This window comes from Serratia sp. CY31944 (assembly GCF_052169175.1).
GTDB classification, from domain to species: Bacteria; Pseudomonadota; Gammaproteobacteria; order Enterobacterales; family Enterobacteriaceae; genus Serratia; species Serratia sarumanii.
Map to the genome: position 1 here is coordinate 1 of NZ_JBJNLG010000030.1, position 46,046 is coordinate 46,046.

Consider the following 46,046-nt stretch of genomic DNA (forward strand, 5'->3'; position numbering starts at 1 on the left):
GCGGCAATAGCGCGGTGGTCCCACCTGACCCCATGCCGAACTCAGAAGTGAAACGCCGTAGCGCCGATGGTAGTGTGGGGTCTCCCCATGCGAGAGTAGGACACTGCCAGGCATCAAACAAACGTTATCAGCGTGACGACTGGTAATGCGCAAATCGCAGAGCGCGATATTGCCGGCATCGAAAGATGCAACGTAAAAGAATCGGTGGAGCGGTAGTTCAGTTGGTTAGAATACCTGCCTGTCACGCAGGGGGTCGCGGGTTCGAGCCCCGTCCGTTCCGCCACTTATTTAATTATGCCTGCTTTATTAGCAGGCATAATGTTAAGCGAGATTTAGGGGCGTAGCTCAGTTGGTAGAGCACCGGTCTCCAAAACCGGGTGTCGCGAGTTCGAGTCTCTCCGCCCCTGCCATATTAAGAACCCTTTGCGAAAGCAAAGGGTTTTTTTTGCCTATCATTTTTCTTCCTTACCGCTTTGGAATAGAGCGCTTTTGACGCTATATGCCGATGTTTGCCCGATCCTGGTTGCTTCATGTTCCTCCGAACTCTATCCTGCCGGCCTCCTAATTCTTATCTCGTTTTGCATTATCTTCTCTCAGAAGGCGATGAGCGCGTTTTGGTGTGATAGACAGGCATGACCACGATGACGGCGTTTAAGGCCGCCATAACGCTTTAGGTTGCGGTATTTAAAGGTATTTTAAGTAATTGCCGAATCAAAGGCTGTTGATCGCTGTTTTGCAACCAGACGGCATACAGTGGGCGGATAATCGGCGGGATCTCGGTGGCGGCCACCAACTGTGGATACTCTTTTTCCCACTGGCTGGGCAGGAAAGCGCATCCGCCCGTGGTTTCCAACAGCTGACGCGTCAGGTGAGCAGAGGTGGTGGTAAGCACCGGCACGCTATCGCCTTCCAGCATGCGGTTTTCCTGTTGGTGGAAGTCGGCTCCCCATTCCAGTTTGATGTAGGGCATTGGGGCCTGTTTGTCACGATAAGCGGATGAGAACAGGCGTAATGAGAAATTGCTCAGCTGCTGGCTGGCCAACTCATCCATCTTCGGCGGTTCAGTGGTGATCAGTAAATCGAGCTGCCTTTCATGCAGTTGTTTTACCAAAGAGTGCCTTAATGCCACCCTGGCTTCTAGCTGCAGCGCTTCGCGTTGTTGATAAAGCGCCTGTAGCCAAGGGGTCAGATAGGCCTCCCACAGCGAAGCGGTAGCGCCGATCGACAACTCGGTGTGTTGCAGCGAACGCACGACCTCCTTCTTCGCCAACTGCCAGGTGTTCATCAGGCTCTCAGCATAGGGCAGAAGCCGCTCGCCGGCAGGCGTCAGGCGGATATTATTGCGATGACGGGTAAATAAATTGGCGCCCAGCTGGTTTTCTAACTGACGGATGCGGAAACTGACCGCGGACTGCGTTAAGTACAAAGATTCTGCGGCTCTGCCAAAGTGACGCGTTCTACTGACCTCCAAAAAGGTTTTCAGTAATTCGGTATCCACACCTATCTCCAAAAAAATTTGTCGTTAAGATTTAAATGTTTTGTTTTACACGCTGTCAAGCCTATCTAATACTCCGCGCCATAAACAGCACGGCCATAAGAGAATTAGGAGCGTGTCAGATGGCGGATAGCTTCACCACGACCAATCGTTTTTTTGATAATAAACATTACCCTCGCGGGTTCTCCCGTCACGGCGATTTCACCATTAAAGAGGCGCAATTGCTAGAGCGCTTCGGCTACGCGTTTAACGAGCTGGACTCGGGCAAACGCCAGCCGGCCACTGAAGAAGAACAACTGTTCGTCGCAGTGTGCCGCGGTGAGCGCGAAGCGGCTACCGAGCAGGAAAAAGTATGGGCTAAATATCTGGCGCGCACACGTCGCCCGAAGAAATTCCATACTCTGTCCGGCGGTAAACCGCAGGCTGACGCAGTAGAAGATTACAGCGACAGCGAAGACTAAAGACGATGGGGCCTGCGGCCCCATTTTCATTCCAGACTACGATGCAGTTGTAACAGCAGGCGGTCCATGCTGCGATAGCCCAGCGCTTCGCTGAGGTGGCGCCTGTCGAGCTCAGCATCTCCCGCCAAATCCGCCAGCGTGCGCGCCACTTTCAAGATGCGCTGCCAGGCGCGAACCGATAACCCCAGCGTGTTTAACGTCGCTTCCAAAAACTCGGCGTCTGCCGCCTGCAGAACGCAATCCCGTTCCACTTCGCGGTTGCTCAGCAGCGCGTTGACTTTACCGGCGCGTTCGAGTTGCCGGGCGCGTGCCTGCAGCACTCTTTTCCGCACTTGTTCGCTGCTTTCTCCGTGTGTTTTCCGATGACTGAGTGTTCCCGGCGGCAACAGCGGCACTTCGATAGACAGATCGAAACGGTCGAGAAAAGGCCCTGACAGCCGGGCCAGATAGCGCAACACCTGCTGCGGTGAGGCGCGATTGTGCAACCCCTGATAATGCCCCGTCGGGCTGGGGTTCATTGCCGCGATCAGCTGCACTCTGGCGGGGAAACAGACCTTGGCGTTGGCGCGTGAAATCACGATCTCGCCGGATTCCAACGGCTCACGCAGCGCATCCAGTACCTTACGCTCGAATTCCGGCAGTTCATCCAGAAACAGCACGCCGTTATGCGCCATCGAGATCTCGCCCGGTCGCGGCAGTGAGCCGCCGCCGACCAATGCCGCCATCGAGGCGCTGTGGTGCGGTGCGCGAAACGGCCTCTGGCGCCATGGTAAGGCAGCGGGAATGTGATGCTGCAAGCTGGCGACCGCCAGACTTTCCAGCGCCTCAGGCTCCGTGAGCGGTGGCAGTAGGCCCGTGAGGCGGCTGGCCAGCATGGTTTTACCGGTGCCCGGCGGCCCAATCAGCAATAGGTTATGCCCGCCAGCGGCGGCGATCTCCAGTGCCCGCTTGGCTTGCTCCTGGCCGATGATATCGCGCAGATCGGCGCTGTCGCAGGCGGTGTCCGCAGCGGGAGGCGTGGCCGCCACCGGCAGTTCGCCCTGGCCGAGCAGAAAGGCACAGACTTCCAACAGGTGCCGGGCGGTATGGGAGTGCGACTGCGCGATCAGGCCGACTTCGGCGGCGTTGTCCGTTGAGAGGATCAGTTGTCGCCCGGCATCAGCCGCCGCCAGCGCCGCCGGGATCGCGCCCCTGACCGCGCGCAGTGAGCCGGACAGCGCGAGCTCGCCAAGAAACTCGTAGCGCGCCAACGGTGCGAGGGGCAATTGCTCGGAGGCGGCGAGGATCGCCAGCGCTATCGGCAGATCGTAACGCCCGCCTTCTTTCGGCAGATCGGCGGGCGCCAAATTGACGGTGATGCGCCGGGCGGGAAAGGTGAAACCGTTATTGATCAGGGCGCTGCGCACCCGATCGCGCGCCTCTTTTACCGTGGTTTCCGGCAGGCCGACCAGCGTCAGGCCGGGCAGGCCATTGCTGATATGCACCTCCACCGTCACGGAAGGGGCCTGAACGCCGATGATGGCGCGGCTATAGATTACCGCCAGTGACATATCGCTCTCCTTACTAAGGGCGACATGATGCGTGATTTATCCGGCCATTACGCGGCGTTATTGGTGGTTTTTCGATGCATTTAGCAGAGTAATCGCTGATTTTCATCGAAATAAATGAGGTTGTGCGAGCCGCCTCGCAACCTGCGGCAATACCCATTAACAATTCGCTGAAGGCTGCAACATATTAGCGGCCCATACGCATTGCAACCATAGGGTTAACGGGTGTATTAACAATTGATTAAAAGAAAAATCACTTATTTAACAAACCCCGACCGCCGCCGCATTCTGCCCGGCAGCCGCTAAACCTCCTGACTTCGTACTCTACGGTAGGGATAACACTATGTTTGGTTGGACCCCGCTGCAACGCAACGCGGCAATCGCCAGCTTTTCAAGCTGGACGCTCGACGCTTTCGATTTTTTCGTGCTGGTATTCTTACTCAGTGACATCGCGCAATCCTTTCACGTCGGTCTGGAACAGGTGACGTTGGCGATTCTGCTCACGCTGGCGGTGCGCCCGATTGGCGCGCTGATCTTCGGGCGTGCGGCGGAAAAATATGGCCGCAAGCCGATCCTGATGCTGAATATCGTCTTCTTCTCGGTGTTTGAGCTGCTCTCCGCCGCCGCGCCCTCGCTGACGGTCTTCTTGCTGTTGCGGGTGTTGTACGGCGTTGCGATGGGCGGCATCTGGGGCGTGGCGTCGTCGTTGGCGATGGAAACCATACCGGACCGCTCGCGCGGCCTGATGTCGGGCATTTTCCAGGCCGGCTATCCGTTCGGTTATCTGCTGGCGGCGGTGGTGTACGGCCTGTTGTTCGAAACGGTCGGCTGGCGCGGCATGTTTGTCATCGGCGCGGCGCCGATCCTGCTGCTGCCGTTTATTTATTATTGCGTGCAGGAGTCGCCGGTGTGGCTGGCGGCGCGTGAACGCAAGGAAAGCTCTGCCTTGCTGCCGGTGTTGAAGAGCCACTGGAAGCTGTGCTGCTATCTGGTGCTGCTGATGGCGGCGTTCAATTTCTTCTCCCACGGCACGCAGGATCTGTATCCGGTGTTTCTGAAAGTTCAGCATGGTTTCGATCCAAAAACCGTCAGTATCATCGCCATTAGCTACAATATCGCGTCAATTATCGGCGGCGTTTTCTTCGGTTCGTTGTCGGAAAAGATCGGCCGCAAAAAAGCGATCATCATCGCCGCGTTGCTGGCGCTGCCGGTGATCCCGCTGTGGGCATTTTCCAGCGGTTCGCTGATGTTGGGGATCGGCGCTTTCCTGATGCAGTTCATGGTGCAGGGCGCCTGGGGCGTGGTGCCGACCTACCTGACTGAGCTGGTGCCGGCCAACACCCGCGCGGTGCTGCCGGGGTTCGTGTACCAGTTGGGTAACCTGATCGCCTCGGTCAACGCCACGCTGCAGGCGACCATCGCCGAACATCATGGGCATAATTACGGCCTGGCGATGGCGATCGTCGCCGGTACGGTGGCGCTGGCGATCGCCCTGTTGGTGTTCTTCGGCAAGGATACGCGCGGCAAGGCGATCACTGACGCGATGAGAAATCCGGGCGTGCGCGCCAACGTGTGAAATCCGGGCGATTCGCGTGAGGTATGACCAGATTGCGCCGAATAATAACGCAAAAAAAGTGTTGTCATGCCGCGCGCGACTATGGTACCTCTGTAAGCATTAGTTCTGAATGAGCACAGTGAACAAACCCATTATGAAAGCCTTTGCCCAAGTGATTAGCCTAGTCGTGATTAGCGTGGTGGTGATTATTATCCCACCGTGCGGGGCTGCACTTGGACGAAGAAAGGCTTAGCAAACAAGCCGGAATCGCAAGAGAACCCCCGCACCGTCAGGTCCGGGGGTTTTTTATTGGCAAGAGAAAAGTGGAGCAAGGGGCAGAGCATGAAAAACAGAACAAAATCCTGCAGTTGTCGAAGTAAGGCGGGGAAATAACTATGAATGGCGCTCAGTGGGTAGTTCAAGCGTTGCGTGCGCAGGGGGTGGATACCGTATTCGGCTATCCGGGCGGGGCAATCATGCCGGTGTACGATGCGTTGTACGACGGCGGAGTGGAACACCTGCTGTGCCGCCATGAACAGGGCGCCGCGATGGCCGCCATCGGCTACGCCCGCGCCACCGGCAAAGTCGGCGTTTGCATCGCCACTTCCGGCCCCGGCGCCACCAACCTGATCACCGGCCTGGCTGATGCGCTGCTCGATTCCGTTCCCGTTGTCGCCATCACCGGTCAGGTGGGTTCCGCGCTGATCGGCACCGATGCCTTTCAGGAGATCGATGTTCTCGGCCTGTCTCTGGCCTGCACCAAGCACAGCTTCCTGGTGGAATCGCTGGACGCGCTGCCGGGCATTATGGCGGAAGCCTTCGCCATCGCCGCCGGCGGCCGTCCTGGCCCGGTGCTGATCGATATCCCGAAAGACATCCAGCTGGCGCAGGGCGACTTGCACCCGCATCTGATGCCGGTCGACGAAGCGCCGGCATTCCCGGCGGCGGCGTTGGCGGAGGCGGCCGAGCTGCTGGCGCAGGCGCACAAACCGATGCTGTACGTCGGCGGCGGCGTGGGCATGGCGCAGGCGGTGCCGGCGTTGCGCGAGTTCATCGCCGTGACCCGCATGCCGAACGTCGCCACCCTGAAGGGGCTGGGCGCGCCGGATGCGCAAGATCCGCTGTACCTCGGCATGTTGGGCATGCACGGCACCAAGGCTGCCAACCTGGCGGTGCAGGAGTGCGATCTGCTGATTGCCGTCGGCGCGCGTTTCGATGACCGCGTGACCGGCAAACTGAACGCCTTCGCGCCGCACGCCAAAGTGATCCACATGGATATCGACCCGGCGGAAATGAGCAAGCTGCGCCAGGCGCATGTGGCCCTGCAGGGCGATCTGAAAGCGTTGCTGCCGGCGTTGCAGCGCCCGCTGAACATCGCCCCTTGGCAGCAGCAGGTGACGGCGCTGAAAGCCGACCACGCCTGCCGCTACGATCACCCCGGCCAGCCGATCTACGCGCCGCTGTTCTTGCGCCAGCTGTCCGCCCGCAAGCCGGCCAACAGCGTGGTGACCACCGACGTGGGCCAGCACCAGATGTGGAGCGCGCAGCACATGACGTTCGAACGCCCGGAGAATTTCATCACCTCCAGCGGCCTCGGCACCATGGGGTTCGGCGTGCCGGCGGCAGTAGGGGCCCAGATCGCGCGCCCGCAAGATACGGTTATCTGCGTCTCGGGCGATGGCTCCTTCATGATGAACGTGCAGGAACTGGGCACCATCAAGCGCAAACAGCTGCCGCTGAAGATCGTGCTGCTGGACAACCAGCGCCTCGGAATGGTGCGTCAATGGCAGCAGCTGTTCTTCGACGGCCGCTACAGTGAAACCAACCTGTCCGATAACCCCGACTTCCTGATGCTGGCCGCCGCCTTCGGCATTCCCGGCCAGCGCATCAGCCGCAAGGATCAGGTGGAGGGCGCGCTCGAGGCGCTGTTCAACACCGAAGGCCCTTATCTGCTGCAGGTCTCTATCGACGAACTCGAAAACGTCTGGCCGCTGGTGCCGCCGGGCGCCGGCAACGAAACCATGTTGGAGGAAATATCATGATGCAGCATCAACTCTCGATCCAGGCGCGTTTTCGCCCCGAAATGTTAGAGCGCGTATTGCGGGTCGTGCGTCATCGCGGCTTTCAGGTTTGTGCTATGAATATGGTTTCCCCGGCCAACGCCGACAGCATCAATATCGAATTGACCGTTGCCAGCCCGCGTCCGGTTGCCCTGTTGTCATCTCAATTAAGCAAACTGATGGACGTCTCCTGCGTCGAGATCCAGCAGCCAACATCACAACAAATACGCGCCTGAGGCGCCGAGAAGGATAAATAACAATGACAAAGAAAGCCGATTACATTTGGTTCAATGGTGAGATGGTTCCCTGGGCCGAGGCCAAAGTGCACGTGATGTCGCACGCGCTGCATTACGGCACGTCGGTATTTGAGGGGGTGCGCTGCTACGACTCGCACTTGGGGCCGGTAGTGTTCCGTCATCGCGAGCATATGCAGCGCCTGCACGATTCGGCGAAAATCTACCGCATGCCGGTTTCGCAAAGCGTTGACGAACTGATGGAAGCCTGCCGTGCCACGTTGCGCAAGAACAACCTGGTCAGCGCGTACATCCGCCCGCTGGTGTTCGTCGGCGATGTCGGCATGGGCGTCAACCCGCCGGCCGGTTACAAAACGGACGTGATTATCGCGGCGTTTCCTTGGGGCGCTTATCTGGGTGAAGAAGCGCTGGATCAAGGCATCGACGCGATGGTCTCCTCCTGGCACCGCGTCGCACCAAACACCATCCCCACCGCGGCCAAGGCCGGCGGCAACTATCTTTCCTCTCTGCTGGTGGGCAGCGAAGCGCGTCGCCACGGCTATCAGGAAGGCATTGCGCTCGACGTGCACGGCTACATTTCCGAAGGGGCGGGCGAGAACCTGTTTGAAGTGAAAGACGGCGTGATTTACACCCCGCCGTTCACCTCTTCGGCGCTGCCGGGCATCACCCGCGACGCGATCATCAAGCTGGCGAAAGACATGGGCTTCGAAGTGCGTGAGCAGGTGCTGTCGCGCGAATCGCTGTACCTGGCCGACGAAGTGTTCATGTCCGGCACCGCGGCGGAAATCACGCCGGTGCGCAGCGTGGACGGCATTCAGGTCGGCATCGGCAAATGCGGCCCGGTGACCAAACAGATCCAACAGGCGTTCTTCGGCCTGTTCAGCGGCAAGACAGAAGACAAATACGGCTGGCTGGATCCGGTCAATCCGTAACGACAAGACAGACAGATAAGAATATCCAGGCGGTTCGTTCGCCGCCTGTCATAAATACATTTGGAGTGAAAAGAGCATGCCTAAGTACCGTTCCGCCACCACCACCCACGGCCGCAACATGGCGGGTGCCCGCGCATTGTGGCGCGCGACCGGGATGACCGACGCCGATTTCGGCAAGCCGATCATCGCCGTGGTCAACTCCTTTACCCAGTTCGTGCCGGGCCACGTGCATCTGCGCGATCTGGGCAAACTGGTCGCTGAGCAGATCGAAGCCTCCGGCGGCGTGGCCAAAGAGTTCAACACCATCGCGGTGGATGACGGCATCGCCATGGGCCACGGCGGCATGCTCTATTCCCTGCCGTCGCGCGAGCTGATCGCCGACTCGGTCGAATACATGGTGAATGCCCACTGCGCCGACGCGATGGTGTGCATCTCCAACTGCGACAAGATCACCCCGGGCATGCTGATGGCGGCGTTGCGCCTGAATATCCCGGTGATCTTCGTCTCCGGTGGCCCGATGGAAGCCGGCAAGACCAAACTCTCCAATCAGATCATCAAGCTGGATCTGGTGGACGCGATGATCCAGGGCGCGAACCCGAACGTCAGCGACGCCGACAGCGAGCAGATCGAGCGTTCCGCCTGCCCGACCTGCGGTTCCTGCTCCGGCATGTTTACCGCCAACTCGATGAACTGCCTGACCGAAGCGCTGGGCCTGTCGCAGCCGGGCAACGGCTCGCTGCTGGCCACCCACGCCGATCGCAAAGCGCTGTTCCTCAACGCCGGCAAGCGCATCGTCGAGCTGACCAAACGCTATTACGAGCAGGACGACGAGAGCGCGCTGCCGCGCAATATCGCCAACAAGGCGGCGTTTGAGAACGCCATGACGCTGGACATCGCCATGGGCGGCTCGACCAACACCGTGCTGCACCTGCTGGCTTCGGCACAGGAAGGCGAGGTGGACTTCACCATGGAAGACATCGACCGCCTGTCGCGCAAAGTGCCGCACCTGTGCAAGGTGGCGCCGAGCACGCAGAAATATCATATGGAAGACGTGCACCGCGCCGGCGGCGTAATCGGCATTCTCGGCGAGCTGGATCGCGCCGGTTTGCTGAACCGCGAGGTGAACAACGTGCTGGGGCTGACCCTGCCGCAGACGCTGGAAGCCTACGACGTGATGCTGACCCGCGACGAAAGCGTCAAGAAAATGTACTCCGCCGGGCCGGCCGGTATCCGCACCACGCAGGCATTCTCTCAGGACTGCCGCTGGGATTCGCTGGACACCGACCGCAAGGAGGGCTGCATCCGCACCCGTGAGCACGCCTACAGTCAGGACGGCGGGCTGGCGGTGCTGTACGGCAACCTGGCGGAAAACGGCTGTATCGTCAAAACCGCCGGCGTAGACAAGGAAATCCTCACCTTCCGCGGCCCGGCCAAAGTCTATGAAAGCCAGGATGATGCGGTAGAAGCTATCCTCGGCGGCAAAGTGGTGGCGGGCGACGTGGTCGTTATCCGTTACGAAGGGCCGAAAGGCGGGCCGGGCATGCAGGAAATGCTTTACCCAACCACGTATCTGAAATCGATGGGGCTGGGCAAGGCGTGTGCGCTGATCACCGACGGGCGTTTCTCCGGCGGCACCTCCGGGCTGTCCATCGGCCACGCCTCGCCGGAGGCGGCCAACGGCGGCCTGATCGCCCTGGTGCAGGACGGCGACATGATCGCGATCGACATTCCGCATCGCGGCATCCAGCTGGATGTCAGCGAGCAGGAGCTGGCGGCGCGGCATGAGGCGGAACTGGCGCGCGGCGATGCGGCCTGGACGCCGAAAAACCGTGAACGTCAGGTGTCCTTCGCGCTGCGCGCTTACGCCTCGTTGGCCACCAGCGCCGACAAAGGCGCAGTGCGCGACAAGAGCAAACTGGGGGGATAAGCAGTATGGCGGTATCTCAACCCCTACCCAGCGCCCCCTGTGGCGCGGAATATCTGCGAGCGGTACTGCGCTCGCCGGTCTACGAGGTGGCGCAGGTCACCCCGTTGCAGGCCATGAGCAAAATCTCTTCGCGCCTCGGCAACACCATTTTGGTGAAGCGCGAAGATCGCCAGCCGGTGCACAGCTTCAAGCTGCGCGGGGCCTATGCGATGATCGCCGGGCTGGACGAAGAGCAGAAGGCGCGCGGCGTCGTAACGGCTTCGGCCGGCAACCATGCGCAGGGCGTCGCCTTCTCCGGTAAACGGCTGGGGATCAAAACGCTGATCGTGATGCCGGTGTCCACCGCGGACATCAAGGTGGATGCGGTGCGCGGCTTTGGCGGCGAAGTGCTGCTGCACGGCGCCAATTTCGACGAGGCGAAAGCGAAGGCGATCGAGCTTTCCCAACAGCAAGGAATGACCTTCGTGCCGCCGTTCGATCATCCGACGGTGATCGCCGGGCAGGGCACGCTGGCGATGGAGCTGCTGCAGCAAGACGCGCATCTGGATCGGGTCTTCGTGCCGGTCGGCGGCGGCGGCCTGGCCGCCGGGGTGGCGGTGCTGATCAAGCAGCTGATGCCGCAGATCAAAGTGATTGGCGTCGAAGCGGAAGACTCCGCCTGCCTGCGCGCGGCCCTGGATGCCGGCCATCCGGTGGATCTGGCGCGCGTCGGGTTGTTCGCCGAAGGCGTGGCGGTGAAGCGCATCGGAGACGAAACGTTCCGCCTATGCCGTGAGTATCTGGACGACGTGATCACCGTGGACAGCGACGCCATCTGCGCGGCGGTCAAAGATCTGTTCGAGGACGTGCGCGCCATTGCCGAACCTTCCGGCGCGCTGGCGCTGGCGGGGCTGAAAAAGTACGTGCAGCAGCACAACATTCAGGGCGAGCGTCTGGCGCACGTGCTGTCCGGCGCCAACCTCAACTTCCACGGGCTGCGCTACGTTTCCGAACGTTGCGAACTGGGCGAACAGCGCGAAGCGCTATTGGCGGTAACCATTCCGGAACAGCAGGGCAGCTTCCTCAAGTTTTGCCAACTGCTGGGCGGCCGCTCGGTGACCGAATTCAACTACCGCTACGCCGATGCCGATAACGCCTGCATTTTCGTCGGCGTGCGTCTGACGCGCGGCCACGCAGAACGGCGGGAGATCATCGACGAACTCAACGCCGACGGTTATCAGGTGGTGGATCTGTCGGACGACGAGATGGCCAAGCTGCACGTGCGCTACATGGTGGGCGGGCGTCCATCGAAGCCGCTGCGCGAACGGCTGTACAGCTTTGAGTTTCCGGAGTCGCCGGGCGCGCTGCTGAAGTTCCTGCAGACGCTGGGCACGCACTGGAACATTTCGCTGTTCCACTATCGCAGCCACGGCACCGACTTCGGCCGGGTGCTGGCGGCCTTCGAGCTGGCGCAAAGCGAGCCGGAATTCGAGCGGCACCTGCAGGCGCTGGGCTACGATTGCCACGACGAAACCGACAACCCGGCGTTCCGCTTCTTTTTGCAGGGGTGAGTCGGATTGATAAGCAACCGTGACGCGTTAGTCAGTTTATGGGTTGCATGGTTGTGATTTTGTCGTGCATTTTTATACTGCCAAGACTTCTGACGTATAGGGATGCACGACAATGAAAACCGCTTTTTCTACGCCGTTCGGTTCCCCCGAAGACGATTTGACCAACGCCGAGTTTGCCCGCCTGTTGGGCAATACCGGCGTACAAGAATTCTATCGCGATATTAATCTGCAAGCCTTGCAGGACTCGCTGGACTGCAGCCTCGCCTTTCATGGCGTGGGCATTATTTTTTCCGACGGGCAGAACTCATTTTTAGTCCGCCCGACGCAGCACACCGGTTACTCAAACGCTTCGCAGGTTACCCACGTGGTCATCAGCAAAACGGTGGCTCATACTTCACGCGTTGCCGCGACCAATACGCTGTCGGAAGCGTTGAGCAAACCCAGCGTCAGCAAAGAGTTGGCCTCGGCCGCGCTGTCGTGCGGAACGCTGCTGGTATCGGTATTTTTACTGGCGTCGGGCAGCGTCGCCGTGCCGTTTACCGGCGGCACCAGCTCGGCGGTGGCTTATCTGGGCTATGCCGGCATGGCCGCCAGCGCGTTGCAGTGCGGCAATGGGCTGTACCGCGTCAACAAGCTTTATGACGGGAAAGGCGATGAACTGGCTCAGCTCGACTCAGAACAGTGGTATATCGCTACCAGTACCGTGCTCGATGTGATCTCGCTGGCCAGTGCCGGGGCTGCCCTGAAGGAAGCGACGATGACCTACCGCGCCATGCGCCGCATTTCGGCGCGCAAGGCGACGGAATGGCTGAAAAGCATGCCCCGTAGCGAAAGGAAGCGGCTGACCGAAAACATCATTCGGGCGGAAAATCCGGGAATTTCCAATAACGTCTTGAAAGAGATGGTGAAGAACGGCTTATACCCGAAGCGCTACCCGACGGAAGCGATCCAAAACGGGCTGCGCCAGCAATTGCATTCGGCGCTCAATAACTCATTGACGTTCGTGGGCAGCGGCATCAGCGGCACCCTGTCTGCGCCGGTGAATGTGAAAACCACCGGGCAGTATTTTGTGGGCATTATGCAGAAATTGCCGCAGATGGTGAGGTAATGGCGGACTGGATGATTAAACGCCTGATCGCGCAGGGCCGGGAGATGGAACGCCAAATCGCGGCGCGCGATGGCGCGCTTTTCGCCGGTGTGGATGCGCAGCTCGAGCAGCATTTCCTGACGCCGGGCCAGCGGCTGTCGCCGCCGGGCGTCGGCAATGTCATGTTGCTGATGGTTTGCCTGACGCTGGGGCTGGCGGGCGTGATGGGTCTGGCCACGGACGTGGCGGCCGCCTGGAGCGGCAAGACTTCCGCCGCCGTTCTCATGGGCAGCGGCGCGATCGTGGCGGTGTGGATGACGTTGATCCTGTTCCAACTGGTGCAGGGTAAAAACAGCGGGGTGGTATTGCTGCAATATTACCTTGGCATGCTCGGCCTGTTTTGCCTTGGCGCCGCGGCGGCGTGGGCGGCGGGGATGACCGGCATCGCCACTGTCGCCATGCTGCTGGGGGGCGTGGTTGGCGGGGCGCTATTCAGCAACCGGGCGGCGTTCTCTCTCTATGTCGCTTATTTTCGCACGCGTCGGCGCGTATTTATCAAACGCCGTTGGCAGAGAGAAGATCTGCGCAACACCCGATAAACCGTCAGAACGGAAAAACTTATGACGCAACCCTTCTCCGGCTTTAGCCAGCAGGGTCTGAATTTCCTGCAGCAGGTGCGGATCGAGAACGATAAGGCGTGGTTCGACGGCAACCGCGACATCTACGATCGCGAGCTGCTGGCGCCGTTTCGCGCGCTGGTGGAGCAGTTGGCTCCCGGCATGCTGGCGATCGATCCGCTGTTCGAGACTCGCCCGGCGATCGGCAAAACGCTGTCGCGCATTCATCGCGATACGCGTTTTTCACATGACAAATCGCGCTACCGCAGCCGCATGTGGCTGACGTTCAAGCGCCCGAGCAAAGACTGGAAAGACGCGCCGGTCTACTTTTTCGAACTGGGGCCGGACATGCTGCGCTATGGGCTCGGCTACTACAGCGCCAACAAGCCGACCATGGATCTGTTCCGCCATACGCTGAGGCAGCGGCCGCAGCCTTTCCTTGAGGTGGCCGCCTGCTGCCGGCCGCCGTTCGAGCTGGTGGGCGAAAGCTACAAGCGCCCGCTGGTTAAGGAGCAGGCGGCAGAGATCGCCACCTGGTACAACCGCAAATCGTTCGCGGTGATGGTGACCGACAGCGAAGTGGAAAAGCTGTTCAGTGCCGATCTGGTGCCGCTGCTGGCCGGGGCATTTTTGCAGCTTGAGCCGCTCTACCACTGGCTGATGCAGGTAGAGACGATGAAGCAGATCGATCCGGCGGATCTGTAAACCCCGCGTCAGCGGGGATGCAGCAAGCGCCAAAAGGCGTCGATCAGCGGATCGCTGAGGCGCTTTTTCTGAACGCAGACCCCCAGCTCGAACGGTTCGACCATCGAGATGTTATCCAGCTGCGAGATGCGGTTGCGTACCGGCTCCGGGCTGTTGTCCACCACCACGCTCGGGATCAGTGCGATGCCGCAGCCCAGGGCGACCATCGACACGATGGCTTCGTGGCCGCCGACGGTGGCGTAAATCAGCGGATTGCTGATGCGGTGGCGGCGGAACCACAGCTCGATGCGTTTTCGCGAAGGGCCGTGCTCCGGCAGGATGAACGGGATCTCGGCCCAGTCGGGCCTGTCGGCGAACGCCTGGCTGCGCACCGCGCAGGGCAGCGCCGGCGCGATCAGCACCAGCGGGATTTCGCCGATTTTGGTGAACGCCACGCTGGCGGGCAGCGTTTCCGGCCGGCCGGCGATGCCGAGATCGGCCTCGTTGGATTGCACTTTGTCGACCGCGTCGGCGGCGTCGCCGGTGGTCAGCTTAATCTCCACCAGCGGGTGCTGCGCGCGGAAGCGATCGAGGATCGGCGGCAGGTGGCTGTACGCCGCGGTCACCGAGCAGAACAACCGCAGTTCGCCGCTCAGCGAAGGGCCGTGCTGGCCGAGCGAGTGCTTCAGCTGCTGGTACTGCAGCAGCGTTTGCTGGGCGAATTCTTTCAGCTGTTCGCCGGCGTCGGTCAGCTGCACGGTGCGGTTATCGCGCAGGAACAGCGGCTGCCCGAGGATCTCTTCCAGCCGCTGGATCTGGCGGGAGAGCGTCGACGGGCTGACATGCATCGCCTTGGCGGTGCGCCCGAAGTGATGGCTTTCGGCCAGATGCAGGAACAGCTTTAAATCACGTAAATCCATATCGATACGCTCGCAGTGAGAGTGTTGCAAAAATTGCAATATCACGTTCTCAATATATCAATTTAAGCAACGCATTTCCTGTTATACATTGAGTTTAACGAATCTCCGCACAGACAGGGCGGGGAATGAAAATAACAATGCAAGACAACATCAAACCGGAGTACCACCATGGCTAACTATTTCAACACATTGAACCTGCGTCAGCAGTTGGCGCAATTGGGTAAATGCCGCTTTATGGCGCGCGACGAATTTGCTGACGAAGCCGGCTACCTGAAAGGTAAAAAAGTGGTGATTGTCGGCTGTGGCGCCCAGGGTCTGAACCAGGGGCTGAACATGCGCGATTCCGGTCTGGACGTCGCCTATGCCCTGCGCAAAGAAGCGATCGACGAGAAGCGCGCTTCCTGGCGCAAGGCGACCGAAAACGGCTTCAAGGTCGGCACCTACGAAGACCTGATCCCGCAGGCGGATCTGGTGGTCAACCTGACGCCCGACAAGCAGCACTCTTCCGTGGTGCGTGCGGTGCAGCCGCTGATGAAAGACGGCGCGGCGCTGGGTTACTCCCATGGCTTCAACATCGTTGAAGTGGGTGAGCAGGTGCGTAAAGACATCACCGTGGTGATGGTCGCGCCGAAATGCCCGGGCACCGAAGTGCGCGAAGAGTACAAGCGCGGCTTCGGCGTGCCGACCCTGATTGCGGTTCACCCGGAAAACGATCCGAAAGGCGAAGGCATGGCGATCGCCAAGGCCTGGGCTGCGGCGACCGGTGGCCACCGCGCCGGCGTGCTGGAGTCCTCCTTCGTCGCCGAAGTGAAATCCGACCTGATGGGCGAGCAGACCATTCTGTGCGGCATGCTGCAGGCGGGTTCGCTGCTGTGCTTCGACAAGCTGGTTGTTGAGGGCACCGATCCGGCTTACGCCGAGAAACTGATTCAGTTCGGCTGGGAAACCATCACTGAAGCGCTGAAGCAGGGCGGCATCACCCTGATGATGGATCGCCTGTCCAACCCGGCCAAGCTGCGTGCCTATGCGCTGTCCGAACAGCTGAAAACCATCATGGCGCCGCTGTTCCAGAAGCACATGGACGACATCATCTCCGGCGCTTTCTCGAGCGGCATGATGGCCGACTGGGCGGAAGACGATGTGAAATTGCTGACCTGGCGCGAAGAGACCGGCAAAACCGCGTTCGAGAATGCGCCGCAGTTTGAAGGCAAAATCAGCGAGCAAGAGTACTTCGATCACGGCGTGCTGATGGTGGCGATGGTGAAAGCGGGCGTTGAGCTGGCGTTCGAAACCATGGTCGATGCCGGCATCATCGAAGAGTCGGCTTACTACGAATCGCTGCACGAGCTGCCGCTGATCGCCAACACCATTGCGCGTAAGCGTCTGTATGAAATGAACGTGGTTATCTCCGATACCGCAGAGTACGGCAACTACCTGTTCGCCAACGCGGCGGTGCCGTTGCTGAAGGACTTCATGACCACCCTGCAGGCGGGCGATTTGGGCAAAGCCGTGGCGGGTACGGCGGTGGACAACGCGCAGCTGCGTGACGTGAACGAAGCGGTGCGCAGCCACCCTATCGAAACCGTCGGCCGCAAACTGCGTGGCTACATGACCGACATGAAACGCATCGCCGTTGCGGGCTGATTTCCCGCAAGGCAAAGCACACAGAGCCGGCAGCGATGCCGGCTTTTTTATGCCTACGGTGGCGTGATCAATTGCCGTTCGAGGCAGCGCCGGATCGCGTGTTTGGCGTTGGCGACCCCCAGCTTACGCACCGCATTGCCGATGTGAAACTTCACCGTGCCGGTTTTTATCCCCAGGATCAGCGCGATCTCATGGTAGGTTTTGCCCTGGCTGGCCCAGTAGAGGATTTCCCCTTCGCGCGGCGAGAGCCGGTCTGTCCGGCTCGCCTCGGCGCTGGCCAAGGCCAGAGCGTGCTGGTGGGTATCGACCAATACCATCTGCAAGCTGGCCCTCTCGTCTTCCATCAGCTGCCGCAGTTCGGCGTCATCGGTTGCCGTGGCGCTGATCGACAAGATCGCCAGGTTGTTGTCGTGATCGTGCAAAACAAAGCTGCAGCCGTGCACGATGTCGTACTCCCGCGCCTGGCTGAAGATCTTCCGGTAATGCCGATCCTCGGTGGTGACGGGGGTGTCGTGCCACATAAAGGGCGCGCAGCGACTATGGGCGGCGCGCACGACGGGATCGATGCGCTGATAGCGATTGGCGCTGTAGATGTCCAGCCATTCTTGCGGGTAGCTCGAGACCAGCAGATGGCGATCGGGAAGGTGTTTGTTGAAGGTCAAATAAGCGTATTTGAATTGCCTGAAGGCGTGCAGTCGGCCGTCAAGATGCAGTCTTGCGGCGACGGCGTTGGCGAATGTGACGGTCATTGGTAACCTCCCTGTCGTTCGCGGCTCAGCCCGACCTGCACCAAAGTCCAGCTAGTCAGTGCGGCGGATTGAAATTTATACTCGGCTAATAAATTCAAAAAGGCAGCAATGCCAAGACCCGAGCTTAGCAGCTCTGGGCGGAAATAAGCCAACGCCAGGGAAATTCTTTCAATCATCCTCTCATCAATGCTTCTGGGATCTATTGTGCGGGCGGCGAGGCTACCTCGCCGCCACCTTATTGGCTATGCGGGCATCGCCGCTGCGGGAATGATGGCGCCGCGATGTTGGATCACCGTCGCGGCGAGCAGGTGGCCGCGCTGCGCCGCCTGTTGGGCGCTGCCGCCGTTCAGGCGTTCCGCCAGATAACCGGCGCTGAAAGAGTCGCCCGCCGCGGTGGTATCCACCACGCGCTCCGGCGGCAGCGCGATGGCCGGCACCTCAAGCCGCTCTCCCTCCACGCTGAACACCAGACAGGCATCCGCGCCGCGTTTGATAACGATCTCACCGACGCCGAGCGCCTGCGTGCGTGCCACCACCTGTTCAACCGGCTGCGAGCCCCACAGCAGCTCTTCGTCATCCAGCGTCAGGAAGGCGATGTCAGTGCAGGCCAGCACCTCACGGTAGGCCTGCTGCGTTTCCTCACGGCTGTGCCACAGGCGCGGACGATAGTTATTGTCGAAGATAACCTGGCCGCCGTTGGCGCGGCAGCGGCGCAACAGCGCCAGCAGCTTCGTGCGGTCGGCAGGCGAGAGGATTGCCAGGCTAATGCCGCTGAGGTACAGGTAATCGAACTGCGCCAGCCGGGCGCACAGTGCGTCGGCCTGGGGGCCCGCCAGCCAATACCGGGCGGCGGCGGCGTTGCGCCAGTAGTAGAAGGTGCGTTCGCCGGCGGCGTCGGTTTCGATCACGTACAGGCCCGGCAGTTTGTTTTCCAACCGCTGAATCAGCCCGGTCTCGATCTTCTCCTGCCGCCAGGCCTGCAGCATCTCGCCGCTGAAGCTGTCGGTGCCGAGCGCGGTGACGTAATGCACCTGCAGCGTCTGTTCCGGCATTTGGCGGGCGAGGTAGACGGCGGTGTTGAGGGTATCGCCGCCAAAGCCGCGCGTCAGCTGTGCGCCCTGCTGCGACAGTTCGATCATGCATTCGCCGATCACGGCGAGATTTCGGATAGTCATCGTCAATAAGCCCTGGCTAAAGAAGAAGCAACAACCGCCAGTCTCCACGCAAGGCGGTGAGGGAGTCAATAAATTAAAACGGTGTTTTGATTTTTTATGATCGCGATCGGCCCATGCCAAAACAGGGTGAAGAAGAAACCGTGCGGCAATTCGTGCTTAAAGTTTTGCGCGGCGCGGCCGATAAGCTGGGTAAAGAAACAGCGGCAGCGCTCTCACTTCCCCGCCACGGCGATAGTACCGATGATAACCAACCTGATCTCGGGTCTGCTGGCGCCCTGTTTTGCCCTCTATGCCTGCGCCAAGTCGCGGCGCTACTGGCGGCAATGCCGGCGCTTGTATACCTTCCAGCCGATTTATCGCACCAGCGGCGCGCTGCTGGCGGTGGAACTGCTGACGGCGATATATCACCCGAATGAACCGGACAAACGGCAATCCCCGGAACAGTATTTTTCCTCGCTCGGCGTCGCCCAACGTTTGCGGGTGATCCAGGAACAGCTGGCGCTGTTGCAGCGCTGGCAGGCATTGTTCATTCGCCACGCGGTGATGGTGTCGGTCAATATCGACGGCATGGCGCTGCAAGCGTTGCAGCGCCATAGCGAGCTGCAGCGGCAGATCGCCGAGATGCCCTATCTGCGCTTCGAACTGGTGGAGCACGCCGAAACGGCGTCAAACCGCCCGATGCACCAGATGGTCGGCGGCGAACGGCTGTGGCTGGACGATTTCGGCAGCGGGCTGGCCAACTTCTCCGCCGTCGGCGCCTGGCGCTATCAATACATCAAGGTAGCGCGCGAATTGTTCACCTTGCTTAAACAGTCTGAAGAGGGCGTGCAGCTGCTCGGCACCCTGATCAAGATGATGAACCAGCACAGCGACGGGGTGATCGTCGAAGGCGTGGAAACCGAGCAGGAGTGGCGGCTGGTGCAGCGTTCCGGCGCGTTGGCCGCACAGGGTTACTATCTTTCCCGCCCGGCATGCTTTGAAACTTTACACAGCGTACCGACGCTGTTCGCCGCGCCCGGCGCGCCGGCGTGAACTCCGGCCTATCCTCAGCTAATCTTAAACGGGGCTGCTCATTCCTTTTCCTTTCATTCGGCAGCCCGGTTTATGTGCTGAGGGAGCCCTATGACAAGAACAGGAAAGGTTTTCAGCTGGCTGGGCGGCATTGTGCTGCTGGCGATCGCCGCGCTGGCGATCTTCATCGCTACCTTCGACTGGAATCGACTCAAGCCCACCATCAACGACAAAGTGTCGGCTGAACTGCGGCGGCCGTTCGCCATCCGCGGCGATCTGGGCGTCGACTGGTCGCGTAACCGGGATGAGGGCGGCTGGCGCGCCTGGGTGCCCTGGCCGCATATTCACGCCGAAGACGTGTGGCTGGGTAACCCGAAAAACATGCCCGGCGACAGCATGGTGACGCTGCAGCGCGTCGACGCCAGCATCGCACCGCTGGCGTTGCTGAAGAAAGAACTGCTGATCCCGCGCATTTGGCTCAAGCAGCCGAATGCGTCGTTGCAACGCCTGGCCAACGGCGACAACAACTGGACGTTTGACCTGGCCGCTGGCCAGGATCCGCAGCAACCGCCTTCCGACTGGTCGTTCACCGTTCACGACATCGTGTTCGACAAGGGGCAGATCGCCTTTAAAGACGCCACGCTGAAGGCGGACTTCCGCGCTGTCATCGATCCGCTCGGCAAACCGCTGCCGTTCAGTGAAGTGACCGGCAAACAGAGCAGCGGCAAGGCCGCCACTCCTGACTACGTCTTCGGTTGGCAGGTCAAGGGCAAATACAACGGCGAGCCGCTGAGCGGCAGCGGCAAGATTGGCGGCATGCTGTCGCTGCAGAGCGCCGATCTGCCGTTCCCGCTGCAGGCCGACGTGCGCTCCGGCAGTACCCGGGTGGCGGTGGCGGGCACCTTGACCGATCCGCTGAACCTCGGCGGGCTGGACGTGCAGCTGAAATTTTCCGGCGAAAGCCTGGGTAATCTCTATGGCCTGACCGGCGTGCTGCTGCCGAACACGCCGCCGTATGCGACCGATGGCCATCTGATTGCCCGCCTGCATCAGCCGGGCGGCGCCGTGTTCGAATATCAGAAATTCGACGGCAAAATCGGCGACAGCGACATTCACGGCGATTTGAAATACGTTGCCGGTAAGCCGCGGCCGACGCTGAGCGGCGCGGTGAGCTCCCGGCAACTGAGGTTGGCGGATCTGGCGCCGCTGATCGGCGCGGACTCCAACGCCGCCAAAGCCGGGCGCGGCGAGAAGAGCCGCCAGCCGGCGGATAAAGTGCTGCCGGTCGAACAGTTCGATACGCAAAGCTGGCGCAAGATGGATGCGGACGTGAAGTTTGCCGCCGCACGCATCGAACGCGGCAGCGATTTGCCGCTGAGCGATCTGGCCACGCATCTGAAGCTGAACAATGGCGAACTGCGCCTGGATCCGCTGCGCTTCGGCATGGCGGGCGGCAGCCTGAACGCCGTGGTGCGCCTCGACGGTGGCAAAAAGCCGATGCGCGGCCAGGTGGATATGCACGCGCGCAAACTCCAGCTCAAACAGCTGTTGCCGAACGTGGCGGCGATGAAGCGCAGCCTCGGGCAGATGAACGGCGACGCCAGGCTGACGGGCAGCGGCAATTCGGTAGCCGAGCTGCTGGCGACCAGCAACGGCGACCTGCGCCTGTTGATCAATAACGGGGTGATCAGCCGCAGCCTGATGGAGATCCTCGGTTTGAACGTCGGCAACTATCTGGTGGCGCAGCTGTTCGGTGACGATGTGGTGGGCATCAACTGCGCGGCGGCGGATGTCGGCATCCGTAACGGCGTCGCCGCACCACGGCTGTTCGTGTTCGACACCGAGAACGCGGTGATCAACATCACCGGCAACACCAACCTCGCCACCGAACGGCTGGATTTGTCCATCGATCCGGAAAGCAAGGGGATGCGCGTGCTGACCCTGCGCTCGCCGCTGTACGTGAAAGGCACCTTCAAGCACCCCGATGCCGGCGTCAAAGCCGGGCCGCTGATCGCCCGCGGCGCGGCGGCGGTGGCGTTGGGCGCGGTGCTGACGCCGGCGGCGGCGCTGCTGGCGCTGGTTTCACCCAGTGAAGGCGGCGAGGAGAACCAGTGCGGGCAGATCCTGCGGGAGATGAAAGGCAAAAAATAGTCAGGCGCGCGGCGGCGGCGTGAGCAGCCGGCAGTCGTGATCCTGGATCTCTTCCGCCGAGGCCAGGGTAAACGGCAGCAGGCTGCGCTCGGTCGCCAGCAGCAGGAAATCGCCGTCCGGCAGCGCGGTCATCGCCAGGCCGAAGCTGCCCATGCGCCCTTCGGCGCGCGGCAGGCCGGAAGCCAACAGGCGGAAGGCGCCCTGTTGTTCCAGTTCGGCGGGGGTCACCCGCCGCCCCAGATAGTCATGCCCCAACAGGCCGCCGGGCAGCGGTTGCCATTGATCGATAAAATCGGGGCCGATCTGCGCCAGCCGCTGTTTTACCGCCGGCAGCAGGCAGGAGATATGAATGTGCAGCTGGTTTTGCGTGCGGCCATATTCCGAGTTGATCGCCAGTGAAATATCGCCATCGTCGATCGGTTTGCCATAGCGTTCCGCCATCACGTGGCGCGCGCGCCAGGCCTGGGCGAAGAAATTCGGCGTAGTGGCGTCCAGCACCGCCGGGCTTTCTATCCCGGTGATTTTGGCGCTGGGCATCAGCAGGTATTGCAGCGGCCCGTTGCGATCTTTAAACACCACGAAGCCGGCCGGCACATCTACCTGCGCGCAGGGCGCCGGGTTGTCATGCGCTTGCTGATTGGGCAGACATTGCTGGCTGACGATGCGCCACAGCGCATCGGGATGATCAGGCTTCAACCCGTAATAGAGCGCGATGGCGAGAGCCGCCAGCAGCGCAACGCAGACAAATACCCCACGACGCAGAGACATCGGCCGATCCTGTTACCGAGAGAAACATCCAGCATAGCCCGGTTTTATGACAGTAAACGAACAACGCGTGCGGCCCCCGCAGTGAGGGGGCCGCAGGGGATCACAGCGACCGGTGGCGGGTTTCTTTCATCAACAGCAGGGCCAGCAGCGTCAACCCGGCCATCGCCGCCAGGTACATGCCGACGTAGAACAGCCCGTAGTGGGCCGCCAGCCAGGTGGCGATATAAGGCGCCACGGACGCGCCGAGGATCGACGCGACGTTGTAGGAGAACGACGCGCCGGTATAGCGCACTTCGGTAGGGAACAGCTCCGGCAGCAGCGCGCCCATCGGGCCAAAGGTCAGCCCCATGATACTCAGGCCGCACAACAGGAAGCCCATCACCAGCGCCTGATTGCCGGAACCCAGCAGGGGCGGGAACAGGAACGCGAAGCCGATCATCAGCAGGGTAATGGCGATCATGGTCTTGCGGCGGCCGAACGCATCCGCCAGCAGGCCGGCGATCGGCACCATCACGCCGAAGCCGATCACCGCCACCATCAGCATCCACAGGAAGCTGTTGCGGGAGTAGCCGAGGCCCAGCGGCTGCGGCGCGGTGCCGTAGGTCATCGAATACACCGTCATCAGATAAAACAGCGTATAGGTCGCCAGCATGATGAAGGTGCCGAGGATAGTGGCTTTCAGATGCTTGCTCAGCAGCGTGCCGAGCGGCACTTTCACCTGTTTGCCGGCCTTGGCCACTTTGGCGAACACCGGCGTTTCATGCAGCGATACCCGAACGTACAGGCCGATCAGCACCAGCGCCGCGGAGAGGATGAACGGCACGCGCCAGCCCCATTCCATAAACTGCTGGTCACTCAGCAGCCAGGAGAGCAGCAGGAAGGTGCCGTTGGCGAAGAAGAAGCCGATCGGCGCGCCCAACTGCGGGAAGGAGCCGTACAGCGCGCGCTTTTTGGCCGGCGCGTTCTCCGTCGCCAGCAGGGCGGCGCCGCCCCATTCGCCGCCCAGCCCCAGGCCCTGCCCAAAGCGCGCCAGCGCCAGCAGGATAGGGGCGAAGATGCCGATGGTTTCATAGCTTGGCAGCAGGCCGATCAGCACGGTGGAAATCCCCATGGTTAGCAGCGAGGCGACCAGCGTGACCTTGCGCCCTACCCGATCGCCGAAGTGGCCGAACAGCGCAGAGCCGATAGGGCGCGCGACAAAGGCGACGGCGAAGGTGGCCAGCGACTGCAGCGTCGCGGTGGTCGGGTCGCCCTGCGGGAAGAAGATGTGCGGGAACACGATCACCGCGGCGGTGGCGTAGATGTAGAAGTCGAAGAACTCGATGGCGGTGCCGACCAGCGAGGCGACGATGACTTTCCCGCGGGAGTTCACCGGTGTGGACGCCTCGTCGGCGTCGAGTGGGGGTGCGATGGTGGCTTGCATAATATTTCTTATCGTTAGAGGGGGTAAAAATCCATCTTAGTGACAGCATGCGGCCTTTTCAACGCGGGAGCTTTGGGCAACGCCGCTCCTAACCGGTTAAAAAGACTAATGTTTTACCGGGCTTCTTTTCTGCAGCGTTAAACGTTGAGAAATGGAGTTCGTGCAGAGGGAATGGCTGTAAAAACGGCAAAGAAAAGTGACTGGGCAGTTTGTTATGCTGGTTTCCGGATGGCGCACCGCGTGATTCAGATGTATTGACTGGTTTTTTGGCTGTTAACCAGATGAACGTGCCGGTGTGTGCGATAACACCGGCACGATTGCATGGCTTCAGCGCGCTGGCGGCTCGCGTTCCGGCAACGCTTTGTCGCCTTTGTAGTCGGCGGTGGCGATCCAGGCGGCGCAAAACAGCGTCAAACGAGCGAAGAAGTAGAAGAACGCCATCAGCCCGATCACCGATCCGAAGGCCGCGCCGGAAGGCGACTTCGCCACCTGCGGCAGCGTCATGGTCATCACGAACTTGATCACTTCAAAACCGATGGCGGCGAGCAAGGTGCCGCGCAGCAGCGCTTTTTTCTTCGGTTTGTGGCGCGGCAGCATCCAGAAAATCCACAGGAACAGCAGATAGTTGGCGAAGATCGAGATCGACAGCGCGATCGTCGTCAGCGCCGGCCGAAGCCATTCGATGCCGTCCAGCCCCAGCGCGTTGACGATCGCCGCCTGCGCCGACCCGGCGACCGAGGTCAGCGACAGCGTGATAATCAGCGCGACCACCAGGCCGGTCAGCGAGATGAAGTCGCGGGTGTATTTGAAGTAGATTTTCTCCTGATCCTGCGGATTGCGCTCCCAGACATCGCGCGACTGCGCGCGGATCGCCTCGCGCAGATTGCCCATCCAGCTGATGCCGGAATAGAGTGCCAGCGCCAGACCGGTCAACCCCACGGTGGTGCGCTGCTGAATGGCGGTATTGACGGTGTTCTTCAGCGTGCTGGCCAGCGTCGGATCGCTGATGCTGCCGACGATCCGGTTGATCAAGCGGGCCAGCAGGTCCGGATTGGAGGCCAGCACGAAGCCGGCGGCGGCAAACGACACCATCAGGATCGGGATCAGCGAGAGGAATGAAAAATAGGTGATGGCGGCGCCGAACTGGCTACCCAGCCGATCGTTAAAGCGTTCGGCCGCGCGCAGCAGGTGCGCCACGCTCGGCCAGGCTTTGATGCGTTCAATCAGACGTGAAAAACCACCGATGCGGCGGTCGAGGGTCTCATGGCCGGTCTTGATGGCGATAAGCGGCTTCGGCGGCGTGTCTTGTGCGGGCTGGCGGCGTTCCTGGTCTGGTCCTGTAGGCATTACTTCACGATTTCCTTAACGTTAAACGGCATGTTTCAGCATTGATTATAGCCAAAGCCCCGCGGCGTTTTGAGCGCCGGGGCGGCAAACGGTCATTTTCCGAGCTTAGCGCGTTAGCGCCCGGCATGAAATGCCGACGATGGCGCGATAGGTAAAATTCCTATGGAAACCCCGTGGTGCCTCAGTTTTTTTCACTTTCCTACCTCCAATTTTTATCTGTTTCGTCGGCGAGAAAGCGTTTACTCATGATGTGGCGTTGCGCTTTGCCGCTCGCCGCTCCGCTGCAGCCGTAGGGGCTGGAACGGTCTCATCCGTCATCAACAGAAAAACTGGAAGGTCTTATGAAATTGCTTAATCACCCCACCTGCCGCCCGTTTACCGAAGCGGGCAATCTGTCGCAGCTGTCCGCCTACTATGAAGAGGGGCGGCACATCATGTGGATGCTGCTGCGCGCCGCGCCGCGCCCCTGCTTCAACCAGGCGCTGATCGAAGACATCATGACGCTGGCGCAGGCGGCGAAGGAATCTTCGCTGCGGTTCGATTTCTGGGTCACCGGCTCGCTGGTGCCGAACATGTTCAACGTCGGCGGCGATCTGCAGTTCTTCGCCGACGCGATCAAAAACCGCAAGCGCGAGGCGATGATGGCCTACGCGCGCGCCTGCATCGACTGCGTGCATGCGGCGGCTCGCGGTTTCGACACCGGCGCGGTCAGCATTGCGATGGTCGAAGGCAGCGCGCTGGGGGGCGGCTTTGAAGCGGCGTTGGCGCACCATTTCGTGTTGGCGCAGAACAATGCGCGCATGGGGTTTCCGGAGATCGCGTTCAACCTGTTTCCCGGCATGGGCGGTTACTCGCTGGTGGCGCGCAAGGCGGGCATGCGCTTGGCCGAGGAGCTGATTTGGGGCGGCGAGTCGCACACCGCAGAGTGGTTCGAGAGCCGCGGGCTGGTGGATCAGCTGTTCCAGCCCGGCGACGCCTACATGGCGACGCGCACCTTTATCGATACCATTCGGCCGAAGCTCAACGGCATGCGCGCCATGCTGCGGGCGCGTCAGCGCGTGTTGCAGCTGACGCGCTCCGAGCTGATGGACATTACCGAAGATTGGGTGCACTCGGCCTTTACCATTGAGGAAAAAGACCGCGCCTACATCGAGCGGCTGGTGATGTTGCAGGATCGCCATACCCTGAACCTGCGTCGTGCCGGCTAACCTTAACGCGCCCGCCTCATGCGGAGGGTGAGCGCGGGCGATAGGACTGCAGCCAATGCTCCAGCTGTTCCGGGAGCATTGGCCGCGCAAACAGAAAGCCCTGTTTTTCGTCCACGCCGACCTCGTCGAGGAAGTGGTTTTCGCTCTCGGTCTCCACCCCTTCGGCGATCACCCGGAACGCCAACGCCTCCGCCGCCGCGACGATCGCGCGCACCAACGATTGCGATACCGGGTTGAAATTCACCCCGCGCACGAAGCTTTTATCCAGCTTGATGGCGTCCAGAGGAATGCGCGCCAGCTGCGCCAGCGACGAATAGCCGGTGCCGAAGTCGTCGAGATGCACCTGCGCGCCCAGTTCGCGCAGCCGGGTGATCAACGCGCGCGCGCGGTTCTCGTCTTCAATCAGGCTGCTTTCGGTCAACTCGAAGTCCAGCAGACAGGGGGCCATGCGGTGACGGCGCAGCACCCCGAGCAGGTCGTTGACGATGCTGTCATCAGCCAGCTGACGGGCAGAGAGGTTGACCGCCACCCGCAGATTCAAGCCCTGTTCTTGCCACTGCGCCGCCTGCCCGGCGGCGGTCTGCAGCACCCATTGGCCGAGCGGGCCGATCAGGCCGGACTCCTCGGCGTAGGAAATGAACTGCAGCGGTGGGATCAGGCCGCGCTCCGGCGAATCCCAGCGCACCAGCGCTTCCACGCTGTGCACTTCACCGCTGCGCGCGTCGATTTTCGGCTGGTAATACAGCACCAGCTGATTTTGCTCCAGCCCTTTGCGCAGATTGGTGTCCAGCCACATGTATTCGGCGACGCGTTTATTCATCTCCGGCGAGAAGACGGTATAGGTGCGTTTGCCGTGCTCCTTGGCGACGTACATGGCGGTATCGGCGCTGCGGATCAGGCTGTCGAGATCGTTGCCGTGCTCCGGGCACAGCGCGATGCCGATCGAACAGCCGGTATACACCTCAATCAGGCCGATGCGGAAAGGGGTTTTCAGCCTGTCGATGATGCGCTGCGCCAGCGTTTGCAGGCGCTCGCGATCGGCTTGCGGTGCCAGCACCAGGAATTCGTCGCCGCCGAGGCGGGCGAGCACCTGGTCTGGGCCCAGGCAGCCGAGGATCGCCAGCGCGACCTCGACCAGCAGCCGATCGCCGAACATATGGCCGTAGGCGTCGTTGACCTTTTTGAAGTTGTCGAGATCGAGGTACACCAGGCCGAAACTCTCTTCGCCGCGCGTGGCGATGGCGTGATTGATCTTGTCCTGGATGGCGTTACGGTTCGGCAGGCCGGTGATGAGATCGGTGTTGGCCAGCACCCGCAGCCGCTCCTGCGCCCGGCGTTCTTCGGTGATGTCGGTACCGGAGCAGATCAGAAAGACTTCGTTTTTGCCGCTGCCGCTGTGCACGAACTTATTGCGGAACAGGAACAGCCGTTCGCCCTTGACCGTCTTTACCCAGCGTTCCACCTCATAGGACGAACCGTTGCGGAAGAAGCCGGCGATGTTGCGCCGCGAAGCGGCGGCTTCTTCCGGGCTCATAAACAGCTGGAAAACGTTTTTGCCGATCACCTCGTGTTCGTGCAGCCCGGTATACTCCTCGCTCAGCCGGTTGAAACGCTGAATGCGGCCGTGTTGATCGACGATCACGATCACCGAGTTGGCTTCGGACACCACCTGCTCGGCGAAGGAGAGGCCGTGCACCAGGTCGCGCGCCACAGATTGGGTGTCGCTGAAGGCGGAAGCGGTGCCCGCCCATTCGAGGTTGTTGACGCGGCGCCCGACCAGATGCAGATGCAGCGGTGCACCGGCTAGCGTAATGGTCAGCTCCAGGCTGGCGGTGACGCCGGTCAGGCGACGGATTTTCGCCGCTTCCATGGCGCTGAGCGCCACCGCGACGTGGGCTTTGCCTTTAACGGCGGACAGCTCCAGGGCATTGCTGTCAAACGCCAGCCGCCAGTGGGGGCTTTGGGTGCCGAAGTGGGCGTTAAGAAGCTCAGAGCCTTGGTCTGCGGGCATGATGATTCCTCAAAAGAGCACGGGCGGCCGGTCAGCACAGCTCCGGGCAGCCTGTTGGCCCGAAAGCGATCGCCGTACGCATCTGTGCATCATATAACAGGTTTTCACAGGCGGAGCGGGTGATGGGAACTATTATATAAGCAATGATTAGTTTTGCGGTGTAAACGTCGCCCGGCGGCCGGTTGTCTTAAAGTGTAGGAGAACATCGGATCCTGTGATGCTGGTACTGACTTCCCCCGTTATCGGAAAACGGTTGATGCAAGGTTGCCGTGCAGGCGAGTAAATTATAGCGGTAAGGGGAAAGCGGAAAAATAACTCCACCGAGGGGATTGTTGCCGGGAAATTAAAATTTCCATCAAATAAACGCCATCTTCATAGTTTTCTCATAATTGGTGAATAAATCCGAGACGGGTTTTAAAAAGTTTACACACCCTCGCATTACTTGAAATTTATCAGCCTATTATTATCTCCGACGACGAATGAGCCTGTTAACGTACAGCGCTCCTGATGAAGAAAAAATTTTAAGGAAATGATTATGCGTAAATTGACGGCTTTATTTATTGCTTCCACGCTGGCCCTGGGTTCCGCTTCCGCGGCGTTCGCTGCAGACACCACTGCCCCGGCGGCGGATGCGGCGCCGATGAAAATGATGCATCACAAGGGTGAAGGCAAAGGCGGCCCGTTCGCCGGGCTGAACCTGACCGAGCAGCAGCGCCAGCAGATGCGCGATATCATGAAAGAGTCGCACCAGAAGCGCGGGCCGGGCATGAAAGAGGAGCGCCAGGCGCTGCACAATCTGGTCGCTTCCGACAGCTTTGACGAAGCGAAGGCGAAGGCGCAAATTGACGCGATCGGTAAAGCGCAATCCGAACGCATGCTGGAGCGCGCCAAAGCGGAAAATAAAATGTATAACCTGCTGACCCCTGAGCAGAAAAAACAATACAATGAGAATTATCAGAAACGTGAGCAAAAGATGATGGACCACATGAATAAAATGAAGGCGCAGATGTCCTCCGATCAGTAATATCCGCTCGCGGTGAATAATAAAGGGCCAGACTATTTGTCTGGCCCTTTTTCTATTTGGCGTTATCACTGGCAGGCTATGCAGTGAGTGATAATCATTCTCCGCCGACCATGTGCCGGAACTGCTCGGCAACGGCCTGAGCAAAGCGCGGGTCGTTAATATGATAAGGCGTTTTTATCAACCGGCGTTTGTCGGTGGCGCGCACCGTTTCTTCCAGCGCTTGCGTAAAGGCGGCCAGCGCCGCCGGATCCCAGAACGGTTGCCCGGGCGCGTCCAGAGCCGATACGCCGCCCGCCGGGATAACGAAACGCACTTCGCCCGCGCAGGCGTTGATTTTTTCGCCCATCCAACGCCCCATTAACGCATTCTCCCGCGCGCTGGTGCGCACCAGCGTCACTTGCGGGTTGTGAGGGTGGCGCAGACGGTTGGCATAGCGAGCCGGCACCGTGTTCGGCGCGCCGAAGTTGATCATGTCGATCGCGCCACAGGAGAGCACGCACGGGATGCCGGTACGCGCGATGGCACCGAAACGATCGGTATTGCAGGGCAGCACGCCGCCAAACAGGTGATCGGCCACTTCGGTGGTGGTCAAATCGATGGCGCCGTGCAGTTGGCGGCTATCGATCAGTTTTTCCAACGCTCTGCCGCCGCTGCCGGTCGCATGAAACGTCAGACAATCCCATTGCGATCCCAACTCGGCAATCAACGCCTGAACGCAGGGCGTGGTGACGCCAAACATTGTCAGGCCGATCGCCGGCTTGTCGTCGTGAGAGTCGACGGCGGCGAAGCGGACTGCGCCGGCTATCTGGCGCGCCGCGTTGCCCAGCACCCGTCGCGAGATGCGATTCAGGCCGGCGAGATCGGTGACCGAATACAGCATGCTGATATCGCTGGCGCCGACATAGGCGGAAACGTCACCCGCCGCCATGCTCGAGACCATCACTTTCGGCAGACCGATCGGCAGTTGCTGCATGGCCGGCGTGATGATGGCTGTGCCGCCGGAGCCGCCCAGGCCAAGCAGGGCGGCGATATCGCGGCGCGTCAGGATAAAGCGTTCGAAAGCGGTCGCCATGGCGGCGATCGCCTGGCCGCGGCTGGCGCAGAAGACCGCGCCGGCGCCCGCCGGATGGTGGCGAGCGACCTCTTCTGGGCCGATATCGGCCGGGGAGTCAAACGGCAAGCTACGGGTGGAGAGATCGACGGTTCGCGTGGGTAAATCCAGGCTGGCAATCAGCCGCCGCACATACTCCAACTCTTGTCCTTTCGTATCTGCTGTGGTAGCAATATAGACAAAATTTGAAGTATCTTTCATGGGTTTTTCCGAGGTGCTTCTAATTTTTATTTTAAAAATTAATGTATTATATTTTTTAGGTGCCCTGGTGTTGGCATTTAAATTAAATTGATTAATGTATTTATATAATGAGACGGCAGTATCATTTTTGCAAGGGCAGCTCAGTGCAAAATGGGACTTCTGTCTCATTTTTGAGCTTTTTGCGCGGCCGAGCCTTTGTCGTCAACCTGTCGGCAGTGGCGTATCTCCAGCCGCGCAAGCATGTACAGATGTATGAGGTTTAAGTGCCGATAAATGCTTTTCCCACCCCGTTCAATCCTTCACTGACGTCCACCCGGGCAAAAACCTACCGTTTGTTGCTGGCCAGCGCGATGGCGCTGTATGACGAAGGCGCGTTTCCTTCGATCACCGAACTGGCGGCGCATGCGCAGGTATCGCGTGCGACCGCTTACCGCTACTTTCCGACCCAGAGTGCGCTGATTAGCGCCGTGGTGGCGGAAAGCCTGGGGCCTATTCTGGAATGGCGCCCGCAAGACGATGATGCCCTGAAGCGCATCCAGCAGTTGCTGACCTTCGCCTATCCTCAGATGGAACGGCACGAGGGGGCGTTGCGCGCGGCGTTGCAGCTCTCTTTGCAGCAGTGGGCGCACGCGACGCCGGGCGAAAAATTCGTGCGCGGCAACCGCAAGCGTCTGTTGGCGCTGGCGGTAGAACCGCTGCAGGGCAAACTGCCGCCGGACTCTCTGCAGAGAGTGATTCATGCTTTCTCGCTGATTTACGGCTCGGAGGTGTTCCTGGTGCTGAAAGATATCTGGGGGCTGGAGCTTGAGAGCATTCAGAACGTCACGCAATGGATGGCCAAAGCCATCCTTCGTCAGGCGGAAGAGGACGCGACGAACCGCAAAAAAACATCAGCAGGATAATCCAATTTTTGCCGATGACTGACTGAAAAACCAGCATAATTCACTGAGTGAATATTGGCAAAATTTATAATTAAAAGTGATAAAAGACGCCTGTTAAGCACTTTTCAGGCGGCCACACCCTTCATTTACCTCTGAATTATATTTTTATTTATCAGTTAATTAATATTTATTCCCTCACGTGCTATCGCCGCTCCGATACCGCCAAGCGTCATTGTCATTTCTTATCGTCGCTGGCCTGATTCACCCCTGAAACTTTCTCCCCTCCCGCCGAACTGCCGGATGACACATTAAGCGCACTTGAGATTGTTGTGCTTTATTTATTTGGTATTACCAAACTGTTACACAAAAAATCTTATAAAACATTTGCAAACAACAACGGACGGTATCTGGGATGGAGAAGAAACTTAGAGGAGTCAAATCCGCTCGGGCGGCCTTCGGCTGGCCTGAAATCGGAGTTCATCGCGCACAATGGAGCGCGATGCTGATCTGCCTGACGGCGATCGGCGGGGCGCAGGCCGCCAGCTATATAGAGAACGGCAAAGCGGGCGATCCGGCCAGCTGGCGCAGCAGTGAGTTCAACGCGGAATGGGGGCTGGGGGCGATCCACGCCGACCAGGCCTACGCCGCTGGTTATACCGGAAAAGGCATCAAACTCGGCATTTTCGATCAGCCGGTCTACGCCAAGCATCCCGAATTTGCCGGTGAGAATAAGGTGATCAATTTGGTCACCAAAGGCATCCGCGAATACACCGATCCCTATATCCCGGTGAAGAAAGGCGATGACTTCCGCTATGACGGCACGCCGAGCGTGGATTCCGACGGCACGCTCGGTTCGCACGGTACCCACGTGGGCGGCATCGCCGCCGGCAGCCGCGACGGCGGCGCCATGCACGGCGTGGCGTTCAACGCGCAGATCATCAGCGCCGAAAACGGCGATCCCGGCCCGGAGGACGGCATCATCCTCGGCAACGACGGCGCGGTGTACCAGGCCGGCTGGGATGCGCTGGTGGCCAGCGGCGCGCGCATCATCAACAACAGCTGGGGCATCGGCATTACCGAAAAGTTTGATGAGGGGGGTTATGACCCGGCTTATCCGCATTTCACAGTAAACGATGCGCAAAAGCAGTTCGATCAGATCAAACAGATCCTCGGCACCAAGCCCGGCGGCGCCTATCAGGGCGCGATCGACGCGGCGCGCAGCGGCGTGGTCACCATCTTCGCCGCCGGTAACGACGGCAATCTGAATAACCCCGATGCCATGGCCGGCCTGGCCTATTTCGTGCCGGAGATTGCACCGAACTGGCTGTCGGTCGCCAGCTTGCAGGATCCCTCTAATAGCGGCGACTACAGCATCAGCACCTTCTCTTCCCGCTGCGGCTACACCGCCAGCTTCTGCGTTTCGGCGCCGGGCACCCGGGTATACAGCTCGGTGATTGAAGGCACCAGCGTGGAGAATCTGACGACCGGCTACGCCAAATACAGCGGCACCTCGATGGCGGCGCCGCACGTGGCCGGCAGCGTCGCGGTGCTGATGGAGCGTTTCCCGTATCTGAATGGCGCGCAGGTGGCGGAAGTGCTGAAAACCACCGCCACCGACATGGGCGCGCCGGGCATCGACGCGCTCTACGGCTGGGGGATGATCAACCTGGGCAAAGCCATCAACGGCCCTGGCATGTTGGCGACCGTCGAGGATATTCCCGAAGAATTCCGCATCCCGGATCCGACGGGCGTGGCTTACGGCCCGACCCAGTTCGTGGTGGATCTGCCGGGCGTCGGCGCGGTGCTGGACAAGGGCAAACCGACCGAGCGCGTCTGCAGCGATGTGCTGTGCGGCCTGGACGTCTGGAGCAACGACATCTCCGGCCACGGCGGCCTGACCAAGCAGGGCATCGGCACGCTGGTGCTGACCGGTAACAATACTTATTCCGGCCCGACGCTGGTCAACCAGGGGCGGTTGGCTGTCAACGGCTCGGTCACCTCGGCCGTCAGCGTGCAGAGCGGCGGCATCGTCGGCGGCAGCGGCACGCTCGGTTCGCTGACCGCCCGTGATGGCGGCACCGTGGCGCCGGGCAACTCGATCGGTACCCTTAACGTGGCCGGCAACGTCAGCTTCGAGCCGGGTTCGCGCTACGCGGTGGAAGTGGGGCCGAACGGCCAGAGCGATCGGATCCAGAGCAGCGGATCGGCGACGATCGGCGGCGGTGAGGTGGCGGTGACGCTGGAGAACAGCCCCAACCTGCTGACGCAAAGCGAGGTGCGCAGCCTGCTGGGCCAGCAGTACACCATCCTGAGCGCGCAGCAGGGGGTGAGCGGGCAGTTTGACACGGTGGCGCCGAACTACCTGTTCCTCGGCACCGGGCTGAGCTACCAGCCGACCGGGGTGACGCTGAGCGTCGGGCGCAACGGCACCAGCTTCGCCAGCGTGGCGCAGACCTCGAACGAGCGGGCGGTGGCGGCGGCGGCGGATGCGCTGGCGGCGGGCAACCCGGTGTACGAGAGCCTGCTCGGCAGCGGCACGGCGGGCGAAGCGCGGCAGGCGTTCCGTCAGCTGTCGGGGCAAATCCATGCGGACATCGCCTCGGCGCTGGTGAACGACAGCCGCTACCTGCGTGAGGCGCTGAACGGGCGCCTGCGTCAGGCGGAAGGGCTGGCGAGCTCGTCGGCCATCAAGGCGGACGAGGGCGGTGCCTGGGCGCAGCTGCTGGGGGCGTGGGACCACGCGTCGGGCGACGCCAACGCCACGGGTTATCAGGCCTCGACCTACGGGGTGCTGGTGGGGCTGGACTCGGCGGCGGACGACTGGCGGCTGGGGGTGGCGACCGGCTACACCCGCACCTCGCTGCACGGCGGGTACGGGTCGAAGGCGGACAGCGACAACTACCACCTGGCGGCGTACGGCGACAAGCAGTTCGGGGCGCTGGCGCTGCGCGGCGGGGCGGGCTACACCTGGCACCGCATCGACACCAAGCGGTCGGTGAACTACGGGATGCAGTCGGACCGCGACACGGCGAAGTACAGCGCGCGCACCGAGCAGCTGTTCGCGGAAGCGGGCTACAGCGTGCAGGGTGAGTGGCTGAACCTGGAGCCGTTCGTGAATCTGGCGTACGTGAACTTCGAGAACAACGGCATCGCAGAAAGCGGCGGCGCGGCGGCATTGCGCGGCGACAAGCAGCACACGGACGCGACGGTGTCGACGCTGGGCCTGCGTGCGGACACCGAATGGCAGGTGAGTGCGGGCACGACGGTGGCGCTGCGCAGTGAGCTGGGGTGGCAACACCAGTACGGCGGGCTGGAGCGCGGCACCGGGCTGCGGTTCAACGGCGGCAACGCGCCGTTCGTGGTGGACAGCGTGCCGGTCTCGCGCGACGGCATGGTGCTGAAGGCGGGGGCGGAAGTGGCGGTGAACGAAAACGCCACGCTGTCGCTGGGCTACGGCGGGCTGCTGTCGCAGAACCATCAGGACAACAGCGTCAACGCCGGTTTCACCTGGCGCTTCTAAGCACAAACACCATCGATTCAATCCTTGTACCGGAACCGTCTGCGGACGGTTCCTTTTTCACATCCTGCTAATGAAAGCCCGGCGCACCTGGGGCGTCGGCCAATAACAAGCAAAAGGTAAGGAAATGACAACAACAATGGGTTTTGATAGCAAAGGAAATGCTCGCCGCTCGCCGTGGCGGCTGAACGCGCTAGTCTGCTGCATGGCGCTGGCGGGGTATGCACAGGCGGCGCCGCACGAGGTGAATGGCCAAGCCGGCGATCCGGCCAGCTGGCGCAACGCCGAATTCAACGCCAACTGGGGGCTGGGGGCGATCCACGCCGATGAGGCCTACGCCGCCGGCTATACCGGCAAAGGGCAGAAGGTGGGCATTTTCGATACCCCGGTCAACCGCCATCCCGAGTTCGCCGGCGACGGCAAACTGATCAACGTGGTCACCGAAGGCTATCGCGCCTACACCGATCCGCACCGGCCGGGCATTAACGCCGGCGACCGCTTTTACTTCGACGGCACCTTCCACTTCTACAGCGGCTCACAGGGCATGCTGAGCAATCATGGGGTGCACGTTGCGGGCATCAGCGCCGCCAACCGCGACGGCGTCGGCATGCACGGCGTGGCTTTCGATTCGCAGGTGGTCAGCGTCGATAACGACAACGACGGCCCGGCCTATGGTGAATTCCTCGGCCTGGACGGCGCCGTCACCAATGCCGGCTGGCAGGCGATGATCAACAACGGCGTGCGGGTGATCAACAACAGCTGGGGCGTCAGTATTCCCGACTTTCTGTCCGACGGCGGCCGCGATCCTAACGCGCTGCACTTTGAGCTGAAGGATGCGCAGGAACAATTCGATCAGGTCAAACCGCTGCTCGGCAGCCTGGCCGGCGCAGGCTATCAGGGCGCCATCGACGCCGCGCGCAAAAATATTCTGGTGCTGTTCGCCGCCGGTAACGACGGCAACTACAACCAGCCGGATGTGATCAGCGGGCTGGCCTACTTCGTGCCGGACATCGCGCCAAACTGGCTGTCGGTCGCCAGCGTGGCGCAGGATGCGGCATCGACCAACAGCGTGCCTTACACCATCAGCAGCTTCTCTTCCCGCTGCGGCTATACCGCCAGCTTCTGCGTCTCGTCGCCGGGCAGCAAAATCTACAGCACCGTGGCCAACGGTTCCGATCCGGCCAACCTGGTGTCGGACTACGGCAATAAAAACGGCACCTCGATGGCGACGCCGCACGTCACCGGCGCGGTGGCGGTGTTGCTGCAGCGTTTCCCGTACATGAGTTCGGCGCAGATTGCCGACGTGCTGAAAACTACCGCCACCGACATGGGCGCGCCGGGCATCGACGCGCTCTACGGCTGGGGGATGATCAACCTGGGCAAAGCCATTAACGGCCCGGGCATGTTCTATACCGTCGAGGATATTCCGGCGGAGTTCCGCATCCCGGATCCGACGGGCGTGGCCTACGGCCCGACCCAGTTTGTCGCCAATATTCCGGGCCTGGGCGCCGAGGTGGATGCCGGCACGCTGCACGCCAGAAAGTGTGACGACATCAGCTGCGAACTGGAAGTCTACTCCAACAACATCTCTGGCCACGGCGGCCTGACCAAAGAAGGGATGGGCACGCTGGTCATGACCGGCGCCAACACCTATTCCGGCCCGACGCTGGTCAATCAGGGGCGGCTGGCTGTCAACGGCTCGGTCACTTCGGCCGTCAGCGTGCAGAGCGGCGGCATCGTCGGCGGCAGCGGCACGGTCGGTTCGCTGACCGCCCGTCAGGGCGGCACCGTGGCGCCGGGCAACTCGATCGGTACCCTGAACGTGGCCGGCAACGTCAGCTTCGAGCCGGGTTCGCGCTACGCGGTGGAAGTGGGGCCGAACGGCCAGAGCGATCGGATCCAGAGCAGCGGATCGGCGACGATCGGCGGCGGCGAGGTGGCGGTGACGCTGGAGAACAGCCCCAACCTGCTGACGCAAAGCGAGGTGCGCAGCCTGCTGGGCCAGCAGTACACCATCCTGAGCGCGCAGCAGGGGGTGAGCGGGCAGTTTGACGCGGTGGCGCCGAACTACCTGTTCCTCGGCACCGGGCTGAGCTACCAGCCGACCGGGGTGACGCTGAGCGTCGGGCGCAACGGCACCAGCTTCGCCAGCGTGGCGCAGACGGCGAACGAGCGGGCGGTGGCGGCGGCGGCGGATGCGCTGGCGGCGGGCAACCCGGTGTACGAGAGCCTGCTCAGCAGCGGCACGGCGGGCGAAGCGCGGCAGGCGTTCCGTCAGCTGTCGGGGCAAATCCATGCGGACATCGCCTCGGCGCTGGTGAACGACAGCCGCTACCTGCGCGAGGCGCTGAACGGGCGCCTGCGTCAGGCGGAAGGGCTGGCGAGCTCGTCGGCCATCAAGGCGGATGAGGGCGGTGCCTGGGCGCAGCTGCTGGGGGCGTGGGACCACGCGTCGGGCGACGCCAATGCTACCGGCTATCAGGCCTCGACCTACGGGGTGTTGGTGGGGCTGGACTCGGCGGCGGCGGACGACTGGCGGCTGGGGGTGGCGACCGGCTACACCCGCACCTCGCTGCACGGCGGGTACGGGTCGAAGGCGGACAGCGACAACTACCACCTGGCGGCGTACGGCGACAAGCAGTTCGGGGCGCTGGCGCTGCGCGGCGGGGCGGGCTACACCTGGCACCGCATCGACACCAAGCGGTCGGTGAACTACGGGATGCAGTCGGATCGCGACACGGCGAAGTACAGTGCGCGCACCGAGCAGCTGTTCGCGGAAGCGGGCTACAGCGTGCAGGGTGAGTGGCTGAACCTGGAGCCGTTCGTGAACCTGGCGTACGTGAACTTCGAGAACAACGGCATCGCAGAAAGCGGCGGCGCGGCGGCATTGCGCGGCGACAAGCAGCACACGGACGCGACGGTGTCGACGCTGGGCCTGCGTGCGGACACCGAATGGCAGGTGAGCGCGGGCACGACGGTGGCGCTGCGCAGCGAGCTGGGGTGGCAACACCAGTACGGCGGGCTGGAACGCGGTACCGGGCTGCGGTTCAACGGCGGCAACGCGCCGTTCGTGGTGGACAGCGTGCCGGTCTCGCGCGACGGGATGGTGCTGAAGGCGGGGGCGGAAGTGGCGGTGAACGAAAACGCCACGCTGTCGCTGGGCTACGGCGGGCTGCTGTCGCAGAACCACCAGGACAACAGCGTCAACGCCGGTTTTACCTGGCGCTTCTGACGTTCAGCGATCATCGCAATGACCACGGAGCCGGCATGCCGGCTCCGTTTTTATTTGCGGCTGCGGGGTGAGTCCGTATGATGGCGCGGCGCCAGGGCAATAAAAAACCGGGATCCTGACGGATCCCGGCTTAAAAGTGGGTAAAACAGATTAGCGCTAAAGGCTCAAGCCCCGTTTGATTTGCGCAGTCCGAGCGATGTGCTCATCGTCTCAGTAGCGGCAACGGAACAAATTTTCCCTGGTGTTACTATGGTTATTATTAAAAAACGTGCTGGTGTTATTTTTTATAGTGTATTGCTGTATGTCTCTTTTGATACCATGTTTGACGATGCAACATGGTATGTCAAGCAACGTTTTTAACGCATAATTGCATGAGATGCCAGTTTTAGATGTGGCTTTTTCAGCGGAAATAATCAAAACGACTGATAAATCAGTAAAAAAAATCGAAGGAACAAATGGATAACAATCACCAAAAATTCGATTCACAGTCGATTGCCAATCGGGTCAGGGAGCTGTTTTTACATTACGGGATTGGAAAACGTCAGCATGCCCGCGAGCTCAGCCGCATCTTGGATCTGAGTTTTTCACATGCGCACCGCAAACTGAAAGGGCAAAGCCCCTGGACGCTGGAACAGATCAACAGCGTCGCGGCCGCGTTGGGAGAAACGCCGGCGGCGATCGCCGATTTGAGCGCCGAACACGAGACCACCGAGCCAAATATGGCGCGCGATGCCATCTTTTTCGTGGCGGGGGTGGCGATGCCTTGCGTCGGGCACATTGGCGATGAGCTTCCTGCCGGGCGGCCGGCGGAATTTGTGGCGCTGCGCGTGGAAGGGCAGTGGCGTATCTATCGAGCCGATGAGGCACCGGCAGGCCCGCGTTACGGCGTCGATCTGATCGAAATCCGGCCCGGCTTCGGCGACGACGAGCGGCTGAGCATCGCGGTATTGGACGATTCGCATCAGGCGGCCGATGAGCTGGCCAAGTATCTCGGCGGCTGCGGCTTCAACGCGGTGGCGTTTTACGACGTCGACAGTTTCTGTCAGGCATTGCAGCAAAGCCTGTTCGACGGCTACGTGGTGGACTGGCTGATCGGTGAGGAAACGGCGGATCGCTGTATCGCCACCATCCGCGCCTCCGACAACCCGGACGCGCCGGTACTGGTGCTGACCGGCGAACTGGGCACCGACCGACGCGAGTCGGAAATCGCTCAGGCGATGCGCGAGTACGACGTGCTCGGCCCTTATGAAAAGCCGGTGCGGCTCCATGTGATCGAAGCCGCACTGCAACGCTGTTTTAATCTTTAGCGGGGAACACCTCGGCCAGTGCGTTTGACAGCGCATCCAGCCGAACCGGCTTCATCAGGTAGTTATCGAACAGGGCGCGCTGATCCGCCGTCAGCTGCTCCGGCGTGTAGGCGCTGATGCCGATGATCGGCACATGGCGGTTGGGGCCGCGGCGGTTGCGCAGCTGCCTGGCCAGGGCGGCGCCGTCGATGCCCGGCATCTGCAGATCCAGCAACAGCGCGTCGTAAGGGCGTCTGAGCAGCTTCTGCAGTGCGCGCTCCGGCGAGTCGCACAGTTCGTGCTGGTAGCCCAGCTTGTCCAATAGCGCCGCAAAGGCGTCACCCACCGACTTGTTGTCATCCACCACCAGCACCTGCTGCGGCTTCTGCTGCAGAGAGGCATTGGCGGCGGCGGGCGCGTCGGCGCGTTCGTCTTCACTGATCTGCACCGGAATGCTGACGATAAAGGTGCTGCCCTTCTTGATTTCGCTGTACACCGTGATGGTGCCGTCGAGCAATGTCACCAGGCCATGCACGATCGCCAGCCCCATCCCGACGCCGGCATACTGCTTGGTATGCGACTGATCCAACTGGGTAAAGGGCTTGAAGATCTGATCGAGCTGGTCTTTTTCGATACCGATGCCGGTGTCGGTCACTTCGATAATCAACGAACTGCCGCCCGGCTGGCGGCGCAGGCAGCTGTGCAGCGTAATGCTGCCGCTTTCGGTGTACTTGTAGGCGTTGGTCAGCAGGTTGACGATAATCTGCCGGATGCGCAGCGGATCGGAGTGCACCAGCAGGTGGCTGCATTCCACTTCACAGCTCAGTTTGACCTGCTCTTTGCGGGTCAGGGTGGCGATTTCGTTGGCGGTCTCCGCGATCAGCTTCTGCGCGTCGAACGGCACGATGCGCAATTCCATCATGCCGCTGTCGAGGTGCGCGTAGTCGGTCAGATCTTTCATCTGGCTTTCGATTTGCTGCGCGGCGGTCTCCAGCCGCTGGAAGGTGTCCGCATGCTCAGCCGACACCCGGGTATTCACCAGCACGTCGATGGCCGACATCACGCTCTGCAATGAGGTGCGCAGCTCGTGGCCGATGGCGCCGAGGAAGGCGTTTTTGGTGCGCGTCGCTTTCTCCGCCTCGATGGCCTTGGCCTGCTGGCGAATGGTCAGCCGCTGCTGACGGAACACGATCAGGGTGATGGCGATCAGCGCGATCACCGAGAACATGACGATCACCAGCCCATAGAAAATAATGTGCCGTTTCTCGATGTAATCCTCATAGGCGGCGGTGCGCTGCTTCACCTCGGCGTGGTCGGTCAGGTTGGCCATTTCGATGGCGTAAGGCTTGATGGCCCTCATGGCCGCGGAAACCTGGCCGAAGTCGATTTTCCGACTGCTCAGCAGCTTATCGATGCGATCCATCTGCAGGCGCATCTGTTTGACCACTTCCGGGTAGCCCGGCTCGGCGTACAGCGGCTGGGTCGATTCGGAGACGGTTTCCAGCACGTAAAAACGCGAATAGAGGATTTCGAACCGCAGCCGCAGGTTGTCGTTGTCCACCTGCGCGGCGTGGCTTTGCTGCTCGACCAGCGTGTCGAACTCCGCCAGCTTGATGGAGAACTTGGCGATTGACCAGGAGTAGTTCTCCTGCGTGCCGGCGATGGCATACAGCCCTTTCTTCGACAGGGTGGCGCTGTAGTAATAGAGCGTGACGGTCGAAGCCACTAAAAACAGCGCGGCGAAAATGGCCGGGATCGCCAGCCTGCTGCCGTTCTTAAAGGTCGTCAGCTTCATTTGATCACGATCCTGTCCACTTGCCAGATAAAGCGCGAGTTGTACAACGGCGAGTTCAGTTCAGGCCCGGCGGCGTCGCGCGGGTAAACCAGGAACAGCGGTCCGAAGTTTCTGAGCTTCAGCATTTCCCCGTCCATCTTGTAGGCCAGGATCATGTTGTACTTTTTGACGTCGGACAGCGGCACGTCGATGTAATAGTCGTTCAGCGCATAGAAGGTCAGCGTTTCGCCCTTGGCGCCGACGCGCTCCAGGATATCGGCCACCGAAATCCCTTCAAATTTTCTCTGCGGCGTCCAGGAAGTGGAGGTGGTGATGCTGCGCACCGGCATCGCCAACAGCTGCTTATCGGTGAACAGATAGCTTTTGTTGACCGGGTCGGTCACGTTGTCGATCTTGCCCGCCACTTCGAGGGTAAAGCTGAGCGCGCTGCTCTGGGCGATAATCAGGGCCACGCAGGCCATCGCAAGGGTTTTGCATAGTTTGAACAGCATCGGTGTTCTCCAGAGGCGCGGGGAGGTTGTATCAGTCCCGCTAATTTATCAGGCAGAATAATGGCAGAAAAAGCAGGCGGGCGCGAAGGGAATAGTAAACCGCACAAAAAGAACAGGCCTGAACCGGTCGACCCGTGCGCGTAACCTTTCCCTTCCGTTTGTCAGCCGTTCCGATGTGCTTTCAACAGCTGCGCCAGCTGTGTCAGGCCTGCCGTTAGCTCGTCCAGCGAAGAGGAACCCAGGCACAGGCGAATGCCCGTTGCCCGTTCGTCGCGGTCCACCATCACGGCGTCCGGCGGCGTCACTTTTACGTTGGCCAATGCGGCGGCGGCGGCCACAGACTCGGCGGTTTCGCGCGGCATCGGCAGCCAGACATGATAAGCGTCGGGATGCGATACGCATTCGCCGGCGTCGAATATCGAGGTGGCCAGATGCACTCTGCGCTGAGCCTCATGGCGCAACGCTTGCGGTATCGCCTCGACCGCGCCGCTGGACAGCCACTCCCCCACCACTGCGCAAGACAGTGGCGAAGGCGCGAAGGGCATATCTTGCAAGGCTTCTTCCGCCGCGTTTTGCATGCCGGGCGGCAGAGTCAGCATACCTATCCGCAACCCCGGGCCGAGCGTTTTCGACAGGCCATTGACATGGAACACCCGCTCGGGTGCCAATGTCGCGAGCGCAGGCGTTGCTGAATGCCCCAAGGCATACACGCCATCCTCGATGATCCAGACATTCGCCTGCCGGCATATCTCGACGATAGCCTGCCTGCGCTCGGCGCTCATGGTGGCCGTTGTCGGGTTATGCAGCGTCGGTGTCAGATAGACCGCAGTATGGCCGCAGGAGACACGCTCGAGCGCGCGAGACAGCGCTTGCGGCACCATGCCTTGCGCATCGATATCGATACCGATCAAGCAATGGCCTTTGCGCCGGGCCAGCGCGATCGCGCCGGGATAGCTGATTCTCTCCGTCAGTATCGTCCCGCGTGGCCCGCAGGCCAGGTCAAAAGCCAGTGAAATCGCCTGACGGGCATTGCTGGTCAGCGCCAGATTCGACGGTTCGATCGTGACGCCGACGTTTTCGAGCCAGCGGGCCAACAAACGTCGGTGCTCCAGATGCCCGGTCGGAGGGGAATAGAGGTTCAGATGATCCGCATCCATTTTCCGCGCAATGCTGGCCAGCGTGCGCGCCAGCAAACGATCGGTCAGCACCGCCGGCGGCGCATTGGACGAAAGATCGATTTCGCGTTTTTCACGGGCGTGGCGAATCGCCACGAACATCCCGCGGCCTTTCACGCTGCGTACCAACCCGCGTCGTTCCAGGATGGCATAGGCTTTGGTCACCGTGCCCAGACCGATCTCTAATTGCCAGGCGAGCGTACGGTGAGCCGGCAGACGATCGCCACCCTGCAATTTACCCTCGATAATGTCGTCGCCTAACGCCAACACCAGCCGCTCGACGGTGGTGACTTCCGCATTGGCCAGGCGAGGTTGCCAGGGCGATTGAAGCCGCATGGTGATGCTCCGAAAAATGAATAGTGTCACGTGACACTATTTAAATAGGTGAAAAGTGTAACACATACTATGTTGGTGAAGAGTCCCTGAGTTTTCAACAACGTCTCGGCCGCAAGGCGGGTCAGCGGAGTTTTTCCATGAATGTCAGTCAGCTTGCGTTGGTTTATGGTGCATATCTTCTCGCAACCGCCAGTCCGGGCCCCAGCAACATGGCGATCATGGGCGTGGCGATGCGTGACGGCCGCTCACCCGCACTGGCGCTGGCTGCCGGGGTGGTGACCGGATCGCTGTGCTGGGCACTGTTGGCCGCGACCGGCCTTTCCGCCGTGCTGGCCACGTATGCGCAGGCGCTGTGGGCCATCAAAATTGTCGGCGGCGTGTATATGCTGTATCTGGCGCTGCGCGCCGGCCAATCCGCATTACGGGCGTCTCCCGTCTCGACAGGGATAGCGGCAGGGGATGGCGGGCGATCTTATCGGAAGTTGTATCGGCAGGGCGTGCTGATGCATCTCGGTAATCCCAAGGCCATCATGTCCTGGATGGCGATCATGTCGCTGGGTTTGCGACAAGGGGCGCCTGAAGGCGTTTTACCGGCGATTATCGGCGGTTGTGCGTTGCTCGGCGTGACGATTTTCGGGGGGTATGCCCTGCTGTTCTCAACGGCGCCGATGATCGCGTTTTATACCCGGGTGAGGCGCTGGATTGAAGGAATGCTTGCGCTGCTGTTCGCTTGCGTGGGCCTGGAGCTGTTGATATCGCGGGGGTAATCATGCACGCCCGGCGTTAACCTGAGGAGAGAGGCGATGGTTTTTGGCATGCAGATGGTGGATGTCTTTGGCGCCGGGCCACTCGCCGGCAATCCGTTGGCGGTGATCGCGGGCGCCGGAGCGTTGTCGACGGAGGACATGCAGCGCTTGACGCGTTGGTTCAACCTGTCGGAGACGGCCTTTTTACTGCCGCCGACGCACCCGCAGGCGGATTACCGGGTGCGAATATTCACGCTGGATCGTGAAATGCCGTTTGCCGGGCACCCGACGTTGGGCAGCTGCCATGCCTGGCTCGTTATGGGAGGGGCACCCAGCAACGAGACGGAGATCATCCAGGAGTGCGGAGCAGGATTGGTGAGCATTCGTCGCGAGGGAGGGCGGTTGTGTTTTGCCGCGCCACCGTTGATTCGTTCCGGGGCGCCGTCAGGAGAGACGTTGGCCGACGCGTTGCGGTTTTTGGGGATCGCGTCTGATGAGGTGCTCGATGCCGCCTGGATCGATAATGGCCCGGGGTGGCTGGGGATCCGGCTGGCCAGCGCCGAGCGGGTACTTTCCCTGACGCCGGCGAGAAGCTGGCCGCGCAGAGTGGACATTGGCGTCGTCGGCCCACATGCCGAGGGTGACGCAGCCTTCGAAGTGCGCGCTTTTTTGAGCGATCATCTTGGCGCTATCGTCGAAGATCCGGTCACCGGCAGTCTCAATGCCTCCCTGGCCCAGTGGTTGTTCGCAAGCGGCGTGGTCAGCGGCGGATATATTGCCGCTCAGGGCCGCTGTCGTGGGCGCAACGGGCACGTGCATATCACCCGCGACGAGGGTGGCCGGATTTGGGTGGGCGGCAATACGCGCATTCAGGTCGAAGGGCGGTTGCAAGGGATTGGCACGGCGTAGAACGCGTCGCCGCACTGTGTGCGGCTGAACGGAATATCGATTTTCATCCGATGATAAGGAGTGAACAGTATGTTTGCGATGCCACAAAACGATACCCCCGTCGAAGCTGATATCACTCAGCCGACGACGGTCATCGATACGTTGAAAATGCTGGTACGTTACAAAGCGTGGGCGAATGCGCTGACCTTTGACACCGTAATGTCTTTGCCGGCCGGTGAAGCCTTGCGGCCGCGGCCGACCCGTTTTGGCAATATGGTGCATACCTTGAATCATGTCTATGTGGTGGACGATATCTTCAGGCACCACCTGCAAGGTCGAAAACATGGCTACCTCGCGCGCAACACCGAGCAAACGCCCGCGCTTGACGCTCTGCGGTGTGCGGTGGAGGAAATGGACCACTGGTATATCGAACAGGTGGATAACTGGTCGCCCGAGGCGCTGGCGCAGGTGGTGCAGTTCGAATTCGTCGGCGGGGGGGAAGGCCGCATGACGCGCCAGGAAATCGTGCTGCATGTCGTCAACCACGCGACCTATCATCGCGGTTTTGTCGGCGATATGCTCTATCAGGTGCCCTTCGCTTCGCCGGCGAACGATTTGCCGGTGTTTCTTCGCGATCACTACCGCCGGGCGCCGTGAGGCGAGCGAGATAAGTAAAAGACCACCTCCTGAGGAGGTGGCTTTACACGACGCCCCCTAAAAGGGGGCCATTTTCGAGTTAATCCTGCAACAGCTCCATCTGCTGTTCGATCTCTTGGTCCTTCTTATC

General features: G+C 61.0%; 37 protein-coding genes, 2 tRNA genes and 1 rRNA gene. 26 read left to right on the forward strand and 14 right to left on the reverse strand.

Annotated elements, in window-relative coordinates; all coding sequences use genetic code 11:
- The 3 genes from rrf to ACJ8IN_RS23280 all read left to right on the forward strand — a co-directional run.
- Positions 1-112: ribosomal RNA gene (gene rrf, locus ACJ8IN_RS23270) — 5S ribosomal RNA — on the forward strand; the annotation flags it as partial.
- A gap of 94 nt (positions 113-206) precedes the next feature.
- Positions 207-283, forward strand: a tRNA-Asp gene (locus tag ACJ8IN_RS23275).
- Positions 284-334: 51 nt separating this feature from the next.
- Positions 335-410: transfer RNA gene (locus ACJ8IN_RS23280), tRNA-Trp, on the forward strand.
- Between the two features lie 260 nt (positions 411-670).
- Here ACJ8IN_RS23280 and hdfR read toward each other — a convergent pair.
- Positions 671-1,498 (reverse strand): HTH-type transcriptional regulator HdfR, encoded by an 828-nt coding sequence (gene hdfR, locus ACJ8IN_RS23285; RefSeq protein ID WP_060425242.1) that lies wholly within the window; start codon positions 1,496-1,498, stop codon positions 671-673.
- 119 nt (positions 1,499-1,617) lie between these two features.
- Between hdfR and ACJ8IN_RS23290 the strand changes: the two genes are divergently transcribed.
- A complete protein-coding gene (locus ACJ8IN_RS23290; protein WP_004929946.1) occupies positions 1,618-1,956 on the forward strand; it encodes a DUF413 domain-containing protein in 339 nt (112 codons plus the stop codon).
- 26 nt (positions 1,957-1,982) lie between these two features.
- Here the strand turns inward: ACJ8IN_RS23290 and ACJ8IN_RS23295 are convergent, their stop codons facing one another.
- On the reverse strand, positions 1,983-3,506 hold the full coding sequence (locus tag ACJ8IN_RS23295) for a YifB family Mg chelatase-like AAA ATPase (RefSeq protein ID WP_047570072.1): 1,524 nt from the start codon (positions 3,504-3,506) through the stop codon (positions 1,983-1,985).
- 340 nt (positions 3,507-3,846) lie between these two features.
- On the opposite strand from ACJ8IN_RS23295, the gene ACJ8IN_RS23300 reads away from it, so the two are divergent.
- From ACJ8IN_RS23300 to ACJ8IN_RS23345, 10 genes are all read left to right on the forward strand, one after another.
- On the forward strand, positions 3,847-5,079 hold the full coding sequence (locus ACJ8IN_RS23300) for an MFS transporter (RefSeq protein ID WP_060425244.1): 1,233 nt from the start codon (positions 3,847-3,849) through the stop codon (positions 5,077-5,079).
- A gap of 133 nt (positions 5,080-5,212) precedes the next feature.
- On the forward strand, positions 5,213-5,311 hold the full coding sequence (gene ilvL / locus ACJ8IN_RS23305; protein ID WP_013814970.1) for an ilv operon leader peptide: 99 nt from the start codon (positions 5,213-5,215) through the stop codon (positions 5,309-5,311).
- Between the two features lie 142 nt (positions 5,312-5,453).
- The gene (gene ilvG / locus ACJ8IN_RS23310; protein WP_060425246.1) at positions 5,454-7,100 is read left to right on the forward strand and encodes an acetolactate synthase 2 catalytic subunit; all 1,647 of its coding nucleotides are present in this window, start codon (positions 5,454-5,456) and stop codon (positions 7,098-7,100) included.
- Positions 7,097-7,354: an acetolactate synthase 2 small subunit gene (gene ilvM / locus ACJ8IN_RS23315; RefSeq protein WP_004929955.1), complete on the forward strand. Its 258-nt coding sequence runs from the start codon at positions 7,097-7,099 to the stop codon at positions 7,352-7,354. The genes ilvG and ilvM overlap by 4 nt, the downstream gene beginning before the upstream one ends.
- Positions 7,355-7,377: 23 nt before the next feature.
- Positions 7,378-8,304: a branched-chain amino acid transaminase gene (locus ACJ8IN_RS23320; protein WP_033636413.1), complete on the forward strand. Its 927-nt coding sequence runs from the start codon at positions 7,378-7,380 to the stop codon at positions 8,302-8,304.
- A 76-nt stretch (positions 8,305-8,380) separates the two neighbouring features.
- Entirely contained in the window at positions 8,381-10,231 is a 1,851-nt protein-coding gene (gene ilvD, locus ACJ8IN_RS23325; protein ID WP_033649965.1) for a dihydroxy-acid dehydratase, read from the forward strand.
- Positions 10,232-10,236: 5 nt separating this feature from the next.
- Positions 10,237-11,781 carry a threonine ammonia-lyase, biosynthetic gene (gene ilvA, locus ACJ8IN_RS23330; protein ID WP_015379394.1) on the forward strand — a complete coding sequence of 515 codons (1,545 nt, stop codon included), beginning with the start codon at positions 10,237-10,239 and terminating at the stop codon, positions 11,779-11,781.
- A gap of 112 nt (positions 11,782-11,893) precedes the next feature.
- Positions 11,894-12,889 (forward strand): hypothetical protein, encoded by a 996-nt coding sequence (locus tag ACJ8IN_RS23335; protein ID WP_033654501.1) that lies wholly within the window; start codon positions 11,894-11,896, stop codon positions 12,887-12,889.
- Positions 12,889-13,467, forward strand: a complete 579-nt coding sequence (locus ACJ8IN_RS23340; RefSeq protein ID WP_060423890.1) for a hypothetical protein — start codon at positions 12,889-12,891, stop codon at positions 13,465-13,467. Before ACJ8IN_RS23335 ends, ACJ8IN_RS23340 begins: the two co-directional genes overlap by 1 nt.
- A gap of 21 nt (positions 13,468-13,488) precedes the next feature.
- The gene (locus tag ACJ8IN_RS23345; protein WP_060425248.1) at positions 13,489-14,190 is read left to right on the forward strand and encodes a DUF2461 domain-containing protein; all 702 of its coding nucleotides are present in this window, start codon (positions 13,489-13,491) and stop codon (positions 14,188-14,190) included.
- An 8-nt stretch (positions 14,191-14,198) separates the two neighbouring features.
- On the opposite strand, the gene ilvY is transcribed toward ACJ8IN_RS23345, so the two are convergent.
- On the reverse strand, positions 14,199-15,089 hold the full coding sequence (ilvY, locus tag ACJ8IN_RS23350; RefSeq protein WP_033636409.1) for an HTH-type transcriptional activator IlvY: 891 nt from the start codon (positions 15,087-15,089) through the stop codon (positions 14,199-14,201).
- A gap of 168 nt (positions 15,090-15,257) precedes the next feature.
- Here ilvY and ilvC point away from each other — a divergent pair, with 168 nt between their 5' ends.
- Positions 15,258-16,733, forward strand: coding sequence for a ketol-acid reductoisomerase (gene ilvC, locus ACJ8IN_RS23355; RefSeq protein ID WP_060425250.1), 1,476 nt, complete (start codon positions 15,258-15,260; stop codon positions 16,731-16,733).
- A gap of 53 nt (positions 16,734-16,786) precedes the next feature.
- Here ilvC and ACJ8IN_RS23360 read toward each other — a convergent pair whose 3' ends face one another.
- The 3 genes from ACJ8IN_RS23360 to ACJ8IN_RS23370 form a co-directional block, all read right to left on the reverse strand.
- Positions 16,787-17,482, reverse strand: coding sequence for a LuxR family transcriptional regulator (locus tag ACJ8IN_RS23360; protein ID WP_308326121.1), 696 nt, complete (start codon positions 17,480-17,482; stop codon positions 16,787-16,789).
- Complete coding sequence (locus tag ACJ8IN_RS23365; RefSeq protein WP_033649970.1) at positions 17,479-17,658, reverse strand: hypothetical protein; 180 nt, start codon at positions 17,656-17,658, stop codon at positions 17,479-17,481. Before ACJ8IN_RS23365 ends, ACJ8IN_RS23360 begins: the two co-directional genes overlap by 4 nt.
- A gap of 66 nt (positions 17,659-17,724) precedes the next feature.
- Positions 17,725-18,657 carry a sugar kinase gene (locus tag ACJ8IN_RS23370; protein ID WP_060428735.1) on the reverse strand — a complete coding sequence of 311 codons (933 nt, stop codon included), beginning with the start codon at positions 18,655-18,657 and terminating at the stop codon, positions 17,725-17,727.
- 240 nt (positions 18,658-18,897) lie between these two features.
- Here ACJ8IN_RS23370 and pdeH point away from each other — a divergent pair, with 240 nt between their 5' ends.
- Together pdeH and ACJ8IN_RS23380 are read left to right on the forward strand one after the other, a co-directional pair.
- Positions 18,898-19,689: a cyclic-guanylate-specific phosphodiesterase gene (gene pdeH / locus ACJ8IN_RS23375; RefSeq protein ID WP_197847160.1), complete on the forward strand. Its 792-nt coding sequence runs from the start codon at positions 18,898-18,900 to the stop codon at positions 19,687-19,689.
- Positions 19,690-19,779: 90 nt separating this feature from the next.
- Positions 19,780-21,819 carry an AsmA family protein gene (locus tag ACJ8IN_RS23380; RefSeq protein ID WP_060437099.1) on the forward strand — a complete coding sequence of 680 codons (2,040 nt, stop codon included), beginning with the start codon at positions 19,780-19,782 and terminating at the stop codon, positions 21,817-21,819.
- Here the strand turns inward: ACJ8IN_RS23380 and ACJ8IN_RS23385 are convergent, their stop codons facing one another.
- The 3 genes from ACJ8IN_RS23385 to yhjD form a co-directional block, all read right to left on the reverse strand.
- On the reverse strand, positions 21,820-22,587 hold the full coding sequence (locus ACJ8IN_RS23385) for a CDP-diacylglycerol diphosphatase (protein ID WP_060443823.1): 768 nt from the start codon (positions 22,585-22,587) through the stop codon (positions 21,820-21,822). It abuts the gene before it with no gap.
- A gap of 100 nt (positions 22,588-22,687) precedes the next feature.
- Entirely contained in the window at positions 22,688-24,010 is a 1,323-nt protein-coding gene (locus ACJ8IN_RS23390; protein ID WP_033636402.1) for an MFS transporter, read from the reverse strand.
- 327 nt (positions 24,011-24,337) lie between these two features.
- Positions 24,338-25,357, reverse strand: a complete 1,020-nt coding sequence (yhjD, locus tag ACJ8IN_RS23395) for an inner membrane protein YhjD (RefSeq protein ID WP_033636401.1) — start codon at positions 25,355-25,357, stop codon at positions 24,338-24,340.
- Positions 25,358-25,698: 341 nt separating this feature from the next.
- Between yhjD and ACJ8IN_RS23400 the strand changes: the two genes are divergently transcribed.
- Positions 25,699-26,565 (forward strand): crotonase/enoyl-CoA hydratase family protein, encoded by an 867-nt coding sequence (locus tag ACJ8IN_RS23400; protein WP_033636400.1) that lies wholly within the window; start codon positions 25,699-25,701, stop codon positions 26,563-26,565.
- 16 nt (positions 26,566-26,581) lie between these two features.
- Here ACJ8IN_RS23400 and pdeR read toward each other — a convergent pair whose 3' ends face one another.
- A complete protein-coding gene (pdeR, locus tag ACJ8IN_RS23405; RefSeq protein ID WP_174158841.1) occupies positions 26,582-28,576 on the reverse strand; it encodes a cyclic di-GMP phosphodiesterase in 1,995 nt (664 codons plus the stop codon).
- A 535-nt stretch (positions 28,577-29,111) separates the two neighbouring features.
- On the opposite strand from pdeR, the gene spy reads away from it, so the two are divergent.
- The gene (gene spy / locus ACJ8IN_RS23410) at positions 29,112-29,600 is read left to right on the forward strand and encodes an ATP-independent periplasmic protein-refolding chaperone Spy (RefSeq protein WP_033636398.1); all 489 of its coding nucleotides are present in this window, start codon (positions 29,112-29,114) and stop codon (positions 29,598-29,600) included.
- 94 nt (positions 29,601-29,694) lie between these two features.
- On the opposite strand, the gene ACJ8IN_RS23415 is transcribed toward spy, so the two are convergent.
- A complete protein-coding gene (locus ACJ8IN_RS23415; RefSeq protein WP_033636397.1) occupies positions 29,695-30,912 on the reverse strand; it encodes a Tm-1-like ATP-binding domain-containing protein in 1,218 nt (405 codons plus the stop codon).
- Positions 30,913-31,175: 263 nt separating this feature from the next.
- Between ACJ8IN_RS23415 and ACJ8IN_RS23420 the strand changes: the two genes are divergently transcribed.
- The 4 genes from ACJ8IN_RS23420 (at position 31,176) to ACJ8IN_RS23435 (ending at position 39,849) form a co-directional block, all read left to right on the forward strand.
- On the forward strand, positions 31,176-31,814 hold the full coding sequence (locus tag ACJ8IN_RS23420; RefSeq protein WP_308326118.1) for a TetR/AcrR family transcriptional regulator: 639 nt from the start codon (positions 31,176-31,178) through the stop codon (positions 31,812-31,814).
- 478 nt (positions 31,815-32,292) lie between these two features.
- Positions 32,293-35,313 (forward strand): autotransporter outer membrane beta-barrel domain-containing protein, encoded by a 3,021-nt coding sequence (locus ACJ8IN_RS23425; RefSeq protein ID WP_442519548.1) that lies wholly within the window; start codon positions 32,293-32,295, stop codon positions 35,311-35,313.
- A gap of 202 nt (positions 35,314-35,515) precedes the next feature.
- Positions 35,516-38,542, forward strand: coding sequence for an autotransporter outer membrane beta-barrel domain-containing protein (locus ACJ8IN_RS23430; protein WP_373275056.1), 3,027 nt, complete (start codon positions 35,516-35,518; stop codon positions 38,540-38,542).
- Between the two features lie 455 nt (positions 38,543-38,997).
- Complete coding sequence (locus ACJ8IN_RS23435) at positions 38,998-39,849, forward strand: helix-turn-helix domain-containing protein (protein ID WP_033636393.1); 852 nt, start codon at positions 38,998-39,000, stop codon at positions 39,847-39,849.
- On the opposite strand, the gene ACJ8IN_RS23440 is transcribed toward ACJ8IN_RS23435, so the two are convergent.
- The 3 genes from ACJ8IN_RS23440 to ACJ8IN_RS23450 form a co-directional block, all read right to left on the reverse strand.
- Positions 39,839-41,623 carry an ATP-binding response regulator gene (locus tag ACJ8IN_RS23440; protein WP_033636392.1) on the reverse strand — a complete coding sequence of 595 codons (1,785 nt, stop codon included), beginning with the start codon at positions 41,621-41,623 and terminating at the stop codon, positions 39,839-39,841. The two genes, ACJ8IN_RS23435 and ACJ8IN_RS23440, sit on opposite strands and share 11 nt — an antisense overlap.
- Positions 41,620-42,114: a molybdopterin-dependent oxidoreductase gene (locus ACJ8IN_RS23445; protein WP_033636391.1), complete on the reverse strand. Its 495-nt coding sequence runs from the start codon at positions 42,112-42,114 to the stop codon at positions 41,620-41,622. Before ACJ8IN_RS23445 ends, ACJ8IN_RS23440 begins: the two co-directional genes overlap by 4 nt.
- A gap of 161 nt (positions 42,115-42,275) precedes the next feature.
- Positions 42,276-43,625, reverse strand: a complete 1,350-nt coding sequence (locus ACJ8IN_RS23450; protein WP_047570102.1) for an aminotransferase-like domain-containing protein — start codon at positions 43,623-43,625, stop codon at positions 42,276-42,278.
- A 137-nt stretch (positions 43,626-43,762) separates the two neighbouring features.
- On the opposite strand from ACJ8IN_RS23450, the gene ACJ8IN_RS23455 reads away from it, so the two are divergent.
- The 3 genes from ACJ8IN_RS23455 to ACJ8IN_RS23465 all read left to right on the forward strand — a co-directional run bounded on the left by ACJ8IN_RS23455 (position 43,763) and on the right by ACJ8IN_RS23465 (position 45,916).
- Positions 43,763-44,392 (forward strand): LysE family translocator, encoded by a 630-nt coding sequence (locus ACJ8IN_RS23455; RefSeq protein ID WP_033636389.1) that lies wholly within the window; start codon positions 43,763-43,765, stop codon positions 44,390-44,392.
- 36 nt (positions 44,393-44,428) lie between these two features.
- On the forward strand, positions 44,429-45,280 hold the full coding sequence (locus tag ACJ8IN_RS23460; protein WP_308326113.1) for a PhzF family phenazine biosynthesis protein: 852 nt from the start codon (positions 44,429-44,431) through the stop codon (positions 45,278-45,280).
- A 69-nt stretch (positions 45,281-45,349) separates the two neighbouring features.
- The gene (locus tag ACJ8IN_RS23465) at positions 45,350-45,916 is read left to right on the forward strand and encodes a DinB family protein (protein ID WP_072269791.1); all 567 of its coding nucleotides are present in this window, start codon (positions 45,350-45,352) and stop codon (positions 45,914-45,916) included.
- The last annotated feature ends 130 nt before the right edge of the window (positions 45,917-46,046 follow it).

Excerpts from the sequence above, each read along its gene's own strand:
- ACJ8IN_RS23290 (WP_004929946.1), top strand. The coding sequence starts at position 1,618 with ATGGCGGATAGCTTCACCACGACCAATCGTTTTTTTGATAATAAACAT.
- ACJ8IN_RS23295 (WP_047570072.1), bottom strand. The coding sequence starts at position 3,506 with ATGTCACTGGCGGTAATCTATAGCCGCGCCATCATCGGCGTTCAGGCC.
- ACJ8IN_RS23300 (WP_060425244.1), top strand. The coding sequence starts at position 3,847 with ATGTTTGGTTGGACCCCGCTGCAACGCAACGCGGCAATCGCCAGCTTT.
- ilvL (WP_013814970.1), top strand. The coding sequence starts at position 5,213 with ATGAAAGCCTTTGCCCAAGTGATTAGCCTAGTCGTGATTAGCGTGGTG.
- ilvG (WP_060425246.1), top strand. The coding sequence starts at position 5,454 with ATGAATGGCGCTCAGTGGGTAGTTCAAGCGTTGCGTGCGCAGGGGGTG.
- ilvM (WP_004929955.1), top strand. The coding sequence starts at position 7,097 with ATGATGCAGCATCAACTCTCGATCCAGGCGCGTTTTCGCCCCGAAATG.
- ACJ8IN_RS23320 (WP_033636413.1), top strand. The coding sequence starts at position 7,378 with ATGACAAAGAAAGCCGATTACATTTGGTTCAATGGTGAGATGGTTCCC.
- ilvD (WP_033649965.1), top strand. The coding sequence starts at position 8,381 with ATGCCTAAGTACCGTTCCGCCACCACCACCCACGGCCGCAACATGGCG.
- ilvA (WP_015379394.1), top strand. The coding sequence starts at position 10,237 with ATGGCGGTATCTCAACCCCTACCCAGCGCCCCCTGTGGCGCGGAATAT.
- ACJ8IN_RS23335 (WP_033654501.1), top strand. The coding sequence starts at position 11,894 with ATGAAAACCGCTTTTTCTACGCCGTTCGGTTCCCCCGAAGACGATTTG.
- ACJ8IN_RS23340 (WP_060423890.1), top strand. The coding sequence starts at position 12,889 with ATGGCGGACTGGATGATTAAACGCCTGATCGCGCAGGGCCGGGAGATG.
- ACJ8IN_RS23345 (WP_060425248.1), top strand. The coding sequence starts at position 13,489 with ATGACGCAACCCTTCTCCGGCTTTAGCCAGCAGGGTCTGAATTTCCTG.
- ilvY (WP_033636409.1), bottom strand. The coding sequence starts at position 15,089 with ATGGATTTACGTGATTTAAAGCTGTTCCTGCATCTGGCCGAAAGCCAT.
- ilvC (WP_060425250.1), top strand. The coding sequence starts at position 15,258 with ATGGCTAACTATTTCAACACATTGAACCTGCGTCAGCAGTTGGCGCAA.
- ACJ8IN_RS23360 (WP_308326121.1), bottom strand. The coding sequence starts at position 17,482 with ATGACCGTCACATTCGCCAACGCCGTCGCCGCAAGACTGCATCTTGAC.
- ACJ8IN_RS23365 (WP_033649970.1), bottom strand. The coding sequence starts at position 17,658 with ATGATTGAAAGAATTTCCCTGGCGTTGGCTTATTTCCGCCCAGAGCTG.
- ACJ8IN_RS23370 (WP_060428735.1), bottom strand. The coding sequence starts at position 18,657 with ATGACTATCCGAAATCTCGCCGTGATCGGCGAATGCATGATCGAACTG.
- pdeH (WP_197847160.1), top strand. The coding sequence starts at position 18,898 with ATGATAACCAACCTGATCTCGGGTCTGCTGGCGCCCTGTTTTGCCCTC.
- ACJ8IN_RS23380 (WP_060437099.1), top strand. The coding sequence starts at position 19,780 with ATGACAAGAACAGGAAAGGTTTTCAGCTGGCTGGGCGGCATTGTGCTG.
- ACJ8IN_RS23385 (WP_060443823.1), bottom strand. The coding sequence starts at position 22,587 with ATGTCTCTGCGTCGTGGGGTATTTGTCTGCGTTGCGCTGCTGGCGGCT.
- ACJ8IN_RS23390 (WP_033636402.1), bottom strand. The coding sequence starts at position 24,010 with ATGCAAGCCACCATCGCACCCCCACTCGACGCCGACGAGGCGTCCACA.
- yhjD (WP_033636401.1), bottom strand. The coding sequence starts at position 25,357 with ATGCCTACAGGACCAGACCAGGAACGCCGCCAGCCCGCACAAGACACG.
- ACJ8IN_RS23400 (WP_033636400.1), top strand. The coding sequence starts at position 25,699 with ATGAAATTGCTTAATCACCCCACCTGCCGCCCGTTTACCGAAGCGGGC.
- pdeR (WP_174158841.1), bottom strand. The coding sequence starts at position 28,576 with ATGCCCGCAGACCAAGGCTCTGAGCTTCTTAACGCCCACTTCGGCACC.
- spy (WP_033636398.1), top strand. The coding sequence starts at position 29,112 with ATGCGTAAATTGACGGCTTTATTTATTGCTTCCACGCTGGCCCTGGGT.
- ACJ8IN_RS23415 (WP_033636397.1), bottom strand. The coding sequence starts at position 30,912 with ATGAAAGATACTTCAAATTTTGTCTATATTGCTACCACAGCAGATACG.
- ACJ8IN_RS23425 (WP_442519548.1), top strand. The coding sequence starts at position 32,293 with ATGCTGATCTGCCTGACGGCGATCGGCGGGGCGCAGGCCGCCAGCTAT.
- ACJ8IN_RS23430 (WP_373275056.1), top strand. The coding sequence starts at position 35,516 with ATGGCGCTGGCGGGGTATGCACAGGCGGCGCCGCACGAGGTGAATGGC.
- ACJ8IN_RS23435 (WP_033636393.1), top strand. The coding sequence starts at position 38,998 with ATGGATAACAATCACCAAAAATTCGATTCACAGTCGATTGCCAATCGG.
- ACJ8IN_RS23440 (WP_033636392.1), bottom strand. The coding sequence starts at position 41,623 with ATGAAGCTGACGACCTTTAAGAACGGCAGCAGGCTGGCGATCCCGGCC.
- ACJ8IN_RS23445 (WP_033636391.1), bottom strand. The coding sequence starts at position 42,114 with ATGCTGTTCAAACTATGCAAAACCCTTGCGATGGCCTGCGTGGCCCTG.
- ACJ8IN_RS23450 (WP_047570102.1), bottom strand. The coding sequence starts at position 43,625 with ATGCGGCTTCAATCGCCCTGGCAACCTCGCCTGGCCAATGCGGAAGTC.
- ACJ8IN_RS23455 (WP_033636389.1), top strand. The coding sequence starts at position 43,763 with ATGAATGTCAGTCAGCTTGCGTTGGTTTATGGTGCATATCTTCTCGCA.
- ACJ8IN_RS23460 (WP_308326113.1), top strand. The coding sequence starts at position 44,429 with ATGGTTTTTGGCATGCAGATGGTGGATGTCTTTGGCGCCGGGCCACTC.
- ACJ8IN_RS23465 (WP_072269791.1), top strand. The coding sequence starts at position 45,350 with ATGTTTGCGATGCCACAAAACGATACCCCCGTCGAAGCTGATATCACT.